Genomic DNA, 55,815 nt, shown 5'->3' with positions numbered 1-55,815 from the left:
CCAGCGGTTCACTCTCGGCGCACCTCGGGCCTTCTCCGTCTCACCGGATGGGACGCGGGTGCTCTTCCTCCGGTCGACGTCCGGCACCGACCGGGTGAACCGGCTCCTGGTCCTGGACACGGTGACGGGCGAGGAGCGGATCGCCGCGGACCCCGAAGTCCTGCTGGGCGGTTCGGCGGAGAAGCTGTCACCCCAGGAGCGGGCACGCCGTGAGCGGACGAGGGAGGGCTCCGCCGGCATCGTGGGCTACGCGGTGGACGACGCCGCCGAGTTGGCCGCCTTCGCTCTCTCCGGCAAGGCGTACGTGGCCGAGTTGAGGGCGGGCACGGCGCGCGCCCTGCCGGTGCCCGGCCCGGTGATCGACCCGCGCCCCTCCCCCGACGGCCGGCACATCGCCTACGTGGCACGGGGCGCGCTGCGCGTCGTGGGGGCGGAGGGCGACGGCGACCGGCCGGTCGCCGAACCGGAGGACGCCCACACCTCCTACGGCCTGGCGGAGTTCGTCGCGGCCGAGGAGATGGGCCGTTACCGCGGTTTCTGGTGGTCGCCGGAATCGGACCGCCTGCTGGTCGCGCGGGCCGACGACAGCGCCGTACAGCGGTGGTGGATCGCCGATCCGGCGCATCCCGGGAGCAAGCCCGCCGAGGTCGGCTATCCGGCGGCGGGGACGGCCAACGCCGAGGTGCGGCTCTTCGTGATGGGCCTGGACGGCACCCGCACGGAGATCGTCTGGGACCGGGCCCGCTTCCCCTACCTCGCGCGGGTGCACTGGTCCTCGCACGGCGCCCCGCTGCTTCTGGTGCAGGCCCGCGACCAGCGCAGCCAGCTGCATCTGGCCGTCGACACGGAGAGCGGATCGACCCGCACCGTGCATGTGGACGAGGACGATGTATGGCTTGATCTTTTCGCCGGGGTACCCGCATGGGCGCCGGACGGGCGGCTGGTCCGCGTCGTGGACGAGGGGGGCGCGCGGGTCCTCTCGGTCGGCGACCGGCCGCTGACGGGCGCCCGGCTGCACGTCCAGGCGGTGCTGGACATCGGGGAGTCGGACATCCTGGTGCAGGCCACCGCGGGTGAGGACGCCGCGGACCCCGAGACGGGGCAGAGCCACGTGTACCGGGTGAACGAGCTGGGTGTGGAGCGTGTCAGCGAGGGGGCGGGGGTCCACTCCGCCGTGCGAGGGGGCGGGGTGACGGTACTGGTGTCGGCGTCCCCGGAGCACCCCGGGACGGCCGTACAGGTGCTGCGGGACGGCAAGCGGATCGCCTCGGTGGCCAGTCTCGCCCAGGAGCCGGTCCTCACCGCGAGGGTGACACTGACGGAGGGGGGCGCACGGCGGATCCCGTGCGCCGTGCTGCTCCCCACCGGCTACAAGGAATCAGACGGTCCTCTTCCGGTCCTGATGGATCCCTACGGCGGCCCGCACGGCCGCCGGGTGGTCGCCGCGCACAATCCGCATCTCACGTCCCAGTGGTTCGCGGACCACGGATTCGCCGTGGTCGTCGCGGACGGCCGGGGCGCACCGGGCCGTTCGCCCGGCTGGGAGAAGGCGGTGAGGGACGACCTCGCCCTCACCCTCGACGACCAGGTCGAGGCCCTGCACTCCCTGGCCGGGCGCTTCCCGCTGGACCTCTCGAAGGTGGCGATGCGCGGCTGGTCCTTCGGCGGCTACCTCTCGGCGCTCGCCGTCCTGCGGCGCCCCGACGTCTTCCACGCGGCGGTCGTCGGCGCACCGGTGACGGACTGGCGGCTCTACGACACCCACTACACCGAGCGCTACCTCGGCGACCCGGCGACCCGGCCCGAGGTGTACGCCCGCAACTCCCTGGTGACCGACGCGGGACTCTCCGGGCCGGCCGAGGGGGTGCGGCCGATGATGATCGTCCACGGCCTGGCCGACGACAACGTGGTGGTCGCCCACGCGCTGCGGCTCTCCTCCGCGCTCCTGTCCGCCGGACGCCCGCACGAGGTGCTGCCGCTGAGCGGAGTGACGCACATGACTCCGCAGGAGCAGGTCGCCGAGAATCTGCTCCTGCTCCAGGTGGACTTCCTCAAGCGGTCCCTGGGGCTGCCCACGGCGTAGCGGTCACCAGCCGGGCGGCGGCGACGAGGGCGGCGGAGGGGACCCGGCGCCGCCGCCCGGCGGGTATCCGTAGCCGGGGCCGCCCTGTTGCGGATAGCCGTGACCGGGACCGCCGGACTGCGGATAGCCGTACCCCTGCGCACCGGTCTGCGGATAGCCGTGACCGGGACCGCCGGACTGCGGATAGCCGTACCCCTGCGCACCGGTCTGCGGGTAGCCGTATCCGGCGTACCCCTGGTCCCGGCCGTCCGCGTCCTCGAAGCCCCTGCGGGCCAGGACCAGCAGGCCCGTGGCGCCCGCGAGGGCGAAGAGGACCGAGGTGAGCACCGTGAGCTGCTCCTCGGCCCCCAGGTCCCCGAAGTGGTCCACCATCCCGTGGTGGAAGGCCCGGGCGATCCCGCAGGCGCCCGCGACCAGGAGGAGGCCGGCGGCGATCATGCCGAGCGGCCGCGCGTGCACGGCGCGGAAGAGCCCGGTCCACGCCACCACCAGGCAGATCACCGCGAGTGCCGCGCTGCTCCAGCCGGGCGGGGCGGCGGTCAGCCCCGTCAGGATGACCCGTCCGCCGATGTACCAGTCCGGATAGAGCTCGGAGGGCAGGGTGAAGAACTGCCGGATCTCCCAGGCGATCAGGACGGCCCCCGACACGCCGAACACCAGGAACGCGGTGACCCCGGCCCCTCGGCCCGGTCTGGTGGGAAGTGGTTCGTAGGAGTCGGCCGGCTGCCTGCGTCCGGCCGCTCCGGTGACGATCAGCGCGAGGCCGGCGCCCAGCGCGACGAAGGTCCCGATGAGCGCCCGGGTGCGCAGCTCGTCGCCGTACCTCCCGTCCGTCCAGGACGCGCCGATGATCCAGACACCGGGCAGGCGGAGAGCGAAGGTGACGACTCCTGTGGCGACCAGCGTGGACGCGGCGACGGAGGAGCGCAGCGCGGCGAGGAAGGCGCAGACGTAGGCCACGAGGAGCACGGCGTCGGCCTGGAGGGTGGCGGGCTGCCCCTCGGGCCGGGCGCCCGTGTAACCGGCCCAGTAGCGCAGCAGGTCCTGCGGCTCACCGGCCGCGCGGACGTCCCGCACGATCCAGCCCAGGACCATGGCAGCGAGCACGGCCGACAGCACCGCTCCGGTGATTCTGGCTCCCCGTGTGAGTATCACCCCAGCGATACTCCACCGCGGTCCGCCGATGGACAAGGGGACCTGTGGGAAGGGGTGGACACAGGTAACCGGCCGGGGCGACGTGATGAACGCCCCGGCCGGTTCACGGCACCCGCACGGCCGTACGCTCTCTATGGTGGGACGTCCGTATATCGGTACGGCGACGGTCAAGTTGCCTCTGTGTTAACGAACATGAGGCTCATTTATCATTCTTTGTCACCCGGGATCCTGCTCCTGGGAATCCGGACCGGGACCCCCGGGGGCCGGTGGCGGAACGTCCGGGGAGCCGGGCGCCTCCCGGGGCACCACCTGCTTCTCCTCGGCGAAGTGGCACGCCGAGTCGTGCCGGGCGGGAGTGCCCGAATCGCGGAAGACGGCCGGTACCGCCAGCAGCGGCACCTCGAGTTCGCATCGCTCCTGCGCCTTCCAGCAGCGGGTACGGAAGCGGCAGCCGGACGGGATGTTCGCCGGGGAGGGCACGTCGCCGTGCAGGATGATCCGCTCCCGGTGCTCGCGGGCGGTCGGGTCGGGGACCGGGACGGCCGACAGCAGCGCCTGGGTGTAGGGGTGCGTGGGGTGGTCGTAGATCTGCTCGTCCGTGCCGATCTCCACGATCCGGCCGAGGTACATGACGCCGACCCGGTCGGAGATGTGCCGGACGATCGACAGGTCGTGCGCGATGAACAGGAAGGCCAGGTCGAATTCGGCCTGCAGCCGGTCCAGCAGGTTGACCACCTGGGCCTGCACCGACACGTCGAGCGCGGAGACCGGCTCGTCGGCGACGATGATCTCGGGGTTGAGCGCGAGGCCCCGGGCGATCCCGATGCGCTGGCGCTGACCGCCCGAGAACTGGTGCGGATAGCGGTTGATGTACTCCGGGTTCAGACCGACGACGTCGAGCAGGTCCTGCACCTTCTGCCGCCGGCTCCCCTTGGGCGCCACCTCGGGGTGGATCTCGTAGGGCTCCCCGATGATGTCGCCGACCGTCATGCGCGGGTTGAGCGAGGTGTACGGGTCCTGGAACACCATCTGGATGTTGCGGCGCACGGCCTTCAGCGCACGGCCGGACAGCTTGGTGACGTCCTCGCCCTTGTAGCGGATCACGCCCCCGGTCGGCGGCTCGAGGTGCACCAGCATCTTGGCGACGGTCGACTTGCCGCAGCCGGACTCCCCCACGATCCCGAGGGTCTCCCCCGCGGCCAGGTCGAAGTCCACGCCGTCGACGGCCTTGACGGCGCCGATCTGCTTCTTGAAGAGGATGCCCCGGGTCAGCGGGTAGTGCTTGACCAGTCCGCGCACCTCCAGGATGGGGTCGCCCTCGGCGTACGGGCGTGACACGCCTGCCTCGCGCGCCTCGGAGAGGAGCGTGGAGCCTCCTGAGCCGTTCCCGCGTCCCGCTTCATCCGCGTGCATCGAGCGTCTCCTTCCAGAAGTGGCAGGCGCTCCGGCGCTCCTCGTCCACGGTGTAGAGCGGGGGCACGTCCGTACGGCACACGGCCTGGGCCATCGGGCAGCGCGGGTGGAAGGCGCAGCCGGGCGGGATGTGCAGCAGGTTGGGCGGCAGCCCCTTGATCGCGTACAGCTCCTGGCCCTTCTGGTCCAGTCTCGGGATCGAGCGCAGAAGCCCCTTGGTGTACGGGTGGGCGGGCGCCTTGTAGATGTCGTGGACCGGCGAGGTCTCGACGATCCGGCCGGCGTACATCACGGCGATCTTGTCGGCGACGTCGGCGACCACGCCGAGGTCGTGGGTGATGAGGATGAGCCCCATGTTGAGCTCGCGCTGCAGCTCCGCGAGCAGCTCCATCACCTGGGCCTGGACGGTCACGTCGAGGGCGGTGGTGGGCTCGTCCGCGATGATCAGGTCCGGCTCCAGGGCGAGCGCCATCGCGATCATGATGCGCTGGCGCATGCCGCCGGAGAACTGGTGGGGGAAGTTGCCGACGCGCTCCCGGGCGGCCGGGATGCGCACCCGGTCCATCAGCTCGATGGCCTTGGCCTTGGCGTCCCCCCGGGACATCCCGCGGTGCACGACGTACATCTCGCCGAGCTGTTCGCCGACGCTCAGCACGGGGTTCAGCGAGGACAGCGCGTCCTGGAAGATCATGGCCATCTCCTGGCCCCTGATCCGGCGGCGCGCCTCGGGCTTCAGCTTCAGCAGGTCCTGGTCCTTGAAGAGGATCTCGCCCCCGCTGATCCTTCCCGGCGGCATGTCCAGGATTCCCATGATCGCCTGGGCCGTGACGGACTTGCCGGAGCCGGATTCGCCGAGCACGGCGAGCGTCTCGCCCTCGGCCACCGAGTAGTTGACCCCGTTGACGGCCTTGGCAACGCCGTCCCGGGTGTGGAACTCCACGTGCAGATCGCGTACTTCGAGCAGCATGGCAGCGGGCTCCTCAGCGCAGCTTGGGGTCGAGGGCGTCGCGCACGGCGTCGCCGAGCATGATGAAGGCGAGCACGGTGACGGCCAGCGCCCCCGCGGGCCACAGCAGCATGTGCGGCGCGTTGCGGACGTACTGGGAGGCGGCGGAGATGTCGATGCCCCAGGAGACGGCCGGCGGCTTCAGGCCGACGCCCAGGTACGAGAGGGTCGCCTCCAGCGAGATGTACGTCCCCAGGGCGATGGTGGCGACGACGATCACCGGTGCGATGGCGTTGGGCATGATGTGGCGCAGCATCATCCGCGGGTTGGAGGCTCCCAGCGCCCTGGCGGCCTGGACGTAGTCGTTCTGTTTGGCGGTGATGACGGAGCCGCGCGCGATGCGTGCGATCTGGGGCCAGCCCAGCAGCACGATGAAGCCGATGACGGGCCAGATGGTGGAGCTGGTGACGACCGACAGGAAGACCAGCCCGCCGAGGACCACCGGGATGCCGAAGAAGACGTCCGTGATGCGCGACAGCACGGCGTCCCACTTGCCCCCGAAGAAGCCGGCGAGGCCGCCGAGGACGCCGCCGAGCAGTGAGACGCCGAGCGTGGACAGGACACCGACGGCGACGGAGGTCCGCGCGCCGTAGACGGTGCGCGTGTAGACGTCGCAGCCCTGCCCGTCGAAGCCGAAGGGATGGCCCGGCTGGGATCCCTCCTGGGCCTTGGCGAGGTCGCAGTCGAGCGGGTCCTGGTCCGCGATCAGGGACGGCCAGATCGAGATGATCACCAGGAACAGGATGACCAGGCCGGAGATGATGAAGACCGGGTTGCGGCGCAGGTCGCGCCAGGCGTCGGACCAGAGGCTGCGCGGTTTGCCGGCGGGCCCGGTGCCCTCGGGGCCGCCGGGCGTCTTCTCCAGGGTGGTGCCCTCGTCCATCGCGAGGTCCATCGCACCGCCGGCACCGGCCCCCGAGATGGCCCCGCTGCCCGTCGCGTCGTCCCACGGCTTCTGCTCAGGCATAGCGGATCCTCGGGTCGAGTACGGCGTACAGGAGGTCGACGATCAGGTTCGCGGCCAGGAAGACGAGGACGAGGACGGTGACGAAGCCGACGACCGTCTGGGAGTTCTGGCGCAGGATGCCCTGGTAGAGCTGGTAGCCGACCCCGTGGATGTTGAAGATGCGCTCGGTGACGATCGCCCCGCCCATCAGGGCCCCCACGTCCGTGCCGATGAAGGTGACGACGGGGATGAGGGAGTTCCGCAGCAGGTGGCGCACGACCACCCTGCGCCGGGGAAGGCCCTTGGCCACGGCGGTGCGGACGTAGTCGGCTCGGGCGTTCTCCGCGATCGAGGTCCGGGTGAGCCGGGTGACGTAGGCCAGGGAGACGGAGGCCAGCACGAGTCCGGGCACGATGAGTTCGTCGACGGGGGCCTCCGAGGAGACGGAGGGCTTGATGATGCCCCACTCCACGCCGAGGAGGAGCTGGAGCAGCAGGCCGGTGACGAACGTCGGTACGGCGATGACGACCAGGGTCAGGATGAGCACCACGGTGTCGACGGGCCGCCCGCGGCGCAGGCCGGTGACGACGCCGAGGCTGATGCCGATGACGATCTCGAAGACGATCGCGACGACGGTGAGCCGGATGGTGATGGGGAAGGCGGTGGCCATCAGCTCGGTGACCTTCTGGCCGTTGAAGGCCGTGCCGAAGTCACCGGTGAAGATGTTGCCCATGTAGGTCAGGTACTGCTGCCACACGGGCTTGTCGAGGCCGAACTCGGTGCGCAGCTGGGCGGCGGTCGCGGGGTCGCACTGGCGGTCGCCGCAGAGGCCCGCGATGGGGTCGCCCATCACGTTCACCATGAGGAAGATCAGCAGCGTGGTGCCGAAGAAGACGGGGATCATCTGCAGCAGCCGCCGGATCACATAACGTCCCATGAGGGCTCCGGGGGTCTAGGGGTGTCCTTCCGGCACGGCCGGCGGGACCACCTCTCAGGCGAACGGGCGGAGGACCGGAATGCCGGGTGGCCGGCGCGGCGTACCGCGCCGGCCACCCGGCTTCAGCGGGTCACTTGACCTTGATCTGGTCGTACACCGGGACGCTGAAGGGGTTCAGCGAGACGTTCTCCACCCGGTCCGAGTAGCCGGCGCTGCCGTTCTGGTACCAGAGCGGGATGACGGGCATCTGCTCGACGAGGACCTTCTCCGCGTCCTGGAAGGTGCTGACGGCCTTCGCCTTGTCGCTCTCCGCGTTGGCCTTGTCGACCAGGTCGTCGAACTTCTCGTCGCTCCACTTGCCGTCGTTGGACGGGGCGTTGGTGTAGTAGAGCGGCTGGAGGAAGTTCTGGATCAGCGGGTAGTCCATCTGCCAGCCCGCGCGCCAGGCACCGGTCAGCTTCTGGGTGGAGACCTGGCTGCGGAAGTCGGCGAAGGTGCCGACGGGCCCGCCGACGCACGCCTTGTTGTTCCCCATGACGTTGTTGATGCTGTTGCAGACCGCGTCGACCCACTCCTTGTGGGAGCCGGTGTCGGCGTTGTACGAGATCTTGAGCTGGCCGCCGGGGATGCCGCCGCCCTCCTCGATCAGCTTCTTGGCCTCCGCCTTGTCGTACTCACAGGCGGGGCCGCAGAGGCCCTTCTTGAAACCGCCCTCCTCGCCGAGGACCGGTGAGGTCCAGTCGGAGGCCGGGGTGCGCGTCTTCTGGAAGATCTGGTCGGTGATCTGGTCACGGTTGATCGCCATCGACAGGCCCTGGCGGACCTTGATCGCATCGGGGGTGTCCCACGCCTTCTCGTAGAACGGGAAGGCGAGGGTCTGGATGATGCCGGCGGGTGTGTTGATGTACCGGTCGCCCAGGTCCGCCGCGACGTTCTTGAGCTGCGAGGCGGGCACGTCGTCGACCAGGTCGAGGTTGCCCGCCGTCAGGTCCGTGTAGGCGGTGTTGTTGTCGGTGTAGACCTTGAGGTCGATGCCGCCGTTCTGCGCCTTGTCCGCACCGGGGTAGTCGTCCCACCTCCGCAGGTTCATCGACGACCCCTTGGCGTAGTCGTCGATGGTGTACGGGCCGTTGCCGACCGGCTTGGAGAGCCAGGAGTCGTGGTCGGTGTAGAAGACCTTGGGCAGCGGCACGAAGGCGGCGTAGCCGAGGGTGTCGGGCCAGAGGGAGAACTTCTGCGACAGCTTGACCGTGAAGGTCGTGCCGTTGACGACCTTGAGGCCCGAGAGGGTGTCGGCGCTCGCCGAGCCCGACTCGGGGTGGACCTTGTCGTAACCGTCGATGTACTGGAAGAAGTACGCGTTCTTCTGGTTGTTCTTGAGGGCGGCGCCGTAGTTCCAGGCGTCCACGAACGACTTGGCGGTGATCTTCTCGCCGTTGCTGAAGGTCCAGTTGTCCTTGATCGTGACCGTGAAGTTCTGCGAGTCCGTCGACTCGATCTTCTCGGCGATCTCGTTCTGGGCCTCGCCCGTCTTCGGGTCGTAGCGCACGAGCCCGCGGAAGACCATGTCGAGGACCTTGCCACCCTGCACCTCGTTGGTGTTGGCGGGCTCCAGCGGGTTCTGCGGGTCCCCCCAGGACGAGCTCACGATCCCGTCGGCGCCACTGCCTCCACCGCTGTCCCCGCCGCCGCAGGCCGTGGCCGTCAGGGCGACGGCGACGGCGCATGCGGCCCACCTGGCCTGTGTGGCTCCGCGCATGGAGTGCCTCCTAGGGTTCCCTTGAGTGGCTTAATGCCTCATATCACCTCATATGACACTGCGTCGCATGTCTTCTTCCGCCGTACGGGGCCGCCGGAACGCGAGGACGCCCGGCCCCCTCGCGGGGGCCGGGCGTCCTCGTTGGACCGAACAGGTGCTACGCCGCGTGCACGACGTCCTTCTCCTCGGCGAAGTGGCAGGCCGACTCGTGCGCGGCCGGGGTCTCCGACGCCTTGAAGCGCTCGGGGATCGCCAGCAGCGGCACCTCGGTGGCGCACTTGTCCTGGGCCTTCCAGCACCGGGTGCGGAAGCGGCAGCCCGACGGCGGGTTTGCCGGCGACGGGACGTCGCCGGAGAGGATGATCCGCTCGCGTCCCTCACGGGCGCTCGGGTCCGGGACCGGGACCGCCGACAGCAGCGCCTGGGTGTAGGGGTGCGTCGGGTGGTCGTAGATCTGCGTGTCCGTACCGATCTCGGCCATCTTGCCGAGGTACATGACGCCGACCCGGTCGGAGATGTGCCGGACGATCGACAGGTCGTGCGCGATGAAGAGGTAGGAGAGGTTGAACTCGTCCTGGAGCTTCTCCATCAGGTTGATGACCTGCGCCTGCACCGACACGTCGAGCGCGGAGACCGGCTCGTCGCAGATGATGATCTCCGGGTTGAGCGCGAGGCCCCGGGCGATCCCGATGCGCTGGCGCTGGCCGCCCGAGAACTGGTGCGGGTACCGGTTGATGTACTCCGGGTTCAGGCCGACGACGTCGAGCAGGTCCTGCACCTTGCGGCGCCGCTCGCCCTTCGGGGCCACCTCGGGGTGGATCTCGAAGGTCTCCCCGATGATGTCGCCGACCGTCATGCGCGGGTTGAGCGAGGTGTACGGGTCCTGGAACACCATCTGGATGTTGCGGCGCACGGCCTTCAGCGCGCGGCCGGACAGCTTGGTGATGTCCTGGCCCTTGTAGAAGACCTCCCCCGCGGTGGCCCGCTCCAGGGTCATCAGGAGCTTGGCGACCGTGGACTTGCCGCAGCCGGACTCACCGACGATGCCGAGGGTCTCGCCCTGGTAGAGGTCGAACGAGATCCCGTCCACGGCCTTGACCGCGCCGACCTGCTTCTTGAACAGGATTCCCTGGGTCAGCGGGAAGTGCTTGACCAGGTTGCGCACCTGGAGGATCGGCTCCCCCTGCGACACCGGGGCGTCGAGGGCGGCCACGGACTCCGTCTCGGTGGCCGCGTTGACCGTCGCCACTTCGGTGACGTTCGGGGTGGCGTCCACGGACTTCTTGTCGAGCTCAGCCATGGATCGTCTCCTTCCAGAAGTGGCAGGCGCTGCCGCGGCCGACCAGCTCGGTGCCGTCCTGCTCGGTCACCGGGCGCAGCGCCGGGATGTCCGTACGGCAGATGTCCTGCGCCATCGTGCAGCGCGGGTTGAAGGCGCAGCCGGACGGCACGTGCAGCAGGTTGGGCGGCAGGCCCTTGATCGCGTAGAGCTCCTGGCCCTTCTGGTCCAGGCGCGGGATCGACTCCAGCAGACCCTTGGTGTACGGGTGCGCGGGGCGCTTGTAGATCTCGTGGACCGGAGCGGTCTCGACGATCCGGCCCGCGTACATCACGGCGATCTTGTCGGCGACGTCGGCGACCACACCGAGGTCGTGCGTGATCAGGATCAGACCCATGTTGAAGTCGCGCTGGAGCTCCGCGAGCAGGTCCATGACCTGTGCCTGGACGGTCACGTCGAGGGCGGTGGTGGGCTCGTCCGCGATGATCAGGTCCGGCTCCAGGGCGAGCGCCATCGCGATCATGATGCGCTGGCGCATACCGCCGGAGAACTGGTGCGGGTAGTCGTTGACCCGCTCCTTGGCCGCCGGGATGCGCACCCGGTCCATCAGCGCGATGGCCTTGGCCTTGGCGTCCTTCTTGGAGAGGCCCTGGTGCACGCGGAACATCTCGGCGAGCTGGTAGCCCACAGAGAGGACCGGGTTCAGCGAGGAGAGCGCGTCCTGGAAGATCATCGCGATCTTCTGGCCGCGGATCTGCCGGCGCTCCTCGTTGCCCATCTTGAGCATGTCCTGGCCGCGGAAGAAGATCTCGCCCTTGGGGATGCGCCCCGGGGGCATGTCCAGGATGCCCATGATCGCCTGCGCGGTCACGGACTTGCCGGAACCGGACTCGCCGAGCACGGCGAGGGTCTCGCCCGCGCTGACGCTGTAGTTGACTCCGTTGACGGCCTTGGCCACGCCGTCGCGGGTGTGGAACTCCACGTGGAGGTCGCGGACCTCGAGCAGCGGGCCGCTCGCGTCGTCGGAACCCCGCGGAGCGGGAACATCCGCCGTCTTGTCGATGATGGTCATGTACGCCTCCCTCAGCGCAGCTTGGGGTCGAGGGCGTTGCGTACCGCATCGCCGAGCATGATGAACGCCAGGACGGTGATGGACACCATGACCGACGGGATGATCAGCACGAACGCGGCGTTGCGCAGCTGCTCCTGGCCGGAGGAGATGTCGACACCCCACGACACGGTCGGCTCGGCGAGGCCGATGCCCAGGAAGGACAGGGTGGCCTCCGCCGAGATGTAGCCGCCGAGCGCGATGGTCGCGACGACGATCACCGGGGCGATCGCGTTGGGCAGGATGTGCCGGAGCAGGATGCGGCTGGTCGAGGCGCCGAGCGCCTTGGCCGCCATCACGTAGTCGGCCTGCTTGATCGTCAGGACGGAACCGCGTGCGACACGGGCGATCTGGGTCCAGCCGAGGAAGGCCAGGGCCAGGATGACGACCCAGATGTGACGCTCCTCGAACGAGGTCAGGACGACCATCGCGCCGAGGATGAACGGCACGCCGAAGAAGATGTCGGTGACCCGGGACAGGATCGTGTCGATCCAGCCGCCGAAGTAACCGGCGAGCATGCCGACCACGGTGCCGAGGATCGTCACGAGGGCCGTGACGACGACGGCGACGGTGATCGAGGCGCGGGCACCGTAGATGACACGCGCGTAGATCGAGCGTCCCTGGATGTCGTACCCGAACCAGTCCTCCTGGAAGAAGTTCCCCCACTTGGGCTTCTGCAGGTAGTGGTGGGCCAGGTCCGCGTAGCGCGGGTCGGCGCCGGTGAAGAGGCCGGGGAACACCGCCATCGTCAGCAGGAAGACGATCAGGATCGCCGAGACGACGAACAGCGGGCTGCGCCGCAGGTCGTGCCAGGCGTCCGACCACAGGCTGCGGGCCTTGCCGACCTCGACGGCGGGAGCCGGCACGGCGGCGATCGGGGCGGAGGCGTCCGCGGAGTTTTCCTTGAGCGTCTCAGGCATACCGGATCCTCGGGTCCAGGACCGCGTAGAGCAGGTCGACAATCAGGCTGGCGGCGAGGTACACGAGGACGATCAGCGTCACGATGCCGACGACCGTGGCACCCTCACGGTGCCGGAGCGCGTCGAAGACGGCGGAGCCGACACCCTTGACGTTGAAGATGCCCTCGGTCACGACGGCGCCGCCGAGCAGGGCACCGAGGTCGGTACCCAGGAAGGTGACCACGGGGATCATCGAGTTGCGCATCAGGTGGACACCGATGATGCGGCGGCGGGGCAGGCCCTTGGCCACGGCGGTGCGCATGTAGTCCGAGCGGAGGTTCTCCGCCACCGACGTACGGGTCAGCCGCGCCACGTAGGCGAGCGACAGGGACCCGAGCACGACAGCCGGCAGGATCAGCTCGCTCGAACTGGCCTCCAGACTGACGTTGGGCTCCACCCAGCCGAGCTGGAAGGCGAAGAGGTACTGCCCGAGGAAGCCCAGCACGAAGGAGGGCACCGAGATGAGCAGCAGCGTCAGGATGAGCAGTCCGCGGTCGCGCAGGGTGTCGGCCTTCAGGCCGGCGAAGACGCCCATGGAGATACCGACGAAGACCGTGAACAGGAAGGCAAACAGGGCCAGCCGGATCGTGATCGGGAACGATTCCGAGATGATGTCGGCCACCGGTCGCCCACTGGCGATCTGCGTGCCGAAGTCTCCCTGGAAAAGGCCTACGAGGTAGTTCCAGTACTGGTGCCAGAACGGCAGATCGAGACCGAGGTTCTTCTTCATTGCCGCGATCTGCGCGGGGTCGACGGTCTGTTCGCCAGCGAGTGCGCGCACGGGGTCTCCGGGCAGCAGATACATCATGGCGAAGACCAGCGCGGTCGACCCGAGAAAGACCGGGATCATCTGGAGCAGTCGCCGCGCGACGTAACGCCCCATGTTTGCCTCCGATTAGGGGTAATGCAGCCCAGGGACCGCGCTCCGGATAGCGGAGCGCGGCCCCCGGGACCTACTGCCTGTGTGGGCGGCTGATGGCCGAGTGGGGCCCTCAGGCGTGGTTACTTCACGGTCACGTCGGTCATGACGTAGTCACCGCGGAAGTCGATCGCGACGTTGTCGACGGACTTGGAGTAGCCACCGTTGATCTTGTAGTTCCAGAGCGGGATCGCCGGCATCTTCTGGAGGACGAGCTTCTCGGCCTCCTGGTAGAGCTTGATCGACTCTTCCAGGGAAGCCGCGTTGTCGCCCTTCTTGAACTCGGCGTCGACCTCCTTGTCGGAGAACCGGCCGTTGTTCGCCTCGGCGGTGGTGCCGTACAGCTCCCGCATGAAGTTGACGTTCAGCGGGTAGTCGGCGACCCAGCCACCACGGTACATCGACTTGACCTGGTCGTTGTCACGCGCTTCCAGGTCGGTCTGGAAGTCCGGCTTGGCGTCCGGGACACAGTCGACCCCGGTCGAGTTGCGGATCGACTCGCAGACAGCGGTCACCCACTCCTTGTGCCCGCCGTCGGCGTTGTACTGGATCCAGAGCTTGTTCTCCGGAACGCCGCCGCCTTCCTTGATGAGCTGCTTCGCCTTGGCCGGGTCGAACTTGAACACGTCGGTGTCCAGGTGCTGGTTACCGGCGACGCCCGGAGGCGTGAAGCTGGTGGCGGGCTCACGCGTGCCGTTGAGCACCGTCTTGGTGATCGTGGCGCGGTCGATGCCCATCGACAGACCCTGGATGACCTTCGGGTCGATGTCCTTGAAGGTCTTCGAGTAGAAGGTCGGGACCAGCGACTGGACGGCCGCGTACGGCTCGTCGACGACGCGCTCGCCGAGGTCCGACTTGTACTTCGGGAGGTCCTTCGGACCGACCTGGCGGATCATGTCCAGGTTGCCCGAGACCAGGTCCTGGTACGCGGCCTCGACGGTCGCGTAGTTCTTGAACAGGATGCCCTTGTTCTTGGCCTTGTTCGGACCCTGGTAGTCAGGGTTGGCCTTGACGCGGATGAGCTTCTTGTGGTCCCACTTCTCGAAGATGTAGGGACCGTTGCCGACCGGCGCCTGACCGAACGCCTTGGTGTCCTTGTAGAAGACCTCGGGCAGCGGGGCGAAGGTGTAGTAGCCGAGCTTGTACTCGAAGTACGGGACCGGCTTGTCGAGCTCGATCGTGAAGGTGGTGTCGTCGACCGCCTTCAGACCGGACATCTCCTGCGACTTGGGGTCACCCTTCTCCGGGTGGACGTCCGCGTAGCCCTTGATGTCCTCGAACCAGAAGGCGTTCTGCTGGTTGTTCTTGATGTTGGCGTACCAGTTCCACGCCTTGACGTAGGACTCAGCGGTCACCGGGGTGCCGTCGTGGAACTTCCAGCCGGGCTTGAGCTTGACCGTCCAGGTCTTGTTGTCGTCCGACTTCACGGACTCCGCGTTCGTGTAGACGATCTTGCCCTCGCCGTCGAACTCCAGGAGCTGGGTGAACAGCGACTGGATGACGTAGCTGCCGAGCTGCTCGTTCGTGTCGGCCGGGATCAGCGGCTTCTGCGGCTCACCGACGTCGACGGAGACGTAGCCCGCAGGCTTGCCCTTCTCCTTCGAGGCCGAGTCGCTGCTGTCGTCGTTGCCGCCACCACAGGCAGTCGCGGCCAGGGCGATGATTGCCGCTCCCGCGACCCACTTGGCGCTCTTGGCACCGCGCATGGGTTTCCTCCTCATGAGTCCACTTTTGACTTCAAGAAGGGCACTGGAGAGATCCACCGACACCCCTGACGGCGATCGTTTTCAGTGCCCCGAGTGTGCTCGTGAGTCCGCACTCCCCACAGTGCGACGACCCATTGACCCGAGCTCAATGGAGCCAACTATTAAGGAACGCCGGGCTGTAAACCACACTTAAAGGGTCTCGGTTTGACAACATCGAGAAGGTGCTGTTGCCCGAAATCCGGACAAAGCGATCCCAGACAGACACCCCCGAAACGGACTGTTAACACATGTTCCGGAGAGCGACGCACGATATGCGGACACCTCGGTCAGGAAAACGGGTTGACGAAAGGCCTGGGCACCCACAGTCTCTGCGGGTGCCCAGGCCTCATGTCAATGGCTCGTACTGACGGTTCGTCGGCCGTACCGGACGACTTCGGTCAGGTCAGCCGTTCTTCGCACGCGAGGCCGAGCGGCCGCGCTGCTTCTGGTCGAGGACGACCTTGCGGATGCGCACGGTCTCCGGGGTGACCTCGATGCACTCGTCGTCGCGGCAGAACTCCAGCGACTGCTCCAGCGACAGCTTGCGGGCGGGAACCACGTTCTCCGTGGTGTCCGCGGAGGCCGCACGCATGTTGGTGAGCTTCTTCTCCTTGGTGATGTTCACGTCCATGTCGTCGGCGCGCGAGTTCTCGCCGATGATCATGCCCTCGTAGACCTCGGTGCCGGCCTCGGTGAAGATGACACCGCGCTCCTGGAGGTTGACCATCGCGAACGGCGTCACGACGCCCGACCGGTCGGCCACCAGCGAGCCGTTGTGACGGGTGCGCAGGTCACCGAACCACGGCTCGTGGCCCTCGAAGAGGGAGTGCGCGATGCCCGTGCCACGGGTCTGGGTCAGGAACTCCGTACGGAAGCCGATGAGGCCGCGGGACGGCACGATCCACTCCATGCGGACCCAGCCCGAACCGTGGTTCGTCATCGTCTCCATGCGGCCCTTGCGGGTCGCCATGAGCTGGGTGATGGCACCGAGGTGCTCCTCGGGCGAGTCGATCGTCATGCGCTCGATCGGCTCGTGCGTCTTGCCGTCGACCTGCTTGGTGACGACCTCCGGCTTGCCGACGGTCAGCTCGAAGCCCTCGCGGCGCATCTGCTCGACCAGGATCGCCAGGGCGAGCTCACCGCGGCCCTGGACCTCCCACGCGTCGGGGCGCTCGGTGTCCAGGACGCGGAGCGAGACGTTACCGACCAGCTCGCGGTCGAGGCGGTCCTTGATCTGGCGCGCGGTGACCTTGTGGCCCTTGCCGCCCTTGCCGACCAGCGGCGAGGTGTTCGCGCCGATGGTCATCGAGATGGCCGGCTCGTCGACCGTGATCAGCGGCAGTGCGATCGGGTTCTCGGGGTCGGCCAGGGTCTCGCCGATCATGATGTCCGGGATACCGGCGATCGCGCAGATGTCACCCGGGCCGGCCTTCTCGGCGGGCTTGCGGGTGAGCGCCTCGGTCATCAGGAGCTCGGTGATGCGCACGTTGGAGATCGTGCCGTCACGCTTGATCCAGGCGACGGTCTGACCCTTGCGCAGCTCACCCTGCTCGACGCGGCAGAGCGCGATACGGCCGAGGAAGTTGTCGGCGTCCAGGTTGGTGACGTGAGCCTGGAGCGGCGCGGCGTCGTCGTACTCGGGGGCCGGGACCGTGGAGAGGATCGTCGAGAAGAACGGCTCCAGGCTGTCGCTGTCCGCGGGGACGCTGCCGTCCTCCGGCTTGGTCAGCGAGGCGACGCCGTCACGGGCGCAGGCGTAGACGATCGGGAACTCGATCTGGTCCTCGTCGGCGTCCAGGTCCAGGAAGAGGTCGTAGGTCTCGTCGATGACCTCGGCGATCCGGGAGTCCGGCCGGTCCGTCTTGTTGATGCAGAGGATGACCGGCAGCTTGGCGGTCAGGGCCTTGCGCAGGACGAAGCGGGTCTGGGGCAGCGGGCCCTCGGAGGCGTCGACCAGCAGGACGACCGCGTCCACCATCGACAGACCGCGCTCGACCTCGCCGCCGAAGTCGGCGTGGCCGGGGGTGTCGATGATGTTGATCGTGATCGGGTCCCCGCCGTCCTTGGGGTGATACTTCACCGCCGTGTTCTTGGCGAGGATCGTGATGCCCTTCTCACGCTCCAGGTCGTTCGAGTCCATCATGCGTTCGTCGAGGTTCTCGGCGGCATGGGCGGCGAAGGCGCCCGCCTGCTTGAGCATGGCGTCGACCAGCGTGGTCTTGCCGTGGTCGACGTGGGCGACAATGGCTACGTTACGGATGTCGTGGCGCGTGGGCATGGGTGGCTTGCGCTTCTCTCGGATCGTGGGATCAGGCGTCTCAGTCGGTCTCGAGTCCTCGTACGCCCGCCGGGCGGCACGCCACGGCTAGTCCAATGGTACGGGCCCGATGGGTCCGGGGCTTCCCGGCCCGATCCTCAGGACCGGACCGCAGCCATAATTCAGCCGATATTCAGCCGGTATTACGCCATCGTCCAGCCGCTGGGAGGCCGGACGGCAAGGGGTGTGAGAGGGCGGGGGGCCCGGGTCAGGGCGGACACCACCTTGCCCGCCGGGGACTCCGGCGGGCAAGGGAATTGAGCTGCATCTGAGCTTTGAATATGGCTTTGACCTGCTACTTCTTACGATTCGCGGGGGAACCTGCCGCTTCACGGCCGGTGAAGCCGATGTCCTCGTAGCGCGGTGCGGCGAAGCCGAAGGCGCCGATGTTCGCCAGCTTCTTGTCGACGGCGACCAGCTGTGGCCTCTGATACAGCGGAATCGATCCTGCGGCGGCCCAGATCCGGGCGTCGGCCTGCTTCAGGAGGTCCCTCGACGCGTTGGGGTCGAGCTCGGAGACCGCCCGGTCGAAGAGCTGGTCGATGTGGTCCGAACCGACCCGCGTGTAGTTCTGCTCGACGAGCAGCGAGCCGTCGGTGGCGGGCTCCGGCTTGGCGAAGATCGGACGGCCGTCGGTCGCCGGGTAGGCGGTGGCGGGCCAGGAGTACAGCGCCATGTCGTAGGCACCGGAGGCGATGTGGTCCTTGAAGTAGCTGCCGTCGTCGACCTTGGTGACCTGCGTGCTGATGCCGATCGAGTCCAGCATCGCGACGATCTTCTCCCCGACGGCACGCAACGACTGCGAACCCGGGCCCGAGGGGAGGACGAAGCGGAGGCTCAGCGGCTTGCCGCCCTTGCCGAGACGGTCCTTGACCGAGGCGGGGGCCGGTGCGGGGGTCCCCGCGGGGGCGTAGGCGCCCGCGGCCCCGCCGGGCTGCTTGTCCTGGGCGGTGACCCCGGCGTCGCCGGCCCGGCGGTCTCCCGGCTTGTCGTCGCCGACGACGTACGTCCCCTCGTCGCGCGAGGCCTTCTCGTCCTTCTCCGTCTTCCCGGTCTTCTCGTCCTTCCCGGTGACGGCCTCGTCGTCCTTGTCGGTCGCCTTCTCCTCGGCCTTCTTCTCGGCCTCGCTGCCCGCCTTGGTGTCCTCGGTCCTGCGGACCGCCCCGCCGGGAGTCCATCCCGCGTCGGCCAGCAGCGCCTGCGCCTCCTTGGTGTCCCGGTCGCCGAGCGCGCCGCTGCCGTCCTTGTACCCGGGCTGCCCGGCCAGGGCGAGGTGGCTGCCCGGAGGCTTCGCGGGCAGACCGAGCGGCTTCAGGACGGTGTCGGCGAGTTCCTGCCGGTCCAGGGTGCGGGCGATGGCGCGGCGCACCCGGTCGTCGGAGAGGGGCCCGCTCTCACCGTTCAGCGCGAGCTGCGTGTAGGCGGGCTCCAGGGACTTGCGTACGGCGAAACCGCTGAGCGCCTTCTGCTCGGCCGCGTACACGGCAATGGCTTCCCGGCTCTTGTCCCGGGCGGCCTGCGCCGTCTCGGCGGCCTCCTCGTCCGACCCGTGCGCCAGCGCCCAGGACCGCAGCGCGGAGGCCGGGGTGGTGTCGGCTCCGGGGCCGTGGGCGGGCTGCTGCCCGTTCCCGCCGCGGTAGCGGGCCGCGAGGGCGATGCCGTTCGCCGCGGCCGGGTCGATGTCGGCGACGTGCACCGTGCCCTTGGTCAGGGCCTCGGTGCGGTCCTCGGGCTCGACCGCCCGGAAGACCAGGGACTCGAGCTTGGCCTCGTCGCCCCACCAGCGCGGATTCCGGTCGAGCACGACCGTGCCCTTGGCCTTGCTCACGCTGCGCAGCCGGAAGGGGCCGGCGGTGTTCTTGAGGGTGGTCCTGGCGCCGTCGTTGAAGGTGCCGGGGGAACCGGTCACCTCCTTCGGGTACAGCGGGGAGAAGAGCGAGCGCCAGTCGGCGTACGGCTTCGAGAACGTGACCCTGACCTGGAGGTCGTCCTTGCCGCGCTCGATCTTCTCGATCCGCTCGTATCCCGCGTTGCGCGCGGTCCAGAAGGCCGAGTCCTTGCCGCTCAGGGCGCGCCACTGGGCGACGAAGTCGGGGGCGCCGATCTCCCGGCCGTCACTCCACACGGCCTGCTGGTTGAGCTTGTAGAGGACGACCTGCTTGGGCTCCTGCTCGATGACCTTCGCCGACTCCAGGTAGTCGGGGTTGAGCCGGGGCTCCCCCCGCGCGTCCATCGGGAAGAGGGAGGGCAGGAGGGCGCCGGTGATCCGTGTGGTCGCGCTGTCGGCGTCGGCCTGGAAGGCGTTGAGGGTGGCGGGGACCCCGTCGATCGCCCAGGTGAGGGTGGAGCCCTCGGCGACCCGGTCCCGGGAGGCGGGGGCGATGTCCTGCCGGACGGCCACCGGGGTGGGGCCCTCGCTGTCCGAGGTGCAGCCCGCCAGTACCGGGATGGTGAGCACACCTGTCGTCAGGAGTGCGACCGAGCGGCGCTTTCGGGCCGTCCCGCGCGGGACGCCGACGTGGGCCATGGCTGATACCTCCGGGGCCGGCCCGGTCCACCCCGTACCGGAATGGACCGGATGATGCGTTCTGGTGGCATTTGCAGTTGATCACACTGATTCGCTGATCCACTGAACGCACCTGTGCGCACGCGGGGAGGCAGACACGGCCGGTGGGGCCGCGGAAGTCACCCGTGCGGCCCCGGTTCCGGCACCTGCCCGGCGGCGGTCAGCCCAGCAGCTTGACGATCGCGGCGGTGGTGTCGGTCTCGCCGAGCCTCGGGAAGATCTTCTCGAGGCTGTTGCGGTGCGCGTCGGCGTCCATGTCGGTGACCGCGTCGGTGGCGACGGTGACGTGGTAGCCGTGCTCGTGGGCGGCGCGGGCGGTGGACTCGACGCCGATGCTGGTCGCGATGCCGGTCAGCACGACCTGGGTGATGCCGCGGCGGCGCAGTTCGAGGTCGAGCGCCGTGCCGTGGAAGGCGCCCCACTGCTGCTTGGTGACGACGATGTCGCCGTCGCGCGGGCCGACCTCGGGCACGATGTCGGCCCAGTCCGCCGCGGGCTCGCCGGCCGGGGCGGTGGACTCGTTGCGGCCGGGGGCACCGCCGGTGACGCGCACCAGGAAGACCGGGAGGCCCTTGGCGCGGAAGGCGTCGGCGAGGGTCACCGAGTGGGCGACGGCCTCGCCGGCCGGGTGGGCCGTCGGGAGGGCGACGATGCCCTTCTGCAGGTCGACGACGACGAGGGCGGTCCGGGGGTCCAGGACGGTGGCGGTCATGTGCGTACTCCTTGGGGTGCTGATGATCAGGTGCGTGCGCGCGAGGGCGCGCGAGGGGTTGGTCCGGGGGCGTTCAGGTACGTGCGCGCAGGGCGCGGTCGGTCAGGGTCAGGACGGTCAGCAGGACGGCGAGGACCACCGAGACGGCCGCCATGAGGTGCAGTCCGGCGTCGCTCGCCGCGTCGGCGTAGGCGAGGGCGATCAGGCTGGACGCCGTGATGGCCCCGATGTACTGGGCGGTGCGCTGCAGTCCGGCGGCCGCACCGATGTTCTCCGGGGGCGCGTACGCCTGGACGGCCGCCTGGTTGCTCGTGCCGATGAGCCCCTGCGGGGCGCCGAAGCACGCTCCGGCGAGCAGCAGGACGGCCAGTGGGGTGTCGCCGGTGAGGAACAGCAGGATTCCCGCGCCGACCGTGAGCAGGAGACAGGCCACGGTCAGCGGGCCGCGCAGGCTCTTCGTGCGGGCCCCGAGCAGCGAGCAGACGAGCGCGGTGACGGACATCGGCAGCATGAGCAGCCCCGTGTGGCCCGAGGAGAAGCCGCGGGCCTCCTCCAGCCACTGCGTGAAGCCGTACATCACGCAGTAGATGAGGAGATAGCCGAGCCCGTGGCGTGCGTACGTACGCAGCAGGGGCCCGTTGCCCGCCAGCATCCGGATGTCTATGAACGGCCGCGGGGCGCGCAGCTGCCACCGGACCAGGACGGCCGTCGGGACTGCGAAGGGGGCGAGCAGCCACCACCGCGGGTCCGCGAGGTCGAGCAGGAAGAAGGCCAGCACCGTCAGCGCGGTGGTGAACAGGCCGATGCCCAGCGGGTCCAGGGAGAGCTTCGGCGTGCTCCCGTCGGCAGACCGCTCGCGCGGCGGGTCCGCCGGGACCCAGAGAAGCGCGGCGGCGAGGGCGAGCAGTGCGACCGGCACGTTCACGGCGAAGATCGCGCGCCAGCCGAAGACCGACACCAGCAGCCCGCCGAGCGCGGGGCCGACGGCGGCGCTGCCCAGACCGGCGAAGGAGAGCCTGGCGAGTACGGGGCGCGGGGTGGGGCGGCCGAGCCGCCGCGACTCGTCGCGCAGGACGGCCATGGCGGCCGGATAAGCGGCGGACGTGCCGATGCCGAGGAGCAGGCGGGAAAGGATCAGGGCGCCGAAGCCGGGAGCCAGCGCACCGACCAGCCCTGACGCGATCACGACGACGAGGCCGGCCAGGAAGACCCGGCGGGGGCCGAGCGTGTCGGCGAGCTTGCCGAGGACCGGCTGCGCCACGGCGCTGGCGAGGTAGAGGACGGAGATGAGCCAGGCGGTGTCGGCCGCACCGATGCCGAAGGAGTGCCCGATGGCCACCAGGGCGGTGGAGATCATCGTGGTGTTGAGCGGGTTGAGCAGGGAGCCCATCAGGAGCGGTGCGGTGAGCCGCGCACCGAACCCCGGCCCCTGCCCGGCGGCTCCGGCGGCTCCGGGTGCTCCGGCGGCTCCGGCGGGGAGCGTCTCCTCCACCGGCGCCGCGGGGGTCAGGTCCGTGTCGTACCGCGTCACCGGTCGACCAGACGGCCGATGAGCTCGACGGCCTCGTCGAGCGTGCGGCGCTCGGCCCCGTCCAGTTCGGCGGCGATCGCCTCCGCGAGCCAGCTCCGCTTGGCCGCCCGCACCGCCGCCAGTGTGGCGCTTCCCGCCTCGGTGGCCGACACGACCGACTTGCGGCCGTCGCGCGGGTCGGGGGCGCGGGTGACGAATCCCTGGCTCTCCAGAGCGCCGAGGGTCAGTCTCATCGACTGGGGCCGCACGAGCTCGGCCCGGGCCAGCGCCGCCGTGGTGGCGGGACCGCCGTCCTCGAGCCGGGCGAGGACGGAGCGCTGGGAGGGGGTGAGCAGGCTTTCGGCCGAGGAGCTCCGCAGTCGCCTGAGCAGCCGGCCGACCACGGCCGACAGGTCCGCGGCCACGCGCTCCGGGCTCGGGGGACCGGGCTGCGGCGACTGGGGACTCTCGGACGTTTCGGACATGTTCACCACGATAAAGATGGACAGGACATCTTGCAAGGCAGCCTGTCCATCATTACGCAAAAGACCGATGGATCCCGGAGCGGGACCGGCTCCCGGCGGCGGGCCGCAGGCCGCACGGCGACGGCGGGCGGGCCGGAACGAACGCCGGGTCGCGGGAGGCGAAAGGCGGACATAATGTCCCAGGTGTGACACCGCCTGCGAGCCGCACCGGGATGCCCCGGCTTTCGTCGATACCCGGCAGGGTCCTCGTCGCCGCGCTGACAGCGGTGCTCTGGATCGCCCTGCCGGGCGGCCCGGGCGCCCGGGCCGAGGACCCCGTCACCCTGTCGCGCGAGGGGCAGGTCACCGACAAGGTGAGGGCACTCGGGGACCGCGAGTCCCAGGTCGAAGCCTCCCTCGACCGTCTGTTCGAGGAGCGGCGGGTGCAGCTGTTCGTCGCGTACGTCCGTGACTTCTCCGGCCGCGACGCCCAGACCTGGACCGACGAGACCGCGAACCGCAACGGCCTCGGCCAGGAGGACGTGCTGCTGGCCGTCGCCACGCACGACCGGCAGTACGCCTACTCCGTCGACCAGGGGTCACGGCTCACCGACGCCCAGCTCCAGGACGTGGCGAACACGGCGATCGAGCCGGCGCTGCGGCAGAACGACTGGGCGGGAGCCGCGATCGGCGCCGCCGACGGCTACGCCGCGGTCCTCGCCGGCGACCCCGTGCCGGCGCCGGCCATCACCCCGGGCGCCGCGGATCCCGGCGGGAGCGACAGCGGCGCCTCGGTGAACCTGGTCGTGCCCCTCGCTGTGGCCGTCGTCGTGGTCGCGGTCGCCGCCTTCGCCCTCGTCCGCCGCCGACGGCGTACGACGACCAGGACGACCCCCGCCGCCGGCGGCTGGGGCGGTGAGGGCGCGGCGGAGCCGGATCCGCTGCCCGAACTGGATGCCCGGGCGAAGGCCGACCTGGTCGACACGGACGACTCCGTGCGCACCAGCGAGGAGGAACTCGGGTTCGCGACGGCGCAGTTCGGCGAGGAGGCCGCCGCCCCCTTCGCGGCGGCGGTCGCCCACGCCAAGGCCGGGCTGACGGAGGCCTTCCGGCTGCGGCAGCAGCTCGACGACGCCTTCCCCGAGGACGACGCGACACGGCGCCGCATGCTCGACGAGATCATCAGCCGGTGCGCGGACGCCAACGGGCGTCTGGACGCCGTGTCCGAGGACTTCGACCGCCTGCGGGCGCTCGAACAGACCGCGCCCCAGGCCGTGAGCACCGCCGAGACCACGTTCCGCGAGCTGATCGCCCGCGTCTCCGCCACGGAGACGTCGCTCGCCGCGATGCGCGAACGGTACGCGGACTCGGCCACGGCTCCGGCGGCCGGGGAGATCGAACAGGCCAAGGACCGGCTGCTCTTCACCACCTCCAGCCTCAACCAGGCGCGCCAGGCCGTGGACAGCGGGAACAACTCCGAGGCCGCGGTGTACGTCCGCGCCGCCGAAGGGGCGATCCGGCAGACCACCACCCTGGTGGACGCCGTCGACCGGCGGGCCGGGGAACTGGCCGGCGCGGCGGAGAAGCTGCCCGGGGCGCTCACCGAGACGGAGACGGACCTGGCCGACGCCAGGGGGCTGCTCGGCGGCACTCCCGAGGGCGTGCCGACCGCGGACCTGCGGGGCAGGGTGGCCCGGGCGGAGGCGGTGATCGCCGGTGTGAGGGCCGAGACGGCCTCCGGCGCGTACGACCCGGTCGACGCCCTGCGCAGGGTGGAGGAGACGGATGCGGCGCTGGACGAGGCCCTGGCCGGAGCGCGCGAGCAGGAGCACGGGGATCAGCGGGCCCGCTCGCTCCTCGATCAGTCCGTGCTCACCGCGCGGGCGGCGATCGGCGCCGCCGCCGACTTCATCGCCACCAACCGGGGAGCGGTCGGCAGCCAGGCGCGCACCCGGCTCGCGGAGGCCCAGCGGCGGTGGGAGAGGGCCCGGCAGCTGTCGGAGGGCGGCGACCCCCGGGGCGCCCTGGCCGAGGCGCAGCAGGCCGACGCGCTGGCCGCGCAGGCGCGCAGCCTGGCCGAGCAGGACGTGAGGGACTACCAGGACCGGAGCGGCTACGGCGGCCCGCGCGCCGGGGGCGGGGCGGGCGGCGCCGTACTGGGCGGAATCATCCTCGGCGGCCTGCTGGGCGGGGGCGGACGCGGCGGAGGGTTCGGGGGCGGATTCGGTGGCGGATTCGGCGGTTCCAGGGGCGGCTTCGGCGGCGGTCCGGGCAGCTTCGGCGGCGGGGGGACCCGCGGCCGGCGCGGCGGTGGCGGCCGTTTCTGACGGTGGTCCGCGCGCCTCGCCCCGCCCGCCGGTCACCGGCTTTCGTACGACGAGATCTCGCACAAGGAGAGGTGCCATGAGCAAGCAGACCGTCCTCGGCCGCGTCACCCAGCTGGCGCGGGCCAACATCAACGCGCTGATCGACCAGGCGGAGGATCCGCAGAAGATGCTGGACCAGCTGATCCGCGACTACACGGACAACATCGCGGAGGCCGAGCAGGCGGTGGCCGCCACCATCGGCAACCTGCGGCTGATGGAGGAGGACCACCGGGAGGACGTCGACTCGGCCAGGGAGTGGGGCCGGAAGGCCCTCGCCGCCAGCAGGAAGGCCGACGAGCTGCGGGCCGCGGCGGCGGGCGCGGAGGCCGACACGTTCGACAACCTCGCCAAGGTCGCACTGGGGCGCCAGCTCCAGTCGGAGCAGGAGGCGAAGACGGCGGAGCCGACGATCGCCTCTCAGACCGTGGTGGTGGACAAGCTGAAGTCGGGTCTGGACCAGATGAAGAACAAGCTGACCCAGCTGAAGTCCAAGCGCGACGAACTCGTCGCCCGTGCCGCGTCCGCGCAGGCGCAGAACCGGATGATGGACGCGGTGAAGAGCATCGACGTCATGGACCCGACGAGCGAGCTCGGCCGCTTCGAGGACAAGGTGCGCCGCGAGGAGGCCAGGGCGGTGGGCAAGCAGGAACTCGCGGCCTCGTCACTGGACGCCCAGTTCGAGCAACTGGACAGCCTGGGGGACAGCGCGGAGATCGAGGCCCGGCTCGCCGCCCTGAAGTCCGCCTCGTGACGGGACCCGGCGGCGGGACGGGCCCTGCCCGTCAGTACATGCTCATCAGCTGCTCCACGGAGAGCTCCGGTGAGGGCTCTCCGTCGGGCAGGGCCAGCTCGAACCACACGGTCTTGCCGCGCGGGGTGCGCCGCGAGCCCCAGGCCGCGCTGAGCAGCCCGACCAGCTGCAGCCCGCGCCCGCCCTCGTCCGTGTCGCGCGCGCGACGGCGGCGCGGCTGGACGAGGCCCGCGTCCCACACCTCGCAGACGAGTGTGCGGTCGCGGAGCAGCCTGAGCCGGATCTCTCCCTCGCCGTAGCGCAGGGCGTTGGTGACGAGTTCGCTGACGAGCAGCTCGGTGGTGTCCACCAGGTCGTCCAGGTCCCAGGCGGTGAGCTGCGTGCGGGCGAGCTCCCGGGCCAGGGCGACCGAGCGCAGCTCACGCGGGAGCCGCCAGTCCCCCACCGCGTCCGGTGCCAGACCCTGGATACGGGCCATCAGCAGGGCTATGTCGTCCTCGCCGTGGCGGGTGTCGAGTGTCGTGAGCACGTGGTCGCAGACGTCCTCCAGCGGCTGCGAGGGCTCGGTGAGCGCCCGCCGGAAGGCGTCGAGGCCCTCGTCCAGCGGATGGTCGCGGGACTCGACGAGGCCGTCGGTGTACAGGGCGAGGAGGGAGCCCTCCTTGAGTTCCACCTCGACCTCCTCGAAGGGTTCACCGCCGACGCCGAGCGGCATGCCCGGCGGTACGTCCAGGAGCAGGGCGGGCTCGCCCGGCTCGGCGACCACGGGAGGGAGGTGGCCGGCGTTGGCGAAGGTGCACCGCCGGGTGACCGGGTCGTACACCGCGTACACGCAGGTCGCCAGATAGACCTCGGAGAGGTCGGCCTCGCGGGACTTGTGGGCGGCCCGCGAGGGCCACTGGGCGCCGCCGCCCGCGCCGAAGCCGTCGCTCCGCTCCCCGCCGCCCGGGGTGCCGAGTCCGCGCGCCACCTCGTCCAGGGCGGAGAGCACCTCGGCGGGTTCCAGGTCCAGGAGCGCCAGCGTGCGCACGGCGGTGCGCAGTTCGCCCATCGCCACGGCCGCCCGCAGTCCGCGGCCCATCACGTCGCCGACGACCAGGGCCGTGCGGTGGCCGGGGAGCTCGATCACGTCGAACCAGTCGCCGCCGACCTCGGTGGCCGTGTTGCCCGGGAGGTAGCGGCAGGCGATGTCGAGGCCCGCCGCCTCCGGGTCGCCCGGCGGGAGCAGACTCCGCTGGAGGATCAGCGCCCGCTCGTGCTCCCTGCGGTAGAGGCGGGCGTTGTCGATGCAGACGGCGGCGCGGGCCGCGAGCTCGGTGGCCAGGGCCCGGTCCCGCTCGCCGAAGGGCTCGCTGCCCTTGGCACGGGAGAACTGGACGAGTCCGACGACGATGTCGTGCGCCACCATCGGCACGGCGAGGGTGGAGTGGACGAAGCCGCGCTCGTCCCCGGGCACGTCCTCGACGCGCCCGGTGCGCAGGGCGACGGCGCAGGGCGAGTGGAACGGGTAGCGGTGGACCGAGCCGAGCGCGGGCGGCCCCGCGCCCCCGTCGGCCTCCGTGCCACCGACCGCCCCCGCGCCGGGGAGGACTCCGGGAAGGGCGTCGGACACGGCGCTGGCCTGGGCCACTCTGCGCAGCTCCGCCGAGCCGGTTCCGGACTCCGGATGGTTCCTGCCCCAGCTCGCGGGTGAGGCCTCCTCACCGGTGAGGAGACCCTGGTACAGGTCGACGGATGCCAGGTCGCAGAAGCCGGGCACGGCGACGTCGAGCAGCTCCCGGGCGGTGGTCTCCAGGTCGAGGGAGTTCCCGATGCGCGCGCTGGCCTCGTTGAGCAGGGCCAGATTGCGGCGGGCGCTGGCGGCCTCGCGGGCGGCGATGTGCCGTTGGGTGACGTCGGTGGCGAGTCCGGCGATGCCGATGGGGCGTCCGGATCCGCTGTGCACCCGGTAGAGGTTCATCGACCAGTGGCGCCGGCCCGGGGCGCCGGGCGGGGTACCGACGAGCTGGAGGTCGGTGACGGCGTCGCCGGTCTCCAGGACGCGCCGGAGCGTGGCGGAGAGGCGTCCGGCCTCGGGGGTGGGCAGGTAGTCCTCCACCGTGCGGCCGCGGTGGTCGTCGGCCTCGCCCCCGAAGACGGTGGCGAACCGCTTGTTGGCGCGCACGACGGTGAAGTCGGTACCGAAGAGGACGAAACCGAAGGGAGATTGGCCGAAAATGGCCTGCGAGGCGGCGAGGTCCGTCTCGATGAGCCGCAGCGCTCTGACATCGACGACCAGGCAGAGGGCGGCCCGTTCGCCGGCCCCCGTCTCGCTCGGCATGAGATAGATCTCGGCGAGACCGCGGACCCCGTCCTCGCCCGGTATCCGGAACGGGACGAGGCCCGTCCACTCCCTGCCGTCGAGTATCTCGCCCACCCGCCTGTGGGCATCGGGGCGCAGCTCGGCGGGCATGAAGGCCTCGACCGGGTCTCTCCCCACCACCTCGTCGGAGGACATGCCGAACAGACCGGTGGCCCTCCGGCTCCACTGCTCGATCAGCCCGTCGGGCCCGATCGAGAAAGAGGCGACCCTGATGTAGTCATAGATCGAGCCAGGCGGGCTGCTCTGCCACACGACGTCGCCCGCCGTCCCACGTATCTCGCTCACGCGACCGTCCCCTCCAGCTCACACACCGGACCGGTCCTGCCCGCAGTATTCAGCACTACGGGCCTCACCGGCACGGCGTTCACGATCACAGCACGGTCTCAGTCCCTTTCAGCCAGGTTCTGCCCGACCTCCGGTGATCGCTGTGCGTCCCCTCCCACTCCTAACCAGGCAGAGGGAGCTCGAACCACACGGTCTTGCCACTCTTTCCGCGCCGGGTCCCCCAGCGGCGTGCGGAACAGGCCACGAGCTGTAGTCCGCGGCCGCCCTCGTCCTCAGGTCCGGCCGTGCGCGTGGTGGGCGGATCCGGAACCGGATCGGAGACTTCCACCAGGAGTCCGCTCCTGTCCGGCCCCGGGCCGGAGGCGTCACCGCCGGGATGCGGCCGCACCAGCCGTACGCCGATGGGGCCGGAGGCGTAGCGCAGGGAATTGGTCACCAGCTCGCTGACGAGGAGTACGGCGAGATCACCCACCGCCGCGTCGAACCCCCAGTGGTGCAATGCGTCACGGACCGCGTGCCTGGCGCCGCGGACGGAGCCCGGCACGGCCGGAAAGCTCCACTCGGCACGATCGCCGTCGGTATCGGTCACGCCGATCACTTCCCAGGGCCGGCAGCGGGGGCGCACCCTGTTCAAAGGGCCTCATCGGCACATACCCGATATGAAGCGCAACCTATCGCAGACAGTGACCGATAGTGCGTAAGGGTGCACACCGGGCGGAGGGTGTGAGGGAACCGGAATGATTCCGTCTCGCCGCGGGTCGGGCGGGCCCGAGCCGCTCAGCCCTGCGGGGCTCCCCGCAGACGGCGTACGACTTCGGCCACGGCGGGACGGTCCTGGTCCAGCCAGTCGACGGTCCCCGTCTCGTCCGGGGTGAGCCAGCGCAGCTCGTCGTGGTCCTCCAGAGGCGCGGGCTCACCCGAGAGCAGACGGACCGTCCAGACCCGGAGCACGCAGCCGGGCTTCAGGGGCCACTCCCCCGGGATGCGCTCCAGAGGCTCCGCCTCCACGCCGAGCTCCTCCCGGAGCTCCCGCACGAGCGCCTGCTCGCCGCTCTCGCCGGGCTCCAGTTTGCCGCCCGGCAGTTCCCAGCGCCCGGCCAGCGCCGGCGGGGCGCTGCGGCGGGCGGCCAGGAGCCGCCCGCCGTCGCAGACGGCTCCGGCCACCACCACGGAATCACTCATGTGCCGGAGCGTACCGGTGCCCGTGGACCGCTACGGGCGCGCGCTCCGGCTCGTCCGCTCCACCCAGTAGAGCTGTTTGTGCCCATGACGGTCCAGGCCGTCCGCGATCTTCTGTGCCTCGTCCTGCGTCGCATAACGTCCGACGCGGTACCTGTTGCCGTTGTCGTCCTGCCTGATCACCAGCCAGGGGAGCACGGCGCCGCTGTCGGTCATGACGTCTCTCCCCAGCATCTCGCCCCTCTCCCCACCGGCGTGCACGTCTCTAAGGATCCCCAGGAAACCGCAGTACGCATATGCCCGAGCGTACGCCTGACCTTCACTCAGCGGATGCGTGTTTACACAAAGAGACACGCATCCGGCCACACCGGCAGGGGCGCGCCCGCCCGGACGCGCCCCTCCCCCCGTCAGCCGGCCGGTGTCCGCACGGTCGGCAGCGGCATGAGCACCGGGCCCGCCGCGGGCGCCTTGCGGCAGACGTCCCCGCACTCCGCGTCCAGCGAGCAGCAGAGGGAGCAGATGGGCCCCGACCGGACCGGGCAGTCGGCGATGTCCGGCAGCTCGTAGGCGGTTTCGCACACCGTGCAGTCGTGGGTGGCGGTGATGTCGGCGATCTCGACGTCCGGTCCGTTGACCGGGTTCGGGCGGGCCAGGTAGTACTTCCCCTTCGTCAGCCAGGCGATCAACGGACAGAGGACCAGTGACAGTCCGGCGGCGATGAAGGTGGAGAAGGCCTCCGCGTAGGTACCGAACAGCCCGAAGAAGGCGAGGATGGACACGGTCGACGCGATCACCATCGCCCCGAAGCCCGCGGGGTTGACCGCGTACAGGTAGGCGCGCTTGAACTCGATGTAGCGGGGACTCAGACCGATCCGCTTGTTGATGACCAGGTCGGCGGCGACGGCCGCGATCCAGGCGATGCCCACGTTGGAGTAGAAGCCCAGCAGCTTGTTGAGGGCCGCGAACATGTTCATCTCCATCAGCGTCAGCGCGATGGCGAGGTTGAGGAAGATGTACCAGACCCGGCCCGGGTGCTTGTGCGTGAGCCGGGAGAAGAAGTTCGACCAGGACAGCGAGCCGCTGTAGGCGTTGGTCACATTGATCTTGATCTGGGAGACGATCACGAAGACGGCCGCGGCCGGGAGCGCGAGCGAGCCGAGCCACGGCTTCAGGGCCTCGATCTGCGGCGCGATCGGCTCCAGGGCGTGTGTCTTGCCGACCGCCTCCAGCGCGACGAAGGCGAGGAAGGCTCCGCCGATCTGCTTCGCGGCCCCGATGATGACCCAGCCGGGTCCGGCGGCGAGGACGGCGAGATTCCAACGCCGCTTGTTGGCCTCGGTCTTGGCGGGCATGAAGCGCAGGTAGTCGGCCTGTTCACCGATCTGGGCGATGAGCGACAGCGCGACACCCGTGCCCAGCCCGAAGGCGACCCAGGAGAAGCCCGGGCTCGCACCCTCGGTGCCCGTGAAGGAGCCGAACGCACCCCAGGAGTCCGGCGCCTCGAAGGCGAGCACCACGAAGGGCAGCACCATGCCGATGATCCAGACCGGCTGCGTCCACGCCTGCACCTTGGCCAGCGCGCCCATCCCCCGGAAGACGATCGGGATGACGATCAGAGTCGTGACCAGATAACCGATCTCGACGGGCAGACCGACGGCCTGGTGCATGGCCTGCGCCATGATCGAGCCTTCGAGCGCGAAGAAGATGAAGGTGAAGGACGCGTAGATCAGCGAGGTCAGCGTCGACCCGAAGTACCCGAAGCCCGCCCCCCGGGTGACCAGGTCCATGTCCAGGCCGTATTTCGCGCAGGCGCGGGCGATCGGGATGCCGGTGAGGAAGATGATCGCCGCCGCGGCCAGGATCGAGGCGAAGCCGCTGGTGAAGCCGTAGGTGAAGACGATCGACGCGCCGATCGCGAAGTCGGCCAGATAGGCGATCCCGCCGAGTGCCGTCCCCGCCACCATCGAGGGCGACCAGCGCCGGAAGGAGTGCGGCGCGTAACGGAGCGAGTAGTCCTCGCGGCTCTCGTCCGCCGCGAGCTTGGCGTAGCTGCGCCGGGGCGCCCCGGCGCCGTCGTGCGGCTCCTGCTGCGGCGCCTCGCCCGTCGTGGGCGTTGCGATGTCCGTCATCGGTGACTTCCCGTTCGTCGGTCCGGTGTGCGGTGACCCACGGGAAGTTAGGACTTGGACATGACAATTCGTGACGGCGGGCGGTTGCCCGCCGGTTACGTGCGGAGCGCGGCTGTTAACTCCGGATCACCGACGGCGGACAGGCCGTCGCTCCCAGCGGTCACCCCGGCCGCCCCACCTGTCACCACAGCCCCACCGGCCGTCACTTGACCGGCAGATGGTAGGCAATCCGGTACCGGTCGGCGGGGACGACCACATCGGCCGTCTCCACCGCGCGCCCCGAGGCGTAGAACGTCCGCCCGATCACCATCACGACGTGCCCCGGCACGCCGCCGAGCGCCAGGAGCTCCTCCGCCAGCCCCGGGCGCGCACCGACCTCCTCCGCGACGTTGTCCACGACGATGCCGATCGCCGCCATGCGGTCGACCACTCCGCAGCCGCCCAGGGGCCCCTCCTCGGGAAGCATCACCGGCGTGCGCCCCGTGACGGCCAGGGGCTCCCAGGACGTGGAGAGCATCACCGGCTCGCCCGCCTCCCGGAACACGTACCGCGTGCGCATCACCCGGTCGCCAGGCTCGATCCCCAGACGCTCGGCGACCTCGGCGCTCGCCCCCTCCTGCTCACTGCGGGACTCCCAGGTCCCCCGCACCCCTTCCGCCGTCTGCTCCTGGCGGAAGGGACTGGCCCCCGCCCCCGGGCGGTATCCGGAGCGGGCGATGCGGCGCGGGACCGGGCGGGCGCGCACATACGTGCCGGAGCCCGACCTCCCCTCGACGAGCCCTTCGGCCATCAGCACCTTGCGCGCCTCCAGCGCGACGGTGTCCGAGACCCCGTACTCCTCGCGGATGCGGGCCTGCGAGGGCAGGCGGGTATGGGGCGGCAGCGCGCCATTGACGATCTTCTCCCTGAGATCGCTCGCCACGCGCAGATAGGCGGGCTGCTCACCGAAAGGCACAGGCCACTCCCAACAGGTTGACAGACAGCAACAGCGTCGCAACCGTGGGTTCAGTACCGCAAGCGCGGGCCAGAGTTTCACCCGAAGTGATGATTCACGGCCCACCTGCGCATACCTGACCCAGACGCGAGCCCGGCATGCGCGGACCCCTTGACCATTTTTGGTCCAGACCAATACCTTCCTGTGCACAGCACGGCTCCCGCTGCCTTCCAGCACCGGACACACCCCGGCCACCGTCCGGAATCCGTCCCGGACCACGCACAGGAACGAGCCCCATGCGCCGAAGAACCCTGACCGGACTGACCACCGCCGCCTGCGCCCTCGCCCTGCTGGCCGGCCTCGCGCCCGCCGCCTCGGCCGGTCCGGCGGGACACGACCGCGGCCCGGGCCACCACGACCGCGCGTACCGAACCGTCGGCTACTTCACCCAGTGGGGCGTCTACGGGCGCGACTTCCAGGTCAAGGACCTGGACACCAGCGGGGCCGCGGGCAGGCTCAGCCACATCAACTACGCCTTCGGCAACGTCAGCGCGGAGGGCCGGTGCTTCACGGGCAACGTGCCCGGTGAGGCCGACGCCTGGGCCGACTACGCACGCCCGCTGGACGCCGCGGGATCGGTCGACGGCGTCGCCGACACCGCGACACAGCCCCTCGCGGGCAACTTCAACCAACTGCGCGAGCTGAAGGCCGAGCACCCCGGGCTCAAGGTGATGATCTCCCTCGGCGGCTGGAGCTGGTCCACCCACTTCTCGGACGCCGCCCGTACGGCCGCCTCCCGCAAGGCGCTCGTCTCGTCCTGCATCGACCTGTACATCAAGGGCAACCTGCCGGTGGACGGCGCGCGCGGCGGCGACGGGGCTGCCGCCGGCCTCTTCGACGGCATCGACCTCGACTGGGAGTGGCCCGGCTCGGCCGGCGACACGGACACGGTGTACCGCCCCGAGGACAAGCGGAACTTCACGGCCCTGGTCCACGAGTTCCGCACCCAGCTCGACGCCTACGCCAAGAGCAGCCGCAAGGGGAAGGCCAAGGCCAAGCACTACGAGCTGTCCGCCTTCGTCCCCACCGCACCCGCGAAGATCGACGCGGGCTTCGACGTGCCGCGCATCATGCGGGACTTCGACTTCGTCAACCTCCAGGGATACGACTTCCACGTCTCCGGCGAGACGACGACCGCCCAGCAGTCCGCGCTCCACGCCAAGGGCGACTTCAGCGTCGACCAGACGGTCCGCGACTGGATCAGGCGCGGGGCGCCGGCCCGCAAGCTGGTGATGGGCATGCCCTTCTACGGCCAGGGCTGGACCGGGGTCACCGGCGGGGGCGACGGGCTCGGACAGCCCGCGGCGGCCCCCGCGCCGGCCACGTACGCCGCCGGCTACGAGGACTACAAGGCGCTCAAGAAACTGGCCGATTCGGGGCAGTACACCGTGCACCGCGACGCCCGTAACGGCCACGCCTGGCTGTTCAACGGGACCACCCTGTGGACGTACGACGATCCGCAGGTCCTGCGCGCCAAGACCTCGTACATCCGGGAACGGGGCCTCGGCGGGGCGATGTTCTGGTCGCTGGACGGCGACACGGACGACGGCGAGCTGATGGCCGCGGTCGGCCGGGGGCTGGGGCGGCGCTGACTCCAGGAGCCCGCTCCGGCACTGATCCCGGTGGGGACCGTGGGCTCCCCGCGGATCCCGGTGGGGACCCCGTGGGCTCCACGCGGTCCCCACCGGTACTGGACGGACCAGGTGTCTGCCGAGGCGCCCTGGCCCGCTCTCCGGGAACCGGGCGGCATCCTCCTCACGGTGACGGGGGACCAGATCCACGCGGCACAGCAGGATCCGGCGGCCCGTGGCTCCCGCGTCGGGACGACGGGCCGGGCCACGAGCGGGACGGATGGACGGCGCGGTGATCGTGAGTTGAGTCGCTTACCGCCGGTCCGGGTTGTGAGCGGGGCGGGTCGTCATGTTCGGATGAGGTGATGCACACCCCGCACCGCATCGATCCGCATGACCACCCCCACGGCCGCTCCACGGCTCCGCACAACCCCTACGAGGAGCTCGGGGCCCTGGCCGACTCCCCACGGGAGGAGTTCCCCGGCGGGGAACCGGGCCACCGGTGGTCCGGACGGAAGCAGGGGCGCTCCCCCCGCGCGGACCGCCGCGGCGGACGGCGCCGGCGCCGCTTCGCCGGGCTGCCGCTCGCGGCGAAGGCCGTGGTGGCTCTGGTCGTCCTCACCGCCTTCATGGCCCTCGCCGACCGCTGGGCCGTGCTGTACGCCGAGGGGAAGGCGGCCGACACCCTGCAGAGTCGGCTGGACCTGGCCACGGCGCCCGAGGTGGAGATCGGAGGCTTCCCCTTCGTCACCCAACTCGCCGACAAGAAGCTGGACTCGGTGCGGGTGACCGTGCCCGATGTGGCGGCCGACCGGGTCTCGCTGGCGAAGGTGTCCGCCACGGCGCACGACATCCGGCTGAACGCCGACGGCCTCACCTCCGTACGCGGCGCCGACATCCCCGAGGTCGACGGCGACGTCCTGCTGTCCTTCGCCGACCTCAACCGCGAACTCGGCGCCTCACAGGTCACCTTCAGCGGTGAGGGCAGTGACCGTGTACGGGCGACCGGCACCCTCCCGGTCGCGGGACACGACCTGCGGGTGCACGCCGAGGCCACGATCCGGCAGCAGGCCGAGCGGGGCATCGCCACGGACATCGGCTCCATGCGCCTGGACATCGGTGATCTGGCGACCTACCGCCCCGGCACCCGTGCCTCGGAGGGCCTCCACCTGACCCGGAAGGCGTCCGCGGATCTCGCCCGGGAGACCCGCCGGGCGAGGGCGCTGCTGTCGGTCCCGGCGGTCGCGCAGCGGCTGGGCGTGCCGGACGCGGTGGCCCGCGAGGGTCTGAGCGACGACGGGAAGCTGACCGAGCTGACCGGTTCCCCGGACTTCGCCCGCCAGGCCCGGAGTCTCGACCTCATCGACCTGGCCGAGGACAACCCCGAGGCGCTGAGCGCGCTGGGTCTTTCCCCCGATCTCCTCGACGCCCTGTCCCGGCTCACCCGCCCGGTCCTCGCCGACAAGCTGTCCCTTGCCTTCGAGCTGCCGGAGCCGCCGCACGGAGACGTCCGGCTGCGGGACGTCCGCGTCGGTGAGGACGGCATCCGGGTGCGGCTCACGGGCTCGCAGCTGAGCGTGGGCGGCTCCTGACGGCCCCCCGTGACCCTCCGCCCCACGTCGCGGCGGCGCGTCCCCGGTCTGCGCCCGGCCGCCCGGAAGGCGTCGTACCCGGTCTGCGCCCGGCCGCCCGGAAGGCGTCGTGCCCAGTCTGCGCCCGGCCGCCCGGAAAGCGTCGTACCCGCAGGTCAGGGGCTGCGGCGGTCCGGGTCCGTCCAGTACGTGTCGTGCTTGAAGAAGAACTCCGCCCGTTCCTTCTCCGGCCAGTCCGAGACCTGCCCCACCTTCTCGAAGTACTCCTCGCGGGGCGCCCCCGGCGTGAAGAGCAGCAGCATCGAGGCGGGTTCCGCGGAGTCGTTGCGGAAGGCGTGCAGGCCACCCTGGGGCACGTACAGGAAGTCGCCCGGCCCGGTGTCCACCCACCGCTCGCCGTCGTAGATCCGCACGGTCCCGTCGAGGATGAAGAACGACTCGGAGATCGACCGGTGGAAGTGCTCGGCCGGGCCGCCCGCCCTGGGTCCCATGGTGATCCGGTAGAGCCCGAACTCACCGTGCGTCGATTCGGCGGTGGCCAGGTAGTCGGTGCTGCCGCCGCCGCGTGTGAGCAGATTCGGGGTGGTTTCCGTCGGGCGGTACCGCGCGCTGATCTCGCCCGCGCCGTCCGTGTAGACCGGGTCCGGATATGACATGCCGTTCTCCCTGCCTCCGGTCCTGGACCGGTCCGCTCGTCCCGCGCGCCGGTACCGCACCGGCGGCGGGCCCTTGCCTACCTTCGTCGGGTGAGCCTCAAGCGCCTCTCCGTCCTGGTGCCCCTGATCGCGGGCGCCCTGGTCTGCCCCCTGCCGCCGCTCTCGCACGCCGCCGGGCCCGCCCCCGGACCCGTGTGCGGCGCGGCGGACACCCCCTCCGACGCCTCGTGGGCACCGACGTCCACCACATTCGGCGAGGCCGGAGGATACGACCCCTATGTCGGCAACGGCTACCTGGGTCACCGCGTGCCCGCCACCGGCGCCGGATACGCCGCCACGGGCGGGAGCACGGGCTGGCCCCTCTACACCCCACGGTACGACGGGGCCTTCGTCTCCGGGCTGTACGCCCGCGACCCGGCCCTCGCCGGCGGCCGCGAGGTGATCGCCGCGCTGCCCTCCTGGACCACGCTCGACGTGCGCGTGGGTTCCGAGACGTACGGTTCCGCCACCCCCGCCGGGCGGATCTCGCACTACCGCCAGACCCTCCACCTGCGCTGCGGCGTCGTGGTCACCTCCCTGCGGTGGACGACGGCCGACGGCCGCGCGACCGACCTGACCTACGAGGTGCTGGCCGACCGGTCCGACGTGCACACCGGCGCCGTACGCCTGCGGATGACCCCGCACTGGGCCGGCACGGCGACGGTCACCGGCCGGCTGGACGCCCGGGGAGCGCGCCGGGTCACCATGACCGGGGACGGCGCGTTCACCACGCTCGGCACGGGCACGGAGGGGGCGGTCGCCCAGCGGGGCGCCCACGGCGCCCGCACGGTCCGCGTCCGGCCGGGCCGCTCGTACACCTTCGAGAAGTTCGTGGGCGTCGACACGTCCCTCACCTCCCGCACCCCGCGCGCCTCCGCGGAGGCCGCCGCCGGGCGCGCGGCCCGGCGCGGCTGGTCCGGGGTCCTCGCGGACAGCGCGGCGGCCTGGCGCGGGGTCTGGGCGTCCGACATCAGGGTGCCGGGCAGCCCGGACCTGCAGGCCTGGCTCCGGTCCGCTCAGTACGGGCTGCTCGCCGGCACCCGGCCCGGCTCCTCGGACAGTGTCGCCCCGGCCGGGCTCACCAGCGACAACTACGCCGGCATGGTGTTCTGGGACGCCGAGACCTGGATGTACCCCGGACTGCTCGCCACGCGTCCCGAGCTGGCCCGCTCCGTCGTCGAGTACCGCTACCGCACCCGGGACGCCGCCCGCGCGAACGCGAGGAAGCTGGGCCACGACGGTCTGTTCTACCCCTGGACCAGCGCGAGCAAGGGGGATCTGGACGCCGAGTGCCAGAGCTGGGACCCGCCCCACTGCCTCACCCAGAACCACCTCCAGGGCGATGTCGCGCTGGCCGTCTGGCAGTACTACCTGGCCACCGGCGACCGGGGATGGCTGGCCGGACGGGGCTGGCCGCTCCTGAAGGGCATCGCCGACTTCTGGCAGTCCCGCGCCACGGCGAACGCCGACGGCAGCTGGTCGGTGAAGAACGTCGCGGGCCCCGACGAGTACAGCAACGGTGTCACGGACGGCGTCTTCACCAACGCCGTCGCCGCCACCGCCCTGCGCCACGCCACCCGGGCGGCGGGCCTCCTCGGCCACCCCGCACCCGCCGGCTGGACCAGGGTCGCCGACGGGCTGCGCATCCCGTACGACGCCGAGCGGAAGATCTTCCTCCAGTACGCCGGCTACAACGGCTCGACCATCAAGCAGGCGGACACCGTGCTGCTCATCCACCCGCTGGAGTGGCCGATGCCGGAGGGCGCCGCCGCCGCGACACTCGACTACTACGCGGCGCGCACCGACCCCGACGGCCCGGCGATGACCGACTCGGTGCACGCCGTCGACGCCGCCGCGATCGGGGAGCCCGGCTGCGCCACGTACACGTATCTCCAGCGTGCGGTACGCCCGTTCGTCCGCGGTCCGTACAGCCTGTTCTCCGAGGCGCGTGGTGAGAAGTCCGGCGCCGAGGACCCGCTCTCCGGCTTCCCCGCCGAGGACTTCCTCACCGGCAAGGGCGGCTTCCTCCAGGTCTTCACGCACGGCCTGACGGGGCTTCGGCTGCGGGAGGACGGCGTACGCCTCGACCCGCTGCTTCCGCCGCAGCTCCGTGAGGGCGTGGAGCTGACGGGTCTGCGCTACCGGGGCCGCACCTACGACGTCGCCATCGGTCCCCGCACGACGACGGTCCGGCTGACGGACGGCGAGCCCTTCACGGTCCACACCCCGGCGGGCCCGCGCCGCCTTTCCGGCACGCTCGTCCTCCCCACCCGCCGGCCCGACCTCGCCCCGACAGCGGACGCGGCCCGCTGCCGGCCCGTGACGGCCACGTCCGAGGCCCCCGGCCTGTACGCCGAAGCGGCGGTGGACGGCAGTCCGTCGACGTCCTGGTCGCCGGACGGCGCGACGGGCACGCTGACGGTCGCCCTGCGCCGCGTCACCCGGATCGCCTCGCTCACGCCCCGCTGGGCGGACGTCCCTCCGGCGTCCCACACCCTGGAGACCACAGCGGACGGTCGCACCTGGCGGCCCTTCCGGGCCGGTGACACAGCACGCAAGGTGCGGGTGACGGTGCGGTCCGCGGACCCGGAGAAGCCGGCGGGAGTGGCCGAACTGACGGTGGGCACCGTCACCTGACCTGGCGGTGGCCCGGCTCCCTCACCGTGGCCGCACGAGTAGGGGCGTCACCCGCGACGGCACCGCCGGCGAAGACCTCCAGGGCTCCTGGACGCGCCGGCCCGCGCGGTCCGTACGCGGCCCGTCAGGTCGCGGGGAGCGCCGCGTCCGGGCCCCACCCGGTGAGGGAGACCCGGTGCCCGCCGCCCAGGTAGCCGCGAAGGGCGTCGGCGGTGGCGTCCACGAAGGCTCCGGGAAGGGCGTCCACGCCGGTCCAGCGGACCTCGGCGTGCTTGCCGGGTTCACGGTTCTCGGGTTCACCGGACCACTCACGGGTGACGAAGACGACGGTGAGGAAGCCGTTGGGGGACTCGACGCCCCACGCCCCGTGGATGACGTGGGCGACCTCGAGGGACCGGGGCTCGACCCTGATGCCCGTCTCCTCGTAGAGCTCCCGGACCGCGGTCAGGGTGACCGGCTCGCCCGGCTCGCTCTTGCCGACGGGGAGATCCCACAGGCCGGGGGCGAACTTCGCGTTCTCCCCGCGCCGGAGCAGGACGACGCGGTGGGTGGCCTCGTCGTGGACGATGACGGCGGCGGCCAGCAGGGTCATCGACCCGAGGGCGGGCGCGAGGGCCTGCGGGCGGCGCCCGGTCTCGTGAGCCATGTGCGGTTCCTCTCGACGGTCGGCTGCCGTACGGGTCGGGTGGGCACGCGGACGCGCCGAGCGGCCCGGACCCCGCCCGGACGGGGCATCGCGGGCACCGGCCCGGATCATGACCGGAAGTCAGTCCGGTCGCGGGGCGACGGCATTAGAGTGCCAGCCATGGTCGAGACGATGGTCAACGGCGTGTCCCTCCACTACGAGGACCGGGGGCCGTCCGACGGCATACCCGTCGTGCTCGTCCACGGCCATCCGTTCGACCACACCTTGTGGGCCCCCCAGGTCGCGGCACTCACGGCGGCCGGGTACCGGGTGGTGACGCCCGACCTGCGCGGCTACGGCCGCAGTGAGGTCGTGCCGGGCACCTGCCTGCTCTCCGGCTTCGCCGACGACATCGCCGCGCTCCTCGACACCATCGGCCTGGAGCGCGTCGTCATCGGCGGGGTCTCCATGGGCGGCCAGATCACCATGGAGTTCCAGCGCAGCCACCCGGGACGGGTGCGCGGGCTCGTCCTCTCCGACACCTCCCCGGCCGCCGAGACCGAGGAGGGCAAGGCGGTCCGCGCCGCGCAGGCCGACCGGCTGCTCGCGGAGGGCATGAGCGACTACGCGGACGAGGTGATCGGCAGGATGATCGCCCCGTACAACGTCAAGGCCCTCCCCGACGTGGCCGGACACGTCCTGGCCATGATGCGCGGCACCGCCCCTGAAGGGGCCGCGGCGGCACTGCGCGGACGCGCCGAGCGGCCCGACTACCGTGACACGCTCGCCTCCGCCGCTGTCCCCGTCCTCATCCTGGTCGGCGCCGACGACGACTACACGCCGGTGAGCGAGGCCGAGGCGATGCACAGCCTGATCCCGTCCTCCGACCTCGTCGTCATCGAACGGGCAGGACACCTTCCCGGAGCCGAACAGCCCCAGGCCTTCAACGAGGCACTCCTGCGCTTCCTCACCACCCGCGTGGCCGACCGCACCTGACGACGGGTCCGCCACTCACCGCGGTCGCGGCCACGCTGCGGGCCGTCCACGCTGCGGGCCGACGGGCACCGGCCGCACCGGGCATCGGCGGCACCCGGAGCACCCGGAGCACCGGGAGCACCGGGAGCACCGCTGGGGTTTACCTACCTCGCCTACCCCGCCCGTTCCGCCCGGAAGGCGCGCCGGTAGGCGGCGGGCGTCGTACGCAGCGCCTCGTGGAAGCGCCGGCGCAGGTTGACGGCCGAGGAGAGCCCGACCCGGCTCGCGATGGTCTCCACGGACAGGTCCGTCTCCTCCAGGAGGGCCCGGGTGGCGGCGATCCGCCGGTTCAGCAGCCAGCGTCCGGGACTGATGCCCAGCTGCTCACCGAACCGCCGGGTCAGTGTGCGGGCCGAGACCTGCGAACGTACCGCCATCTCGGCGACGCTGACCGGCTGGTCCAGACGCCCGGACAGCCACTCCAGCAGGGGAGCGAGCGAATCGGCGACCGGTCCGGAGACGGGCAGTTCGGCGTACTGCAACTGGCAGCCCTCGCGGTGCGGCGGCATCACCAGCTGCCGGGCGACCCGCAGCGCGTACGCCGCACCCTGGTCGGAGCTCACCAGGTGCAGGCAGAGGTCCACACCGGCCGCCGATCCGCCGCTGGTGGCGACATCACCGTGGTCCACGTAGAGCACCGCGGGATCGACGCGGACCTGCGGGAACCGGGTGGCCAGGTCGGCGGCCCCGGCCCAGTGGGTGGCGGCCCGGCGGCCGTCCAGCAGGCCCGCGGCGGCGAGCAGGAAGGCGCCCGAGCAGAGGCCGACGATCCGTGCGCCGCGCCGGTGCGCCTCGCGGACCGCCGCCACCACGGCGGGCGGCGCCTCGGTGCCGGGGGGCTGGTGCCAGCCGGGCACCAGCACGGTGTCCGCGCGCTCCAGCGCGTCCAGGCCGGTCGTGACCACCATGTCGTAGCCGGCACGGGTGCGCACCGGCCCCGGGTGCTCGGTGCAGAGCTCGAAGGCGTAGCGGGCGGGGACCGCCGGGCCGTGGTCACCGAACACCTCGGTGGCGCAGGCCAGGGGGAAGGGCGACTGCGGGGGCCGGAGCAGGGCCACGACCCTGTGCGGTGCCGGGGAACGCGGCAGCGAACGGGGTGTCATGGCGCGAAAGTACCTCATCATGTCGTTCAGGACACTGGGTCACGTCAATTGGTCTGGTCCAATATCGGGGGCATGCCCACCGCGCAGACGCACCCCCGGCCCAGGACCGATCCGCCGTCCTCCCGGCCCCCTTTGTGGGACCGGCGCTTCACGCTCTACTTCGGCGCCCGCGCGGTCTCCATGTTCGGCGACGCGATGATGCCCGTCGTCACCGCGCTCGCGGTGGGCGCCCTGTACGGGGTGTCCGGGGTCGGCCTCGTGCTCGGCACCTGGACCGGGACCTTCGTCATCCTGGTCCTGTTCGGCGGGGTGTTCGCCGACCGGTTCGGCGCGCGCCGGATGATGATCGGCGCGGACCTCGTCCGGGTGCTCACCCAGGGCGTGCTGGCCGCCGCGTTCTTCGCCGGGCCGCCGCCGTTCTGGCTGCTGGTGGCGGCGGCGGCTCTGGCCGGTGCCGCCGTGGCCATGTTCCTGCCGGGGGTGAACGGCATGGTCCCGCTGGTCGCCCGCGATCCGCAGCGGGCCAACGCCACGCTCAAGGTCGCCGACGCGCTCGCCCATCTGCTGGGCCCGGCCCTGGCGGGGATGCTGATCGTGCTGACCAGTGCCGGGATCGTGTACACGATCGACGCCGCCACCTTCCTGCTCAGCGCCCTGTGCCTGGCGCTCATCCGGCTCGCGCCCGCGGCGGTGTCGGCGCCGGGCCGGGCCGACTCCCCCGCCCGGACGGGCAGTTCGCTCCGCCGGGACCTGCGCCAGGGCTGGCAGGAGTTCCGCGAGCGCACCTGGATGTGGGCGGTCATCCTGATCTGGGTGGGCTACGGCGTACTGCTCTTCGGGCCGCTGGTACCGCTCAGTTCGGCACTGATCGGCGCCCGCTTCGGCCCGAACGCCTATGGCCTGGCGGTCTCGTTCCTCGGCGCGGGCACGGTGCTCGGCGGCCTCCTGGCCCTGCGGGTGCGCCCGTCCAGGCCACTGGCCGCGGGCGCGGTGGGGATGGTGCTGTACACCGCGCTGCCTCTGAGCGCGGCGCTGGGCGGCAGCCTGCCCGTGCTGCTGGGAGGACACGTGCTCGGCGGCGGCGCGCTGGCCTTCTGGTCGGTGATGTGGGCGACCAGCGTGCAGACCCACACCCCGCCGGCGGTGCTCAACCGGGTCAGCGCCTATGAGCTGGCCGGCTCGGTGTCCGGTATCGCGCTCGGCCAGATCCTGGCCGGACCGGCCGGGGCGCTGGCCTCCCCGGGGCGGCTGCTGCTGGTGTCCGCGGGCGCCTGCCTCGCGGGCTGCGTGGCCCTGCTCGCGACCCCCGCGATCCGCGGTCTGCGCCGCGCGGGCGCCGCCTCCGCCGCCGCCTCCGCCGCCGGGGAGTGAGCGGCTCGCTCTCCGCACCCGGAGGGTTGCGGATCGCCGGACATCCCGGTCAGTGGTTCTGGACGATGTTGTAGACGTTGCCGTCCGGCGCCCGGACGAAGAACCGGTGGACACCCCAGCCCTCAGCCGTCAGGGGGTGCACGATCTCGAATCCACGCTCCTGGGCCTCGGCGAGAGCCGCCTCCACGTCATCGACCTTGACCGACGCGACCGGGTCGACCGGGGCGGTCGCGTCCCGGGTGACGAGCTGGAGATGCGCACCGGTCTCCGGCGAGGTGTAACGGGCCACCCAGCCGAGATTGAACTCCTCCTCGGCCAGGCCCAGATAGTCCGTGTAGAACGCCCTGGCCGCCCCGAGGTCGTCCACGTGAATGTCGGCTACCACACTGGTGACGCGCACCCGGTCCTCCTCGACGACGACAGCGACCGGCGTGTGCCTGGTACCGGCGGCGTCCCGGCAGAGGCCGCCCGCCGCAGGGTACGCAACGCCGGTGCGCGCGGACCCCACCCCACACCGCTCACGGAGCCGGTATGCGGGCAGCGAACGGCTGGGGAAGCCGTGCCGCCGCCCCGAGAGACGCTTTCCGCCCGCCGACACGTTGAAGCGGAATGCCTGCCGTATGGTCCTGACCTGCGGCGGACCCCCTCCAGGACCCTGACCAGGGATCTGCTGGTGGGATTTGCTGGTTGGCATGCGCTGACTCCCGACGGCCGTTCACGGGCGTCCCGCCGACCGGCCGCGGACCGGTCTGATGGACCGAGGCAGAGAAATCCATGGCGCACCAACCGGACCTGCAACGAGACTGCGTGGGGGAGCGACCGCTACCCCTGTCCCTGCTGCGGGCACCGCGTGCTGGACGCCATGCCGGCCGGCCCCGGCCGGCCCTCGGCCCACTTCGCGGAGATCATCGACGACATGGCCGACCACTCCCGACTGATCCTCTGCTCCCAGTTCCGGCGAGTGGACGCCGGCCACACGTACGGCGTCTCCGGCGCCGGCCTCGACCGGCAGCTCGACTGGACCGCGCCCTGGAAACACCTGGTCGGGGAAGCCCGCACCTGGTCCCTCCTGGAAGCCACCGAAGCCCCCGTCGCCGACGACGTCTTCGTCGCCCCCACCTGGATCGACCGCACCGACCTGTACCCGGAGAGATGACCGATGCCATTCCAGCACCCCGAGGAAATCGGCTACGGCTACGTGATCGAGCGCTACGCGGCAAGGAAGGACTCAGGCCACGCGCGCTACCTCGTCCTGAAGAGTGGTCGGTTCCTGCGGCCCGAGTGGCCTCACGCCGAACGTTTCGCCCATCACCTCATCGACGACTCGGCCACGATCACCGATGCCGAGCTGGAAGCCCTCCTCGGCTACGAGTGGCGCTCACGGCTCACCGCCGCCTGGCTGATCGGCGTAGGCCGACGCGCCACGTTCCGCGAACGCATCGGGGACCTGCTCCTGGCCAGCGAGTTCTGTTTCTCCGGCAGCGCCTACTGCTTCGCCCTGGCCCGCTTCGGCACCCACGCGGACGCCGAGATCCTCGCCGCCTACCTGGACCGCTACCTCCCCCGCACCGACCTCCGCTACGACCAGCCCGCGGCTCTCGGTGCACTCCTCCGCCTCGACGCCCACCTCGGCACCCACCACGCCGACCGGTTCGCGGAACCCGACGGCCTCTGGGACCGCTGGGTCCAGGCCCTCGCGCACCTCCAGGGCTCCCCCGGACACACCCCGGCCGCGCAGCGCAGCCGGACCGATGTCCAGTGCGACTTCGCCGACGGCTGGGCCTCTTCCTGACCGGGACCTGATCCCCGGACACGAACCGGTCCCCTGCTTACGCACGCTCATGAGGCGGCTACGGCCGTGGCGAGCGTCGCAGCGGACAGGCCCAGGAACAGCAGCGCGCCGCCGAGCTGATGGTCGCGCACCCGCAGGTGGGTGATCACTGCGCCGATGAAGTACAGGACCAGGCCGGCCGCGGCCGCGACCCCGAACGGCCGTACGGCCAGACCGGCCAGCAGGCCCAACGAGGCCGCGCCCAGACAGGCGCCCAGTGGGTACATCCAGGACACCGGCACCTGGAGCCGCTCGGCAATGGCAACGATCATGGGATGTCGGGCGAAGTCCATCCAGGCGGCGACAGCCGTCGCGGTGGCGGTCAGCAGGGTCAGGACGAGATACGCGGGATACATGGCGGTCCTTTCCGGATCACCTCCACCCTCGCGGGCTCCGGCCATGGCGGTCCAATACCTGCACCCATAGCCTCATGGCATGGATGTGGACACCCGCCTGCTGCGCTACTTCGCCACCGTGGCCGACGAGGGCAACATCACCCGCGCCGCGGAACGCCTGTTCATGGCGCAACCCTCCCTGACCAAGCAGATCAAGCAGCTCGAGACGAGGCTGGGCGTGCAGCTCTTCGTCCGCTCCCGAACGGGGATGACCCTCACCGGGCCGGGCCGGGCACTGGCCGGTCGCGTGCCGGCCCTGCTCGACGCGCTCGGGGAGGCGGTACGGGAGACCAAGGCCGCCGCGAGCCGGGCGGAGCGGATTCTGCGGGTCGGCATCATGGGCAGCGGGGCCAACGAGGCGACCCCCGCGATCATCTCGGCGTTCGGCAGCCGTAGGCCGGGCTGGCGGGTGGAGTCGCGGCAGGGTGTGTGGTCCGAGCCGACGGCGGGGCTGGCTGACGGCGCCGTCGATGCCGCGCTGCTCTACCTGCCCTTCCCCGGCCAGGAACACTGGCGGGTGACCGAGCTGTTCACCGAGCCTCGCTGCGTGCTGCTGCCATCCGGCCATCGGCTGGCGGGCCGGGAGTCGATCGCCTTCCGGGAGCTCTGGGACGAGCCGTTCGTAGCCACCCCGCCAGAGGCCGGCGAATGGCGCGACTGGTGGCTGGCGACCGAGGCACGCGAGGGCCACCCGCCCCGCATCGGCGCCGAGACGCGCTACCCGGACGACTGGCTCAACGCCATCGCCAACGGCTACGGCGTCGCACTCGCTCCGTCGGCGGCGGCCCGGTACTACCCCCGCCCCGGCATCACCCAGCGCCCCGTCACGGGCGTCGCCCCCTGCACCGTCTGCGTGGTCCGGCCCCTGACCGCCGACGACAACGCCGTCGTCGAGGATTTCGTCGACTCATGCCTGACCGTGGTCCGGCCCCGGTGACGGCTCCGCCCTGGGCGAGCAAGCTACTGGCCCGCTCCTCGTCGTCCGGCCGGTCCGCGGAGAGTCCACGGGCAGCCGTGAGCGACCGCGGGGCCCCGATGCACGCAGACCGGCAGCCGCATATGGGGCATCAGGACGCCGCCCGCGTATCACCACGAGCACGTCGACCTCGTGGCCCGGACCTCGCCGAGTCGCTACGGTTGAGCCATGACCGCACTGCCCGACTGGATGCGCCCGCCCCGCGCGGAAGGCTGGTTCGCGGAGGACCTGGACCGCCTCCCGGAAGCACCGCGCCACACCGAGCTGATCGACGGCGCCCTCGTATTCATGATGCCCCCGCAGCGGTGGTGGCACGGCCATCTGGTCACGATGCTCACCGTGGCTCTCATGGAGCAGGCGCCGGCCGGTGTACGGGTCGGACGGGAGATGACCATCAAACTCGATCAACGCAATCGGCCCGAGCCGGATCTGCTGGTGACGACGGCCGACTTCGACGGTGACCGCACCTGGTTCGCACCGGATGAAGTACGACTCGCCGTCGAGGTGGCCTCCCCCGAGTCCGCACACCGGGACCGCACGGTAAAGCTCCACAAATACGCAGAGGCCGGCATCCCGCACTACTGGCGCATCGAGGACGAGGAGGGCGCACCCGTCGTCCACGCCTACGAACTTGCGAGCCGACCGCCACCTACGTACCCGTCGGCATCTTCAGGGGCTCGCTCAACCGTCCGGTGCCCTTCGAGATCAACCTCGACCTGGAGAAGCTCGCTCCACCCCGCCGTGGCTGAGTCGGTGACAGTCGGCACGGAAATGCGACAGGGGCCGGCCTCACCCGAGTCCGCCTGCGTTTCATACTGCGGGGCGGCAGCCCGCACCGCGCCGGCGAATGGACCGACCTCCCCGACCGGCCTTTGGAAGAACAACTCGCCGAGATCGCGCGAGAGGTCGGCCTCCGCGGCGAAGCCGCGGAACGCGAGCGCCTCGCAGACCAGCAAGCCAGAGAGCTACAGCAAGAGCGCTGGGAAGTCGCAATGCAAGAAGCCCGCGCTGCCCACGCCCACGCCTACCACGTCAAACACCTCGGAGAACAGGCAGACGCCTGGTACCAGGCCAGCCGCCTGACCGAATACATCGCAGCGGTACGCGACCACGCCACCTCACTGCCGCCCGGGCAGGAGCGGACCGAGATCGAGGCGTGGCTCGCGTTCGCGGACGCGCACCTCCAACACCTCACCGAATCGGTCTCAGCGCCGAAACTGCCCACGCCGCCGAAGCCCAGCGGCGACGACCTCAAGCCTTTCCTCGGCCACTGGAGCCCCTACGGGCCCCGCTCCTACTGAGCCTCACACCGCCACGAGCCGCACCCGCTCGCCGCACAGCTTGGCCATGTCGTCACTATCGGAAGTCAGCATGACCACGGGGCGGTGCTGTCGCAGCGCGGCCTCGGCGACGGCCGCATCAATCGCGTACTTGTGTCCGTGCAACCCTGCGTTCATCAGCAACTCCGAGGCCGCCCTTGCCTCCTCGTCCCCGACCGGGACGACTCGCAGCCCGGAAAGCACCCAGTTCAGGCGGGTCTTGTTCGTACGGGCGTGGACGGCTTCGATGATGGTGAGCGCGCTGATCACGACCTCCATGCCGCGCGAGCGCGCCTCAGCGATCAGAGCCACCACCTGCTCGTCATCGGCGAGCAGCTTCGAGAGTCCCTCGCTGTCGAGGACCAGCGTCCCCTCGTGACTCAGCCTGCGGCGGGCCACTCGGCCTCCTCGGCGAACACCTCGTCGAAGACCTGCCGCGCCCGCTGGCGAGCCGGCTCGGAGACCGGCCCCTTGCGGCTCTCGTAGTCCGCCAGGTACTCGTCCAGGACCTGCCCACGCAGTTCCCGCTCGACCGCCTCCGCGATGAACGCGGAGAACTCCCGCTTACCCACCCGCGCCCGGATCGCCTCCGCGGTCCCCTCCGGCAGCGACAGACTCACCCGCGTCGCCGGACCTTCCCCGATGCTGTACGCCGCTTCACCCATACCCCGATTGTGTCAAACGAGTAGGAAAAGTGCCACGGACTGGATCTGCGCGGGTCCCAGAGTCGTGAAGAAGGCGTGCGGGTGGCTTCTCTCCCGCCTACCCTCAGCACCAGGCGGCCCGACGTCCGAATCCCAGCACGGGCACCCCATCCCATCCCGGCACGATCTCAGCACGGTAGGGATGACCAGAGATGATGACAGGTGACGAGGGGCCAGCTATCCCAGCACCGTCCCAGCACGGGAAAAAACCAAGGGCCCGACTCCGAAGAGTCGGACCCTATTTGACCTGCACGTTTGCAAGATCAGCGACGTGGTGATGTGTCAGCGGCTACACATTGAAGCGGAACTCCACCACATCTCCGTCCTGCATCACGTAGTCCTTGCCCTCCATGCGCGCCTTGCCCTTGGCGCGGGCCTCGGCGACCGAGCCGGTCTCGACGAGGTCGCCGAAGGAGACGATCTCGGCCTTGATGAACCCCTTCTGGAAGTCGGTGTGGATCACACCGGCCGCCTCCGGGGCCGTGGCGCCCTTCTTGATCGTCCAGGCGCGGGCTTCCTTCGGACCTGCCGTGAGGTAGGTCTGGAGGCCCAGGGTGTCGAAGCCGACGCGGCCGAGGGTGGCCAGGCCGGGCTCTTCCTGGCCCATCGACTGGAGGAGCTCGAGGGCCTCGTCGTCGTCGAGCTCGATCAGCTCGGACTCGATCTTGGCGTTGAGGAAGATGGCCTCCGCCGGGGCGACCAGGGCGCGCTGGTCGTTCTTGAAGTCCTCGTCGACCAGCTCGTCCTCGTCGACGTTGAAGACGTAGAGGAAGGGCTTCGTCGTGAGCAGGTGCAGCTCGTGGAGGAGGCGGCCCTTCTCGGTACCGGCGGTGATGCCCCGGGAGAAGAGGGTGTCGCCCGCTTCGAGGATCTTCTGGGCCTCCTCGACGGCGGCGAGGACGGCGACCTTCTCCTTCTGGAGGCGGGACTCCTTCGTCAGGCGCGGGACGGCCTTCTCGACGGACTGGAGGTCGGCGAGGATCAGCTCGGTGTTGATCGTCTCGATGTCGTCCTTGGGCGAGACCTTGCCGTCGACGTGGACGACGTTCTCGTCCTTGAAGGCGCGGATGACCTGGCAGATCGCATCGGACTCGCGGATGTTCGCGAGGAACTTGTTGCCCAGGCCCTCGCCCTCGCTCGCGCCGCGCACGATGCCGGCGATGTCGACGAAGTCGACCGTCGCGGGGAGCAGCTTCTGGGAGCTGAAGATCTCGGCGAGCTTGTTCAGACGGGGGTCGGGGACGCCCACGACGCCCACGTTCGGCTCGATGGTGGCGAACGGGTAGTTGGCCGCCAGCACGTCGTTCTTGGTCAGGGCGTTGAACAGGGTCGACTTGCCGACATTCGGCAGACCGACGATTCCGATCGTGAGCGACACTTTGGCGACTTCCTGGAGTGAGGAGAGGGGCTGTCCGGGCGGGCCGGGAGGTGGACCGATTCTCCAGTTTACGGGCGGGACCGGGCGACCCGTCACGGGTGCGGGGGCCGGTCCCGGTCGGGGGCCGAACGGTGCGGTTTCGGCCGTGTGGGATCGAACGCAACGCCAAGGTAGGCCAAAGCGCGTGTCCAACGCCCGAAAGAGCGCACCCGGCGACCTAGGTTGTCGGGGTGGAGCAGCACAGGACACGTACCCCGCAGCGCAGGCAGCCCGCGCAGGCCCAGCCCGCCCCGTCCGGCGGCCTCGGCGAGGTGACGGCCGCGTCGGCCTATCCGGTGACGGTGGCGGTCGCCCCGGCCCCGGTGACGGGCACGGGTCCGGGCACAGGTCCGGGACCGGGTCAGGGTCCGGGCTCCCGGCCCGGCGGGGGCGGCGTCCCGCCCGTGGTCCTGGCCCTGCGCAGATTCCCCAACCCGCGGCTGACCGGCATCGGCGCCGGGCTCTTCGCGGCCCTGACCATGTTCCTGCTGGCCTGCGCCGACCGGCTGCTCCTCGGGGGCTCGGAGGTCGTGTACGGGGTGCTGTTCCTGCCGGTCAGCGCCCTGACCGCGCTCTGGGTACGGCCGGCAGACCTGGTGACGGCCCCGATCATCGTGCCCATCGCCTTCGCGGTCGGCGTGATCCCCGTCGCCGGCGGCACGGGCGGTTTCGGCGGACAGGCGATGGCCGTCGTGACCGCGCTCGCCGTCCACGCCGGCTGGCTGTACGGGGGAACGCTCGTCGCGGGTCTCATCGCCACCGTGCGGAAGATCCGGCAGATGCGGGAGCGGCAGCGCCACCTGCTCAGGGCCGACCGGGCGGCCCGCCGCCCCCGCGCGTAGGGCTACTTGCCCGCGGCCGCCATGGCGGCACCGACGATGCCTGCGTTGTTCTGCAGCTCGGCCGGGACGATCTCGGCCCGGACGTGCTCGATGAGCGGCAGGAACTTCTCCGCCTTGCGGCTCACGCCCCCGCCGATGATGAACAGCTCGGGCGAGAACAGCATCTCCACGTGGACCAGGTACTTCTGCACCCGGTGCGCCCAGTGGTGCCAGCTGAGGTCCTCGTCCTCCTTCGCCTTCGTGGAGGCGCGCTTCTCGGCGTCGTGGCCGTGCAGCTCCAGGTGGCCGAGCTCGGTGTTCGGGACGAGGTGCCCGTCGGTGAAGAGGGCGCTGCCGATGCCCGTGCCGAGGGTCAGCATGATCACCGTGCCCTTGCGGTCGCGCCCCGCGCCGAAGGTCATCTCGGCGATTCCGGCCGCGTCGGCGTCGTTGAGGATCGTGACGGACTGCCCGATGCGCTCGCTGAGCAGCGCCCTCGCGTCCGTGTCGATCCAGCCCTTGTCCACGTTGGCCGCGGTCCTGGTGATGCCACCGGTGACGACTCCGGGGAACGTGATGCCGACCGGCCCCTGCCAGTCGAAATGGCCGACGACCTCGGCCACACCGCCGGCCACGCTCTCGGGCGTGGCCGGGTGAGGTGTCAGTACCTTGTGGCGCTCCTGCGCCAGCTCTCCGCGGTCCAGGTCCACGGGCGCACCCTTGATCCCTGAACCGCCGATGTCCACACCGAAGATCTCCATGCGATCCACGGTACGGGCAGGTGGCACGGATCACTCCCCGGAGTGGTGGATCCGGCGGGCGCGCCCGGGTCACTCGTGTGCCCGGACCGCCGCCCGCGCGCCGCCCGCCGCCCGGCGGAGAGCGCGGCTACTCGGCGGAGAGCGCGGCGGCCTCGGCGCGCAGGTCGCGCCGGAGCTCCTTGGGCAGCGAGAAGGTGATCGACTCGTCCGCGGTCTTCACCGTCTCCACGTCCGCGTAACCCCGCTCGCCGAGCCATTCCAGTACGCCGTCGACCAGGACGTCGGGCACCGAGGCGCCCGAGGTGAGGCCGACCGTGCTGACGCCCTCCAGCCATGCCTCGTCGATCTCGGCGGCGAAGTCCACCAGGTGGGCGGCGAGCGCTCCGGCGTCCAGGGCCACCTCGACCATGCGGATGGAGTTCGAGGAGTTCTTCGAGCCGACGACGATGACCAGCTCGGCGTCCTCGGCCAGCTTCTTCACCGCGATCTGGCGGTTCTGCGTGGCGTAGCAGATGTCGTCGCTCGGCGGGGAGAGGAGGTTCGGGAACTTGTTCTTCAGCGCGCCGACCGTCTCCATCGTCTCGTCGACGGAGAGCGTGGTCTGGGAGAGCCAGACGACCTTGGACTCGTCGCGGACCTCGACGTTCGCGACGTCCTCGGGGCCGTCGACCAGCGTGATGTGGTCGGGAGCCTCGCCGCTGGTGCCGATGACTTCCTCGTGGCCCTCGTGGCCGATCAGGAGGATGTCGTAGTCCTCCTTGGCGTAGCGGACGGCTTCCTTGTGGACCTTCGTGACCAGCGGGCAGGTCGCGTCGATGGTGGCGAGCTTGCGCTCGGCCGCCTCCGCGTGGACGGTCGGGGCGACGCCGTGCGCGGAGAACATCACGATGGAGCCCTCGGGCACCTCCGCGGTCACGTCGACGAAGATCGCGCCCTTCTTCTCGAGCGTTTGCACGACGTACTTGTTGTGCACGATCTCGTGACGGACGTAGATCGGGGCGCCGTACTGCTCCAGGGCTTTCTCGACGGCGATCACGGCGCGGTCCACGCCCGCGCAGTAGCCACGGGGTGCGGCGAGCAGGACACGGCGGGCAGGCGTTGCAGTCATGCGTCCCATCGTAAGGCCGTACCGAACAGGCGCCGGTTCAGCGGGGTCGGGAGACTGATGCGGACGCGATCCAGCGACTGCGTAGGCAATCCAGCGACGGAGGGTCCATGTCGGGCAGCACCACCGAAGAGGGAAAGCTGCGGCGCACCCTCGGGTTCCGGGACCTGGTGGTCTACGGGCTCCTCTTCATCGCGCCCATGGCCCCGGTCGGCGTGTTCGGCACGCTGGACGCCAGGTCCGACGGGGCCGTGGCGCTGGTGTATCTCGTGGCGACCGTGGTGATGGCCTTCACCGCGTTCAGCTATGCCCAGATGGTGCGCGTCGCGCCGCTCGCCGGATCGGTCTTCGCGTACGCCCGCAAAGGGCTCGGGGAGGGGCCCGGGTTCATCGCCGGCTGGATGGCGATGCTCGACTACCTGCTGATCCCGGCGGTCGCCTATCTCTTCTCCGGGATCGCGATGAACGCGCTGGTCCCCGAGGTGTCACGGTGGGTGTGGACGACGATCGCGGTCGTGGTGACCACCGCGCTGAACCTCTGGGGCGTACGGGCGGCGGCCCGGGTGGGGTTCGCCGTGCTCGCCATGGAGATCGTGGTGCTGCTGGTGTTCGTCGTGTCGGCGGTGGTGGTGCTGGTCCGGGACGGGGCGGAGCGCGGCTGGCTGACGCCGCTCACCGGGGACACCGGCTTCTCCACGACGGCGGTGCTGGGGGCGGTGTCCGTCGCGGTGCTGTCCTACCTGGGCTTCGACGCCATCGCCTCGTTCGCCGAGGAGGTGACGGGCGGCTCGGCGAAGGTGGCCCGGGCCGTGCTGTTCTGCCTGGTGCTCGCCGGAGCGCTGTTCGTGGCCCAGTCCTACCTGGCGGCGCTGCTGGAGCCGGTCAGCTCGGCCGAGCTGGCGGCCGATCCGGTGAAGCAGGGGTCCGCGTTCTACGACGCGGTCGACGCCTCGGTCGGGACGTGGCTGCACGACCTGGTGGCCGTCAGCAAGGCGATCGGGGCGGCCTTCGCGGCGCTGGCCGGGCAGGCGGCGGCCGGGCGGCTGGTGTTCGCCATGGCACGGGACGGCCGGCTCCCCTCGTTCCTCTCGCGGGTCGACGGGAGGTCCGGGGTGCCCCGGATCGCGATCGCGGGTGCCGCGGTGGTGACGCTGGTGGCGGCGGTGTGGGCGGCCCGGCGCGACGACGGGCTGGACCATCTGGTGTCGGTGGTCAACGTCGGCGCGCTCACGGCGTTCGTGCTGCTCCACGCTTCGGTGGTGGGCTGGTTCGCCGTGCGCCGGATGGAGGGCCCGCCGAGCTGGTGGCGCCATGTGCTGATGCCGGTGGTGGGTGCGGCCGTCCTGGTCGCGGTGATCCTGGAGGCCACGACCAGTGCCCAGCTGGTCGGGGTGTGCTGGCTCGGGATCGGGCTGGTGGTGCTCGCGTTGCAGTGGGGGCGGCGGGCCGCCTGATTGTCGGTCCCGGCCGTTACGCTCGCCCGTATGGCTCTCACTACGTCCCCGGAAGCCCCGCTGCCCGTCGGCGACGTGTCACGCCTGATCGGCGGCTGGATCGACCGGCTCGGTGCCGTCTGGGTCGAGGGGCAGATCACCCAGCTGTCGCGCCGGCCGGGAGCCGGGGTGGTCTTCCTGACACTGCGCGACCCCTCCCACGACATCTCGGTGAGCGTGACCTGCTTCCGGCAGGTCTTCGACCGGATCGCCGACGTGGTGACCGAGGGCGCGCGGGTCGTCGTCCTCGCCAAGCCCGAGTGGTACGCGCCGCGTGGCCAGCTGTCCCTGCGGGCCACGGAGATACGGCCGGTGGGCATCGGCGAGCTGCTGGTGCGGCTGGAGCAGCTGAAGAAGTCGCTGGCCGCCGAGGGGCTCTTCGCCCTGGACCGGAAGAAGCCGCTGCCCTTCCTGCCGCAGCTGGTCGGCCTGGTCTCCGGGCGGGCTTCGGCGGCCGAGCGCGACGTGCTGGAGAACGCCAGGCGGCGCTGGCCCGCGGTCCGCTTCGAGGTGCGCAACACGGCCGTGCAGGGGGTGCACGCCGTGAACCAGGTGGTCCAGGCGGTCCAGGAGCTGGACGGCCTGGAGGAGGTCGACGTGATCGTCGTGGCCCGCGGGGGCGGCAGTGTCGAGGACCTGCTGCCGTTCTCCGACGAGGCGCTGATCCGGGCGGTGGCCGCGTGCCGTACGCCGGTGGTCTCCGCCATCGGGCACGAGCCGGACTCGCCGCTGCTCGACCTGGTGGCGGATGTGCGGGCGTCGACGCCGACGGACGCGGCGAAGAAGGTCGTGCCGGACGTGGGCGAGGAGTTCGACCGCGTCCAGCAGCTCCGGGACCGGGCACTGCGCACGGTGCGGGGGCTGATCGACCGGGAGGAACGGGGCCTGGCGCACGCGCTGGGCAGGTCCTCCATGGAGCGTCCGCAGCGGATGGTGGACGAGCGGGAGGCGGAGGTCGACGCCCTGGTGGGGCGCAGCCGCAGGGTGCTCGGGCATCTGCTGGACCGCGCCGACTCCGAGCTCGCGCACACCCGGGCCCGGGTCGTGGCGCTGTCGCCCGCGGCGACGCTGGAGCGGGGGTACGCGGTGCTCCAGCGGCCGGACGGTCATGTGGTGCGCTCCCCCGCGGACGCCGGGGCGCCGGGCGAGGAGCTGCGGGCGCGGGTGTCGGAGGGCGAGTTCACGGTCCGGGTCGCGGAGTGAGCCGCCGGGATTGTCGGAGCCCGCGCATAGGGTGGACGGCATGACGGACGACGGGACGACGACGGCTGCCGCGACGGGCACGCTCGGGTACGAGCAGGCGCGGGACGAGCTGATCGAGGTCGTACGCCGCCTGGAGGCGGGCGGCACGACGCTGGAGGAGTCGCTGGCCCTGTGGGAGCGGGGCGAGGAGCTGGCGAAGGTGTGCCGGCACTGGCTG

The 55,815-nt window shown here is 70.9% G+C and carries 48 protein-coding genes and 1 pseudogene (2 of these 49 running past the window's edge); 17 read left to right on the top strand and 32 right to left on the bottom strand.

From position 1 onward, the window contains the following. Window positions 1–2,083, top strand: the 3' portion of a protein-coding gene (locus ACIRJR_RS08535) for a prolyl oligopeptidase family serine peptidase (RefSeq protein WP_403775784.1). Its footprint begins 44 nt before the window's first position; only the last 2,083 of its 2,127 coding nucleotides appear in the window; its start codon lies beyond the left edge, outside the window; its stop codon occupies window positions 2,081–2,083. A gap of 3 nt (window positions 2,084–2,086) precedes the next feature. Here the strand turns inward: ACIRJR_RS08535 and ACIRJR_RS08530 are convergent, their stop codons facing one another. The 16 genes from ACIRJR_RS08530 to ACIRJR_RS08455 form a co-directional block, all read right to left on the bottom strand. Beyond that, window positions 2,087–3,238: a hypothetical protein gene (locus ACIRJR_RS08530; protein WP_403775781.1), complete on the bottom strand. Its 1,152-nt coding sequence runs from the start codon at window positions 3,236–3,238 to the stop codon at window positions 2,087–2,089. A gap of 216 nt (window positions 3,239–3,454) precedes the next feature. After that, window positions 3,455–4,651 (bottom strand): ABC transporter ATP-binding protein, encoded by a 1,197-nt coding sequence (locus tag ACIRJR_RS08525; protein ID WP_403775778.1) that lies wholly within the window; start codon window positions 4,649–4,651, stop codon window positions 3,455–3,457. Next, on the bottom strand, window positions 4,638–5,618 hold the full coding sequence (locus tag ACIRJR_RS08520; protein WP_403775775.1) for an ABC transporter ATP-binding protein: 981 nt from the start codon (window positions 5,616–5,618) through the stop codon (window positions 4,638–4,640). Before ACIRJR_RS08520 ends, ACIRJR_RS08525 begins: the two co-directional genes overlap by 14 nt. Window positions 5,619–5,631: 13 nt before the next feature. Then, a complete protein-coding gene (locus ACIRJR_RS08515) occupies window positions 5,632–6,624 on the bottom strand; it encodes an ABC transporter permease (RefSeq protein WP_403775772.1) in 993 nt (330 codons plus the stop codon). Then, window positions 6,617–7,540 (bottom strand): ABC transporter permease, encoded by a 924-nt coding sequence (locus tag ACIRJR_RS08510; RefSeq protein WP_203182282.1) that lies wholly within the window; start codon window positions 7,538–7,540, stop codon window positions 6,617–6,619. Before ACIRJR_RS08510 ends, ACIRJR_RS08515 begins: the two co-directional genes overlap by 8 nt. Window positions 7,541–7,670: 130 nt before the next feature. Next, window positions 7,671–9,299 (bottom strand): ABC transporter substrate-binding protein, encoded by a 1,629-nt coding sequence (locus tag ACIRJR_RS08505; RefSeq protein ID WP_403775768.1) that lies wholly within the window; start codon window positions 9,297–9,299, stop codon window positions 7,671–7,673. 157 nt (window positions 9,300–9,456) lie between these two features. Continuing rightward, a complete protein-coding gene (locus tag ACIRJR_RS08500; protein WP_403775765.1) occupies window positions 9,457–10,599 on the bottom strand; it encodes an ABC transporter ATP-binding protein in 1,143 nt (380 codons plus the stop codon). Next, a complete protein-coding gene (locus ACIRJR_RS08495; protein WP_403775761.1) occupies window positions 10,592–11,650 on the bottom strand; it encodes an ABC transporter ATP-binding protein in 1,059 nt (352 codons plus the stop codon). The genes ACIRJR_RS08500 and ACIRJR_RS08495 overlap by 8 nt, the downstream gene beginning before the upstream one ends. 11 nt (window positions 11,651–11,661) lie before the next feature. Continuing rightward, a complete protein-coding gene (locus ACIRJR_RS08490; protein WP_403775758.1) occupies window positions 11,662–12,606 on the bottom strand; it encodes an ABC transporter permease in 945 nt (314 codons plus the stop codon). Beyond that, the gene (locus ACIRJR_RS08485) at window positions 12,599–13,528 is read right to left on the bottom strand and encodes an ABC transporter permease (protein WP_403775755.1); all 930 of its coding nucleotides are present in this window, start codon (window positions 13,526–13,528) and stop codon (window positions 12,599–12,601) included. The genes ACIRJR_RS08490 and ACIRJR_RS08485 overlap by 8 nt, the downstream gene beginning before the upstream one ends. Window positions 13,529–13,647: 119 nt before the next feature. Beyond that, window positions 13,648–15,270, bottom strand: coding sequence for an ABC transporter substrate-binding protein (locus tag ACIRJR_RS08480; RefSeq protein ID WP_403775752.1), 1,623 nt, complete (start codon window positions 15,268–15,270; stop codon window positions 13,648–13,650). A 442-nt stretch (window positions 15,271–15,712) separates the two neighbouring features. Next, window positions 15,713–17,587, bottom strand: a complete 1,875-nt coding sequence (typA, locus tag ACIRJR_RS08475) for a translational GTPase TypA (protein ID WP_403775749.1) — start codon at window positions 17,585–17,587, stop codon at window positions 15,713–15,715. Window positions 17,588–17,921: 334 nt separating this feature from the next. After that, window positions 17,922–20,153 (bottom strand): ABC transporter family substrate-binding protein, encoded by a 2,232-nt coding sequence (locus ACIRJR_RS08470; protein ID WP_403775746.1) that lies wholly within the window; start codon window positions 20,151–20,153, stop codon window positions 17,922–17,924. 199 nt (window positions 20,154–20,352) lie between these two features. Continuing rightward, on the bottom strand, window positions 20,353–20,904 hold the full coding sequence (locus ACIRJR_RS08465; protein ID WP_403775743.1) for an isochorismatase family protein: 552 nt from the start codon (window positions 20,902–20,904) through the stop codon (window positions 20,353–20,355). Window positions 20,905–20,977: 73 nt separating this feature from the next. Continuing rightward, window positions 20,978–22,294, bottom strand: coding sequence for an MFS transporter (locus tag ACIRJR_RS08460; protein WP_403776430.1), 1,317 nt, complete (start codon window positions 22,292–22,294; stop codon window positions 20,978–20,980). Window positions 22,295–22,431: 137 nt separating this feature from the next. After that, complete coding sequence (locus ACIRJR_RS08455) at window positions 22,432–22,899, bottom strand: MarR family winged helix-turn-helix transcriptional regulator (RefSeq protein WP_403775740.1); 468 nt, start codon at window positions 22,897–22,899, stop codon at window positions 22,432–22,434. A 212-nt stretch (window positions 22,900–23,111) separates the two neighbouring features. Between ACIRJR_RS08455 and ACIRJR_RS08450 the strand changes: the two genes are divergently transcribed. Continuing rightward, window positions 23,112–25,205 carry a TPM domain-containing protein gene (locus ACIRJR_RS08450; protein WP_403776427.1) on the top strand — a complete coding sequence of 698 codons (2,094 nt, stop codon included), beginning with the start codon at window positions 23,112–23,114 and terminating at the stop codon, window positions 25,203–25,205. Window positions 25,206–25,281: 76 nt separating this feature from the next. Next, a complete protein-coding gene (locus ACIRJR_RS08445) occupies window positions 25,282–25,995 on the top strand; it encodes a PspA/IM30 family protein (RefSeq protein ID WP_403775736.1) in 714 nt (237 codons plus the stop codon). Window positions 25,996–26,026: 31 nt separating this feature from the next. Here ACIRJR_RS08445 and ACIRJR_RS08440 read toward each other — a convergent pair whose 3' ends face one another. The 6 genes from ACIRJR_RS08440 to ACIRJR_RS08415 form a co-directional block, all read right to left on the bottom strand. Further along, a complete protein-coding gene (locus ACIRJR_RS08440; RefSeq protein WP_403776424.1) occupies window positions 26,027–28,609 on the bottom strand; it encodes a SpoIIE family protein phosphatase in 2,583 nt (860 codons plus the stop codon). A gap of 193 nt (window positions 28,610–28,802) precedes the next feature. Then, window positions 28,803–29,240: an ATP-binding protein gene (locus ACIRJR_RS08435; RefSeq protein ID WP_403776421.1), complete on the bottom strand. Its 438-nt coding sequence runs from the start codon at window positions 29,238–29,240 to the stop codon at window positions 28,803–28,805. A 179-nt stretch (window positions 29,241–29,419) separates the two neighbouring features. Further along, on the bottom strand, window positions 29,420–29,824 hold the full coding sequence (locus ACIRJR_RS08430; protein ID WP_403775733.1) for a (deoxy)nucleoside triphosphate pyrophosphohydrolase: 405 nt from the start codon (window positions 29,822–29,824) through the stop codon (window positions 29,420–29,422). A gap of 30 nt (window positions 29,825–29,854) precedes the next feature. Continuing rightward, on the bottom strand, window positions 29,855–30,037 hold the full coding sequence (locus tag ACIRJR_RS08425) for a hypothetical protein (protein ID WP_033298025.1): 183 nt from the start codon (window positions 30,035–30,037) through the stop codon (window positions 29,855–29,857). 191 nt (window positions 30,038–30,228) lie between these two features. After that, window positions 30,229–31,950, bottom strand: a complete 1,722-nt coding sequence (locus tag ACIRJR_RS08420) for a purine-cytosine permease family protein (RefSeq protein WP_403775730.1) — start codon at window positions 31,948–31,950, stop codon at window positions 30,229–30,231. 202 nt (window positions 31,951–32,152) lie between these two features. Continuing rightward, on the bottom strand, window positions 32,153–32,905 hold the full coding sequence (locus ACIRJR_RS08415; RefSeq protein ID WP_403775727.1) for a GntR family transcriptional regulator: 753 nt from the start codon (window positions 32,903–32,905) through the stop codon (window positions 32,153–32,155). 275 nt (window positions 32,906–33,180) lie between these two features. Between ACIRJR_RS08415 and ACIRJR_RS08410 the strand changes: the two genes are divergently transcribed. Next, on the top strand, window positions 33,181–34,536 hold the full coding sequence (locus tag ACIRJR_RS08410; protein ID WP_403775724.1) for a glycoside hydrolase family 18 protein: 1,356 nt from the start codon (window positions 33,181–33,183) through the stop codon (window positions 34,534–34,536). A gap of 344 nt (window positions 34,537–34,880) precedes the next feature. Then, window positions 34,881–36,107 (top strand): DUF2993 domain-containing protein, encoded by a 1,227-nt coding sequence (locus ACIRJR_RS08405; protein ID WP_403775721.1) that lies wholly within the window; start codon window positions 34,881–34,883, stop codon window positions 36,105–36,107. Window positions 36,108–36,262: 155 nt separating this feature from the next. Here the strand turns inward: ACIRJR_RS08405 and ACIRJR_RS08400 are convergent, their stop codons facing one another. Next, window positions 36,263–36,763, bottom strand: coding sequence for a cupin domain-containing protein (locus ACIRJR_RS08400; protein WP_403775718.1), 501 nt, complete (start codon window positions 36,761–36,763; stop codon window positions 36,263–36,265). A 90-nt stretch (window positions 36,764–36,853) separates the two neighbouring features. Between ACIRJR_RS08400 and ACIRJR_RS08395 the strand changes: the two genes are divergently transcribed. Next, on the top strand, window positions 36,854–39,439 hold the full coding sequence (locus ACIRJR_RS08395; protein WP_403775715.1) for a glycosyl hydrolase family 65 protein: 2,586 nt from the start codon (window positions 36,854–36,856) through the stop codon (window positions 39,437–39,439). Between the two features lie 124 nt (window positions 39,440–39,563). Here ACIRJR_RS08395 and ACIRJR_RS08390 read toward each other — a convergent pair whose 3' ends face one another. Further along, on the bottom strand, window positions 39,564–40,085 hold the full coding sequence (locus ACIRJR_RS08390; protein WP_403775712.1) for an NUDIX domain-containing protein: 522 nt from the start codon (window positions 40,083–40,085) through the stop codon (window positions 39,564–39,566). A 159-nt stretch (window positions 40,086–40,244) separates the two neighbouring features. On the opposite strand from ACIRJR_RS08390, the gene ACIRJR_RS08385 reads away from it, so the two are divergent. Then, window positions 40,245–41,060: an alpha/beta fold hydrolase gene (locus tag ACIRJR_RS08385; protein WP_403775710.1), complete on the top strand. Its 816-nt coding sequence runs from the start codon at window positions 40,245–40,247 to the stop codon at window positions 41,058–41,060. A 152-nt stretch (window positions 41,061–41,212) separates the two neighbouring features. On the opposite strand, the gene ACIRJR_RS08380 is transcribed toward ACIRJR_RS08385, so the two are convergent. After that, window positions 41,213–42,202 carry a GlxA family transcriptional regulator gene (locus ACIRJR_RS08380; RefSeq protein ID WP_403775707.1) on the bottom strand — a complete coding sequence of 330 codons (990 nt, stop codon included), beginning with the start codon at window positions 42,200–42,202 and terminating at the stop codon, window positions 41,213–41,215. A gap of 72 nt (window positions 42,203–42,274) precedes the next feature. Between ACIRJR_RS08380 and ACIRJR_RS08375 the strand changes: the two genes are divergently transcribed. Then, window positions 42,275–43,573 carry an MFS transporter gene (locus tag ACIRJR_RS08375; protein ID WP_403775704.1) on the top strand — a complete coding sequence of 433 codons (1,299 nt, stop codon included), beginning with the start codon at window positions 42,275–42,277 and terminating at the stop codon, window positions 43,571–43,573. A gap of 49 nt (window positions 43,574–43,622) precedes the next feature. Here the strand turns inward: ACIRJR_RS08375 and ACIRJR_RS08370 are convergent, their stop codons facing one another. After that, window positions 43,623–43,973 (bottom strand): VOC family protein, encoded by a 351-nt coding sequence (locus ACIRJR_RS08370; RefSeq protein ID WP_403775701.1) that lies wholly within the window; start codon window positions 43,971–43,973, stop codon window positions 43,623–43,625. A 462-nt stretch (window positions 43,974–44,435) separates the two neighbouring features. Here ACIRJR_RS08370 and ACIRJR_RS08365 point away from each other — a divergent pair, with 462 nt between their 5' ends. Both ACIRJR_RS08365 and ACIRJR_RS08360 read left to right on the top strand, forming a co-directional pair. Further along, a complete protein-coding gene (locus ACIRJR_RS08365; protein ID WP_403775698.1) occupies window positions 44,436–44,729 on the top strand; it encodes a hypothetical protein in 294 nt (97 codons plus the stop codon). A 3-nt stretch (window positions 44,730–44,732) separates the two neighbouring features. Next, window positions 44,733–45,365 (top strand): DUF6000 family protein, encoded by a 633-nt coding sequence (locus tag ACIRJR_RS08360; RefSeq protein WP_403775695.1) that lies wholly within the window; start codon window positions 44,733–44,735, stop codon window positions 45,363–45,365. A 47-nt stretch (window positions 45,366–45,412) separates the two neighbouring features. Here ACIRJR_RS08360 and ACIRJR_RS08355 read toward each other — a convergent pair whose 3' ends face one another. Next, window positions 45,413–45,760: a DoxX family protein gene (locus ACIRJR_RS08355; RefSeq protein WP_403775692.1), complete on the bottom strand. Its 348-nt coding sequence runs from the start codon at window positions 45,758–45,760 to the stop codon at window positions 45,413–45,415. A 79-nt stretch (window positions 45,761–45,839) separates the two neighbouring features. On the opposite strand from ACIRJR_RS08355, the gene ACIRJR_RS08350 reads away from it, so the two are divergent. The 3 genes and pseudogenes from ACIRJR_RS08350 (at window position 45,840) to ACIRJR_RS08340 (ending at window position 48,076) form a co-directional block, all read left to right on the top strand. After that, window positions 45,840–46,736, top strand: a complete 897-nt coding sequence (locus ACIRJR_RS08350; RefSeq protein WP_403775689.1) for a LysR family transcriptional regulator — start codon at window positions 45,840–45,842, stop codon at window positions 46,734–46,736. A 207-nt stretch (window positions 46,737–46,943) separates the two neighbouring features. Then, a pseudogene (locus ACIRJR_RS08345) lies at window positions 46,944–47,524 on the top strand (Uma2 family endonuclease). Window positions 47,525–47,767: 243 nt separating this feature from the next. Beyond that, a complete protein-coding gene (locus ACIRJR_RS08340) occupies window positions 47,768–48,076 on the top strand; it encodes a hypothetical protein (protein WP_403775686.1) in 309 nt (102 codons plus the stop codon). A 3-nt stretch (window positions 48,077–48,079) separates the two neighbouring features. Here the strand turns inward: ACIRJR_RS08340 and ACIRJR_RS08335 are convergent, their stop codons facing one another. The 3 genes from ACIRJR_RS08335 to ychF form a co-directional block, all read right to left on the bottom strand. Further along, window positions 48,080–48,493, bottom strand: a complete 414-nt coding sequence (locus ACIRJR_RS08335; RefSeq protein WP_403775683.1) for a PIN domain-containing protein — start codon at window positions 48,491–48,493, stop codon at window positions 48,080–48,082. Beyond that, window positions 48,475–48,759, bottom strand: coding sequence for a hypothetical protein (locus ACIRJR_RS08330; protein ID WP_403775680.1), 285 nt, complete (start codon window positions 48,757–48,759; stop codon window positions 48,475–48,477). Before ACIRJR_RS08330 ends, ACIRJR_RS08335 begins: the two co-directional genes overlap by 19 nt. Before the next feature lie 328 nt (window positions 48,760–49,087). After that, on the bottom strand, window positions 49,088–50,176 hold the full coding sequence (gene ychF / locus ACIRJR_RS08325; protein WP_403775677.1) for a redox-regulated ATPase YchF: 1,089 nt from the start codon (window positions 50,174–50,176) through the stop codon (window positions 49,088–49,090). Between the two features lie 230 nt (window positions 50,177–50,406). On the opposite strand from ychF, the gene ACIRJR_RS08320 reads away from it, so the two are divergent. After that, on the top strand, window positions 50,407–51,057 hold the full coding sequence (locus tag ACIRJR_RS08320) for a DUF6542 domain-containing protein (RefSeq protein WP_403775674.1): 651 nt from the start codon (window positions 50,407–50,409) through the stop codon (window positions 51,055–51,057). Window positions 51,058–51,059: 2 nt separating this feature from the next. Here the strand turns inward: ACIRJR_RS08320 and ppgK are convergent, their stop codons facing one another. Continuing rightward, window positions 51,060–51,797, bottom strand: a complete 738-nt coding sequence (gene ppgK, locus ACIRJR_RS08315) for a polyphosphate--glucose phosphotransferase (RefSeq protein WP_403775672.1) — start codon at window positions 51,795–51,797, stop codon at window positions 51,060–51,062. A gap of 127 nt (window positions 51,798–51,924) precedes the next feature. Continuing rightward, complete coding sequence (locus ACIRJR_RS08310) at window positions 51,925–52,914, bottom strand: 4-hydroxy-3-methylbut-2-enyl diphosphate reductase (protein ID WP_403775669.1); 990 nt, start codon at window positions 52,912–52,914, stop codon at window positions 51,925–51,927. 98 nt (window positions 52,915–53,012) lie between these two features. Between ACIRJR_RS08310 and ACIRJR_RS08305 the strand changes: the two genes are divergently transcribed. The 3 genes in view from ACIRJR_RS08305 to ACIRJR_RS08295 are tightly spaced (at most 40 nt apart) and all read left to right on the top strand, a layout consistent with a single transcriptional unit that may run on beyond the window. After that, on the top strand, window positions 53,013–54,356 hold the full coding sequence (locus ACIRJR_RS08305) for an APC family permease (RefSeq protein WP_403775666.1): 1,344 nt from the start codon (window positions 53,013–53,015) through the stop codon (window positions 54,354–54,356). A 30-nt stretch (window positions 54,357–54,386) separates the two neighbouring features. Further along, complete coding sequence (gene xseA / locus ACIRJR_RS08300; RefSeq protein ID WP_403775663.1) at window positions 54,387–55,598, top strand: exodeoxyribonuclease VII large subunit; 1,212 nt, start codon at window positions 54,387–54,389, stop codon at window positions 55,596–55,598. 40 nt (window positions 55,599–55,638) lie between these two features. Continuing rightward, window positions 55,639–55,815, top strand: partial view of an exodeoxyribonuclease VII small subunit gene (locus tag ACIRJR_RS08295; protein ID WP_403775660.1) — the 5' portion only. It continues 96 nt past the right edge of the window; only the first 177 of its 273 coding nucleotides appear in the window; the start codon lies at window positions 55,639–55,641; its stop codon lies beyond the right edge, outside the window.

It is taken from the genome of Streptomyces sp. NPDC102402, assembly GCF_044765765.1.
Lineage (GTDB): Bacteria > Actinomycetota > Actinomycetes > Streptomycetales > Streptomycetaceae > Streptomyces.
Note: the sequence above shows the minus strand (reverse complement) of the source record. Positions and strands in the feature narration are given on the sequence as shown.

Excerpts from the sequence above, each read along its gene's own strand:
- ACIRJR_RS08525 (WP_403775778.1), bottom strand. The coding sequence starts at position 4,651 with ATGCACGCGGATGAAGCGGGACGCGGGAACGGCTCAGGAGGCTCCACG.
- ACIRJR_RS08520 (WP_403775775.1), bottom strand. The coding sequence starts at position 5,618 with ATGCTGCTCGAAGTACGCGATCTGCACGTGGAGTTCCACACCCGGGAC.
- ACIRJR_RS08515 (WP_403775772.1), bottom strand. The coding sequence starts at position 6,624 with ATGCCTGAGCAGAAGCCGTGGGACGACGCGACGGGCAGCGGGGCCATC.
- ACIRJR_RS08510 (WP_203182282.1), bottom strand. The coding sequence starts at position 7,540 with ATGGGACGTTATGTGATCCGGCGGCTGCTGCAGATGATCCCCGTCTTC.
- ACIRJR_RS08505 (WP_403775768.1), bottom strand. The coding sequence starts at position 9,299 with ATGCGCGGAGCCACACAGGCCAGGTGGGCCGCATGCGCCGTCGCCGTC.
- ACIRJR_RS08500 (WP_403775765.1), bottom strand. The coding sequence starts at position 10,599 with ATGGCTGAGCTCGACAAGAAGTCCGTGGACGCCACCCCGAACGTCACC.
- ACIRJR_RS08495 (WP_403775761.1), bottom strand. The coding sequence starts at position 11,650 with ATGACCATCATCGACAAGACGGCGGATGTTCCCGCTCCGCGGGGTTCC.
- ACIRJR_RS08490 (WP_403775758.1), bottom strand. The coding sequence starts at position 12,606 with ATGCCTGAGACGCTCAAGGAAAACTCCGCGGACGCCTCCGCCCCGATC.
- ACIRJR_RS08485 (WP_403775755.1), bottom strand. The coding sequence starts at position 13,528 with ATGGGGCGTTACGTCGCGCGGCGACTGCTCCAGATGATCCCGGTCTTT.
- ACIRJR_RS08480 (WP_403775752.1), bottom strand. The coding sequence starts at position 15,270 with ATGCGCGGTGCCAAGAGCGCCAAGTGGGTCGCGGGAGCGGCAATCATC.
- typA (WP_403775749.1), bottom strand. The coding sequence starts at position 17,587 with ATGCCCACGCGCCACGACATCCGTAACGTAGCCATTGTCGCCCACGTC.
- ACIRJR_RS08470 (WP_403775746.1), bottom strand. The coding sequence starts at position 20,153 with ATGGCCCACGTCGGCGTCCCGCGCGGGACGGCCCGAAAGCGCCGCTCG.
- ACIRJR_RS08465 (WP_403775743.1), bottom strand. The coding sequence starts at position 20,904 with ATGACCGCCACCGTCCTGGACCCCCGGACCGCCCTCGTCGTCGTCGAC.
- ACIRJR_RS08460 (WP_403776430.1), bottom strand. The coding sequence starts at position 22,294 with ATGGGCTCCCTGCTCAACCCGCTCAACACCACGATGATCTCCACCGCC.
- ACIRJR_RS08455 (WP_403775740.1), bottom strand. The coding sequence starts at position 22,899 with ATGTCCGAAACGTCCGAGAGTCCCCAGTCGCCGCAGCCCGGTCCCCCG.
- ACIRJR_RS08450 (WP_403776427.1), top strand. The coding sequence starts at position 23,112 with ATGCCCCGGCTTTCGTCGATACCCGGCAGGGTCCTCGTCGCCGCGCTG.
- ACIRJR_RS08445 (WP_403775736.1), top strand. The coding sequence starts at position 25,282 with ATGAGCAAGCAGACCGTCCTCGGCCGCGTCACCCAGCTGGCGCGGGCC.
- ACIRJR_RS08430 (WP_403775733.1), bottom strand. The coding sequence starts at position 29,824 with ATGAGTGATTCCGTGGTGGTGGCCGGAGCCGTCTGCGACGGCGGGCGG.
- ACIRJR_RS08425 (WP_033298025.1), bottom strand. The coding sequence starts at position 30,037 with ATGACCGACAGCGGCGCCGTGCTCCCCTGGCTGGTGATCAGGCAGGAC.
- ACIRJR_RS08420 (WP_403775730.1), bottom strand. The coding sequence starts at position 31,950 with ATGACGGACATCGCAACGCCCACGACGGGCGAGGCGCCGCAGCAGGAG.
- ACIRJR_RS08410 (WP_403775724.1), top strand. The coding sequence starts at position 33,181 with ATGCGCCGAAGAACCCTGACCGGACTGACCACCGCCGCCTGCGCCCTC.
- ACIRJR_RS08405 (WP_403775721.1), top strand. The coding sequence starts at position 34,881 with ATGCACACCCCGCACCGCATCGATCCGCATGACCACCCCCACGGCCGC.
- ACIRJR_RS08400 (WP_403775718.1), bottom strand. The coding sequence starts at position 36,763 with ATGTCATATCCGGACCCGGTCTACACGGACGGCGCGGGCGAGATCAGC.
- ACIRJR_RS08390 (WP_403775712.1), bottom strand. The coding sequence starts at position 40,085 with ATGGCTCACGAGACCGGGCGCCGCCCGCAGGCCCTCGCGCCCGCCCTC.
- ACIRJR_RS08385 (WP_403775710.1), top strand. The coding sequence starts at position 40,245 with ATGGTCGAGACGATGGTCAACGGCGTGTCCCTCCACTACGAGGACCGG.
- ACIRJR_RS08380 (WP_403775707.1), bottom strand. The coding sequence starts at position 42,202 with ATGACACCCCGTTCGCTGCCGCGTTCCCCGGCACCGCACAGGGTCGTG.
- ACIRJR_RS08375 (WP_403775704.1), top strand. The coding sequence starts at position 42,275 with ATGCCCACCGCGCAGACGCACCCCCGGCCCAGGACCGATCCGCCGTCC.
- ACIRJR_RS08365 (WP_403775698.1), top strand. The coding sequence starts at position 44,436 with ATGCCGGCCGGCCCCGGCCGGCCCTCGGCCCACTTCGCGGAGATCATC.
- ACIRJR_RS08360 (WP_403775695.1), top strand. The coding sequence starts at position 44,733 with ATGCCATTCCAGCACCCCGAGGAAATCGGCTACGGCTACGTGATCGAG.
- ACIRJR_RS08355 (WP_403775692.1), bottom strand. The coding sequence starts at position 45,760 with ATGTATCCCGCGTATCTCGTCCTGACCCTGCTGACCGCCACCGCGACG.
- ACIRJR_RS08350 (WP_403775689.1), top strand. The coding sequence starts at position 45,840 with ATGGATGTGGACACCCGCCTGCTGCGCTACTTCGCCACCGTGGCCGAC.
- ACIRJR_RS08340 (WP_403775686.1), top strand. The coding sequence starts at position 47,768 with ATGCAAGAAGCCCGCGCTGCCCACGCCCACGCCTACCACGTCAAACAC.
- ACIRJR_RS08330 (WP_403775680.1), bottom strand. The coding sequence starts at position 48,759 with ATGGGTGAAGCGGCGTACAGCATCGGGGAAGGTCCGGCGACGCGGGTG.
- ppgK (WP_403775672.1), bottom strand. The coding sequence starts at position 51,797 with ATGGAGATCTTCGGTGTGGACATCGGCGGTTCAGGGATCAAGGGTGCG.
- ACIRJR_RS08310 (WP_403775669.1), bottom strand. The coding sequence starts at position 52,914 with ATGGGACGCATGACTGCAACGCCTGCCCGCCGTGTCCTGCTCGCCGCA.
- ACIRJR_RS08305 (WP_403775666.1), top strand. The coding sequence starts at position 53,013 with ATGTCGGGCAGCACCACCGAAGAGGGAAAGCTGCGGCGCACCCTCGGG.
- xseA (WP_403775663.1), top strand. The coding sequence starts at position 54,387 with ATGGCTCTCACTACGTCCCCGGAAGCCCCGCTGCCCGTCGGCGACGTG.